The organism is Microbacterium sp. Au-Mic1 (genome assembly GCF_021341785.1).
Classification (GTDB): domain Bacteria; phylum Actinomycetota; class Actinomycetes; order Actinomycetales; family Microbacteriaceae; genus Microbacterium.
Window position 1 is genome coordinate 1 of record NZ_JAJTTF010000006.1, and the last position, 57,193, is coordinate 57,193.

Sequence of the window (57,193 nt, forward strand, 5' to 3'; positions counted from 1 at the left end):
TGCGTTCCGGCCTCTCGGCCTTCCCTTCAGGGCAACTTCTCTATCTTATCCGTGTCGCTCAGGCTGTCAAATCGACACGCCGTGAGGTTCAGAACCGGATCCGTTATCTCGTTTCCGAGGCAACTTCTCTAGCTTAGCCCTCCCGGCCAGCTTGTCAAATCGACGATCCTGGCGGACGGTCACCCTCCCGAACGCACGCGCTCGAGCCCCGCCGCAGGGAGAACCTGCGAAGAGGAACCGACTTCCGAAGAAGAAGGTGGGTGGTGTTCGTCGCTTGGGGAGTCAGGCCTTCCGGCCCTTCGCTCTACCGCTTGGGGCGAACAAGTAATAAGTTACGCGGATCCCGGGGTTCCGGCAAATCGAGGCGCCTTCTCGGGCGTGTCGCGCGCCGTTCCCCGCCTGTTCACCGGGATTCCACGCCGTCGACAGCCTCCGTGTCCCGTGCGCGCACCAGCCTCATCAGCAGGATGAGCGCGAGAGTGAGCGCGCCCCAGATTCCGCAGGCGAGCGGAAGGGTGCGGTAGGCGAGATGCTGCACGGTGAACTCCTCCGTGAGAGGCCCGTACACCGCGAGTCCGAGGACGACGGCGACGACCAGCATGGCGGGGAGCGACATCCACCAGCCCAGCCGGATGGCGAATGGTGCCGGATCCACCGGTCCCGGCGTGCGGCCTCGCAGCCAGAGCGCTCCGGCGATCGCGAGCACGATCACACCCCCGACGCCGGATCCGTACTGCAGCCACTTGTACCCGAGGAGCGGGCCCCACTGCTCGTCGAGCACCGGAAGCAGTCCGACGCCTGCCCTCCCCTCATGCGTGAACGCGTCCCAGAGGATGTGCGTCACCACGCCCAGCGCGAGCGCGAGCACCAGCAGGGTCACCCGTGCGAAGGATCCGAAGGTCTCGCCGAGCGCGGCGCGGGCTCCCCTGTCCCACTCCCCCGGGAGGCGTGCTCCGAGGAACCGCGGCGCGAGCAGACGGCAGGCCGGCCGCAGCACCAGTCGCCACACGAGGAGCAGCACCAGCGACAGCAGCACGGTGACCGGCAGCCAGCGCAGGTCGTGCGTCACCGCGTAGTCGACGACCAGTCCGCGGGTGAACAGCGGCAGGTCCGGCGCCATCGCGCCGATCGCGATCGCCGCGGGGACGAGCGGCGTGCGGACGAACGGCAGCGCCACGATCGCGTGACTCGGCGTGAACGGCATGCCGCCACGCTATCGGGCGAGGGATCGAGACCGATGGTGCTGGTGGGAGGAGCGGATCCGCCCTCACGACGAAGCCCCTCGCACCGCGGGGGTGCGAGGGGCTTCGAGAGGGTCGATGGTCAGGCCGGGAGCAGACCCGCGAGCGTCTTCTTGCCGCGGCGCAGCACCGAGACTGCGCCGGGCAGCCCGAGCGGAACGGTCGCGTCGTCGGACTCCACCCGCTCACCGTCGATGGAGACGCCGCCCTGCGCGATGGCGCGCCGCGCCTCGGAGGCGCTGGAGACCAGTCCGGTCGCGACGAGCGCGTCGACGACGGATGATCCGGCGGCCACCCGTGCGTTGGGGAGCTCCTCGAGCGCCGTGCGCAGCGTCGCCGCGTCGAGCGCGGACAGGTCTCCCTGTCCGAACAGTGCCTCCGACGCGGCGATGACCGCAGCGGTCGCATCGATGCCGTGCACGGTGGCGACGACTTCGAGGGCGAGGCGCTTCTGCGCGGCGCGGCGGAACGGCTCCGCCTCCACCAGCGCCGCGTACTCCTCGATCTCCGCCCGGGAGAGGAACGTGAAGACCTTGAGCCGGTCGATCACGTCCGCGTCCGCGGTGCTGAGCCAGAACTGGTACATCCGGTAAGGGCTGCACATCTCGGCGTCGAGCCAGATCGCATTGCCCTCGCTCTTGCCGAACTTGGTGCCGTCGCTGTTCGTGATCAGCGGGGTGCCGATCGCGTGCACCGAAGCGCCTTCGACGCGGTGGATGAGATCCGTGCCGCTGGTGAGGTTGCCCCACTGGTCGGATCCGCCCGTCTGCAGCACGCAGTTGTACTGGCGGTGCAGCTCGAGGTAGTCCAGGCCCTGCAGGATCTGGTAGCTGAACTCCGTGTAGCTGATGCCGGCGTCCGAGTTCAGGCGCGCGGCGACCGCGTCCTTCTTCAGCATGGTGCCGACGCGGTAGTGCTTGCCGATCTCGCGCAGGAAGTCGATCGCGCTCAACGGCGCGGTCCAGTCCAGGTTGTTCACGATGCGGGCTGCGCTGTCGCCCTCGAAGCTGAGGAAGCGCTCGACCTGCGCGCGCAGACGGCCCACCCACTCCTCGACGGTCTCCCGGGTGTTGAGCGTGCGCTCGGCCGTGGGGCGCGGGTCGCCGACGAGGCCGGTGGATCCGCCGACGAGCCCGAGCGGCTTGTGGCCGGCCAGCTGCAGCCGGCGCATGGTGAGCAGCTGCACGAGGTTCCCGAGGTGCAGACTCGGCGCGGTCGGGTCGAAGCCGCAGTAATACGTGATCGCGGGTCCTGCGAGGAGGGCGCGCAGCGCCTCGGGATCCGTGGACACGTGGACGAGGCCGCGCCAGACCAGCTCATCCCACACGTTCTCGAACGTGGGGTCGATGGCCGGTGCCGCGGTCGTCAGGGATGGGTTCGACACCGGATCAGGGTATCAGCGCGGATCGAGGGCGCCTTCCGCGCCCCATTAGGGTGGAGGGGTGTTGGGAACGCGCGCGGGTCGCACGGTCCGGGGCCTCATCGCCGCCCTGGTCGCGACGTTCGTGGCTTCCGTCTCCCACTCCACGGCCGACGGCATGCCCGCGCCGATGATCGGGATCGTGCTCGCGCTGCTGTTCGCGGCTCCCGTCTGCATCGCGCTGGCCGGGCGCGCCCTGAGCTGGATCCGCCTGTCCGTCGCCGTCGGGGTGAGTCAGATCGCGTTCCACGGGCTGCTGCTGATCGGCGTCGGATCCGGCTCGGGGTCGATCGCGGCCGGATCCGTCGGCCATCTGCACGGCTCCGAGATGGCCGATGCCCTGGGCGCCACGGCCGTCGACGCCGGACACGCCCTGCACCTGCAGCCCGCGATGTGGGTCGCGCACGCGATCGCCGCCGTGCTGACCGTGCTGGCGCTGGGCCGTGGAGAGCAGGCGCTGCGGGCGCTGCTCGAGCTCACCGGCTGGAACCTCGTCGCGCGGCTGCTCACCGCACCGCCCGCCCCGGCGCACCGCGTCCGGATCGCACCGCGCTCCGTCACGCGTGCGCTCCGCTCTGGATTCGTCCTGACCGTCGTGTCGAGGAGGGGTCCGCCGCTCGCGGCCTGACCTCCCTTCATCGCACCTCTGCCCGGGCCGCTCTCCTGGTGCGCCCGGGGTGCACTCACACGACCCCAGAAAGAACGAATCCATGCGAAACACCACTGCTTCCCGCGTCCTCGTCGGCCTCGCCGCCGGCGCTGCACTCGCCCTGGCCGCCCCGCTTGCCGCCTCGGCGCATGTGACCGCCACCCCGAACCAGGCCGAGGCCGGATCCTGGACCTACGTCACGTTCCGGGTTCCGAACGAGTCCGCGACGGCCAGCACGGTCAAGCTCCAGATCCACCTGCCCGCCGAAACCCCGTTTACGAGCGTCAGCTACCAGCCCACCGCAGGGTGGACCGGCGCCGCAGCCAAGACCACGCTGCCCAAGCCGGTCAAGGTCGAGGGCAACACCATCAGCGAGGCCACCACCGAGGTCACGTTCACGGCCGACGCCGGCGGGATCGCGCCCGGGCAGTTCCAGACGTTCACACTGTCGCTCGGTCCTGTGCCCGACACCGGCCACATCGTGATCCCCGCGACCCAGACCTATTCCGACGGCAAGGTCGTGGAGTGGTCGGCCACACCGGAACAGGTCAAGAAGGACGACACCCTCGAGCCCGCCCCCGTGGTGTGGGTCAACGACGCGCCCCCGGCCGACCACCACGGCGGCGCGACCGCGACGACCGCGCCGGCGGCATCGGCCGAGACGCCTGCCGACGGCCAGGGCGGTCTCGCCCTCGGCCTCAGCATCGCCGCGCTCGTGGTCGCCGCGGGCGGCGCGCTGCTCGGCGGCTTCGCCGTGGGCCGACGGAAGAAGGCCGACGCGTGAGTCTGCGGCACCGGCTCACCGCGCTCGCGGCCTCGATCGGCGTGGGCCTGGCCCTCGCGACCGCCGGCGCCACGGCGGCGAGTGCGCATGACACGCTCGAGAACACGGATCCGGCCCAGGGGGCGACCGTGAAGAGCCTGTCGTCCGTCGCCCTCACCTTCAGCGCGGATCCGCTCGGCACCGAGGGGGCCACGATCATCCAGGTGATCGGGCCCGACAAGAAGTACTACGAGACGGCGTGCCCGGACCTCAACGGCCCCGTGGTGTCGTCGCCCGTCGCGCTCGGCGCCGCCGGCACCTACGAGGTGCTGTGGCGGGTGGTGTCCTCCGACGGCCATCCGATCTCGGGCAGCTACACGTTCGCGTACGCGCCGGACGGCACGGCCTCGCCCGCGGCGGCGGGATCCGTCACGCCGGTCTGCGGTCCCGCCGCGTCGACGACCGAGGCTCCCGCAGCCGGGGCGACAACCGACACGGGTCTGTGGATCGGGCTCGGCATCGGCGCGGTCGTGCTGGTCGGCGTCGGTGTCGGCGCCTGGGCTCTGGCCCGCGGCCGCAAGAGCTGAGCCGGTCGCAGAGACCGAAACGGAGCGCGGCGTCCCCCAAAGGGCGCCGCGTTTCGTCTTTCCGCCCGGTCAGCGGCCGAAGCGAGGCGAGGTGCGATGCGTCACGTCGAGAGGGCACCGCGTTTCGTCTCGGTCGCCTTCGGCGTCCTCGCTCAACGACCCCGAGCGGAGGACCTCGACGACGGGAGGACCTCGGCCTCAGGGCGTCCTCGCTCGACGACCCCGTGGAAGCCGGGCCGACCATCGGGGGCGACGGTCAGCGCCCCTGCGTCGCCGTACCCGGCGCGCGCTCGAAGATCAGCGCCCGCCCTCCGCGCAACGTGCGCGACGTGAGGCCAGCCTCCTCCATGAGTCGTACGGCGCGGCGCGACAGGCCGGGCAGCACGGCGGACGTCCCGCCGGGTCTGCGGGCGATCCCGGCGATGAGCGTCAGGTCGACGCCGGAACCACGGGCCTCGATCCGGGCGAAGTCCCCTTCCGTGCGCCAGACCAGCCGGTCGAGCTCGCGGTACCGGATCCCGTCCTCGGATCCGTCGACCTCGATGCGCAGACGATCCGCGTCGAAGCGGGCGGCGCAGTCCACCGCGCGACGGCGCAGGAGCCATGACGTGAACAGGTAGGCGGGGAGCCCGGGGATCGCCACGTACAGAAGGAGGAACAGCTTCGGCCCGACGTACGGCACCCTGCCCTCGGTCGCGATCAGCACGACGGCGAGTACGGCGATCGCGATGGCGGCGGCGAGGGAGCACCACCACACGAGCGCCCGTGTGGACAGAAGCACGGCGCGGAAGCGCACGAGCGATCCGCGGGCGGTGGGCTCCCACTGCGGAGCGGGGCGCGCTTTCGCCGCGTCCCTGGCGCCGATCATCGCCGTGGTCCGGCTGATCAGCGCGAGCCATACCCAGCCGGCGGCCGGCACGGCGGCCATCTGCAGCACGGCGAGGAACGCGCGCGCAGGGTTCGGCTTGGGCGCCAGCAGCGAGGGGACGGCCTCGGCCAGGAGCCACAGCAGCAACCCCGCGCCCACGGCGCCCGCGATGTGCATGATCAGACCTCGCCGGGCCGGCATCCGCAGAGTCGCATTCACGAAGGAGAGACCGCAGAGCCAGCCGCCGATCAGCGTGAACAGGAACGGCAGGAAGCCCGGGTCGCCGGCGAGGTAGCCCGGCAGTGCCAGCGCCCCGCAGACCAGCGCCCAGAGCAGCGGCATGCGAGGGATCCGTCCCCAGCTCGAGCCCGGTTCGGGCCGTACCGGCTCGGGATCCGCCGGCGCCACGGCGTGCACCGTGTGGTGCGTCGAGCGCTGGACGTGGTGATCGGACATCCCGGTCAGTCTAGGGAGCGCGCGGTCTCGGCCGCCTCCCGGGCTCTCACTCCAGGGCGCGCAACCGCGCGTCGAGCTCGGCGAGACGCTCCGGCTCGATCGAGCCGAGACGCGCCGCACCATCGACCAAGGTGATCCCGCGGGCGAGGAACACCAGCGAATGCGTCGAGACGCCGGGCACGATCTCATCCAGCACGGCCCGCGCCTGGGGGTCGTCGAGGATCTCGCCGAGCGTGCTGTCCAGTGTGAACCGGGGCTTCTCGGTCATGGCTCCTCCTGAGCGAGCGTTCGTACAGTTCGATGGAGGCTGCGAATGCGCCCTCAGGACAAGGATCGCGGTGCCGACCGCGCTCGGCAACCGCGGAAGGCTTGCGAACTCCCGGGAAGGCGGCGAAGATTAACCAAATTAACTGGATTAACCGAGATCTACCGAGGTGTCGAGATGCAGAACCCGTTCCGTCCCACCGCAGGTGCCACCCCGCCGATCATCGTCAGCCGCGAAGGTCTCCTCAAGGAATTCGAGTACGGCCTGCGCGTGGGATCGGGCGCGCCGGGGTTGCTGACCATCTTCACCGGTGCCCGCGGTGTCGGCAAGACAGTGATGCTCGGCGCCGCAGAGGATCTCGCGCGAACTCGCGGGTGGGTGGTGATCTCGGAGACGGCCACACCGGGATTCATGGCGCGCATCGGTGAGACCATGCGCACTGCCGAGGCCGAGTTGGGCGATGGACCGACCGGCCGGCGGATCACCGGTGTCACCGTCGCCGGCTTTGGAGTGACGACGCAGCTGGCTCCGCAGCAGCAGATCGGCTGGAGGGAACTCGGGCAACGGCTGCTGACGCTGCTCGCGCAGCAGCGCACCGGCCTGCTCATCACGGTCGATGAGATCCATGCCGCCGAGCGGACCGAGATCGCGACACTCGCCGCGAGCATCCAGCACTTCATCCGCGACGGACTTCCCATCGCCCTGATCTTCGCGGGTCTCCCGGCCGCGGTCTCCGACCTCCTCAACGAGGGCGTCGCGACGTTCCTGCGCCGCGCAGATCGGATCGATCTGCATTCGGCCTCGATCGAGGAGACCGCCCAGTCCTTTGCGGACCTCTTCGCCCAGGGCGGCCATCCGATCACCCCGGAGCTGGCGCGGACCGCCGCCGAGGGCACCGGCGGCTACCCGTTCCTCATCCAGCTCGTGGGCTACAGCCTGTGGCAGGAGGCGGAGTCGCGAGAGGCGCCGATCGATGCGGACGCCGTGCGAGAGGCCGTCGCCGCCGCTCGCCGTCGCAACGAACAGACGGTGATCGGCGCCGCGCTCTCCACCGTCTCCGCCCGGGACATGGATTTCCTTCTCGCCATGACCGTCGACGATGCGATCTCGGATGTCGGCGACATCGGCCGCCGGATGGCGGCCACTCCCAGCCTCGTCGGCAAGTACCGCGCGCGTCTCATCGACGCCGGTCTCATCGAATCCGTCGGCTACGGCCGCGTCGCGTTCGCGATCCCGGGACTTCGGGAGTATCTGCGCGCGCAGACCGGTCGGTGACGCGTGCCGGCCCGTGCAGGCCGGCGCAGGACCGGACGCGGAGACACGCGGAGAAGCAACACCACGAAGGGCGGGGCGAGCGCGAACGCCCGCCCCGCCCTTCGTGAGGACCCGCTACGCGTCGAAGTCCTCCGGAACCTCGAGCGGGCGCCGCGAGAAGTAGGCGTCCTTCGCCCTGCGGTAGAACAGCAGCATCGGTACGATGCCGATCACGATCAGACCGAGGCCCAGGTAGTTCACGACGGGCTCGTTGTTCGGGATCGCGGCGAAGAAGATGTACAGCATGAAGATCGCGCCGACCGCCGGCCACAGGCCGATCAACAGGAAGTTCTTCACTGATCGGAAAAGCACCTTGCGGAAGCCGATCACCACGGCGAAACCCGCCAGCGAGTAGTAGAACGCGATCTGCAGGCCGATCGACGAGATCGCCCAGCCCAGGATCTGGCCGACGCTGTCGCCGAAGACGTTCGCGAGCACGAAGAGCAGCAGCGAGACACCCACGACGACGAGCGTCGCGAACACCGGCGTCTTCCACTTGCGGTTGATGCGTCCGAACGCGAACGGGATCGTGCGGTCGCGCCCCATCGCGAACAGCGTGCGGCTCACCTGCACGAGCGTGGTCTCCAGGGTCGCGATCGTGGAAAGCGCCACGGCGACGATCATGATCTTTCCGCCGATACCGGGCATGATCGCGTCACCGAGGACGCCCAGCACGTTCGCCGCGTTGTCCTCGATGGTCTTGCCGGGCAGCATCACCAGGGTGGTGGTGGTGTAGATCTCGAACAGGATGAACACGATGACGATGCCGAGGATGCCGGCCGCACCGGTGGTCTTGTGCGCGTCCTTCGTCTCCTCGCCGAGGTTGGCCGTGACATCCCAGCCCCAGTAGTAGAACGCCGCGATGAGAGCCGCCGCGACGAACACTCCGGCACCGGTCAGGTGCCCGAAGCCGAACCAGTCCCAGGAGAAGGTCTGCCCGTGGTGGTACGTGGTGATCGCGCGCGGGATCGCGATGGCCGCGAACACCACCAGGATCCCCACCTCGATGATCGACATGATCCATTGCGCGCGCTCCGTCGTATGCACGCCGAAGATCACCGCCGCGGCCATGACCAGGAACCAGACGGCGCCGACCAGCGTCACCAGCAGGGTGTTGTTGGCCTGATCCGGCGCGAACAGCGACACCGTCATCGCGCCGGCCGGCAGAGCACCGGCCACCATGAAGATCGTCGCCGAGATCACGACCGCCCACCCGGCGAAGAAGCCCAGGTAGGGCGTGAGCCCGCGGGCGACCCACGAGAACGACGCGCCGGCGTGACTGTCGACACGGGCGAGATAACTGAACGCGAACGCGATGCCGAGCATCGGGATGCCGCACCACAGCAGTGCGGCGGGCGCGCCGACGCCTGCGGCGCCGATCAGCAGCGCCGTGCTGGCCGCGATGGAGTAGGCAGGCGCACTGCCCGCCACGGCCATCAGCGTGGATCCGGCCTTGGTCACGCCGCCGGTCTGCAGCGAGTGCTCCTGATAGTCGATCGCGCGCTGCAGAGACGTGTCCGTCTCGAGTGGATTGCGGGTCACTCTGTTCCCCTGTCTCATCGTCGGGTATGGGGGATGACAGAGGGACGCTAGCACCGCGGATCCCCTCGCGCATAGAGCCTCGTTCCGATCCGTTCCACGACGGTTTCCGAAGCGGAGGGAAAAGGTGCGGAATGACGCGGATTCGCGCGCGATCTATCGGCTGATGCATAGGTATTCGTTGCGGAAATCGGGCTGCGGGTTCGAGATGCGCAGGCCTGGGCGACAGCGTCTCGGACGGGTTCCTCGGGGGCGCCCGCACTGATACCGTCGGCGCCATGACAGCGGATCCGGGGCCGCAGGACACGCGCATGCGTCTGCGTTACGCAGGCACCTGCCGTCTGTGCGGGCGGGCACTGCCCGCTTCGGTGGAGGCGGTGTACGAGCGCGACCGGAGGACGGTGCGATGCCTCGACTGCACGGCCGATGCAGGCCTGCCTTCCGCGCCTTCCGCGCCCTCCGCACCCTCCGCGGCACTCGAGCCCGGTACGGCGGGAGCCTCCGCGCGCCGGGAGTACGAGCGGCGCCACCGACGGCGAGAGGAGCGCATCCGCGCTGCGCACCCGAGGCTCGGCGGCATGATCCTCGCCCTCTCCGAGGATCCGCAGAGCACTCGGGCCTGGGCGCGCGGCGCGGTCGGAGAGGAACTCCTCGCGAAGCGCCTGGAGGATCTTCCGCCGTCCGCGCACGCGCTCCATGACCGTCGGATCCCGCGCTCGCGGGCCAACATCGACCACATCGTCGTCTCCCCCGGTGGCGTCTGGGTGATCGATGCGAAGCGGTACAAGGGAAGTCGCCCTTCGCGGGAGGGCATCGGCGGGGTCTTCGGGCCGCGGGTGCACACGCTGCGGATCGGCGGACGTGACGGCACGAAGCTGGTCGACGGTGTGCGAAAGCAGGTGGCTCTGGTGGCGGACGCGCTCGACACCGGCGTACCGGTCGCCGGGGTGCTGTGCTTCCTCGAGGCGGACTGGGGCCTGTTCGGCAGTCCGTTCTCGGTATCCGAGGTCCTCGTCACGTGGCCCGTGCGGCTGGTGAAGCACATCGCCGAGACCGCGGATCGCGAGGTCGATGTCGGCGCCGTGATGGCTCGGCTCGCGGCCGCTTTCCCACCGGCGTGACCGCGCCCGGGGCGACGTCGAGCGCGGCGGGCTCCGGCCGCGCGAGGGCGGCCGGAGCCCGGAGACGGATCCGTGTCAGCGCCCCGAGCGGCGCTTGTTGAACACGTCGAACGCGACGGCGGCGAGCAGCACGAGGCCCTTGATCAGCGCCTGGTACTCCGTGCCGACGCCGAGGATCGACATGCCGTTGTTCAGGATGCCGATGATCAGACCGCCGATGATCGCACCCGTGATCTTGCCGATGCCGCCGGTGACCGCCGCCCCGCCGATGAAGACGGCCGCGATCGCGTCGAGCTCGAACCCGTCTCCGTTCCGGGGGCTGGCGAGGTTCAGCTGGGAGGTGAACACGAGCCCGGCGAGCGCCGACAGCACGCCCATGTTGATGAACAGGGTGAACGTGACCCGCGGCGTCTTCACGCCCGACAGGCTGGCGGCGAGCGGGTTGCCGCCGATCGCGTAGATGTGCCGCCCCCAGACGCTGCGGGCCATGATCGCGGAGTAGACCACGGTCAGCACACCGAGGATCACCAGGGCGATCGGGGTGCCGTTGTAGCTCGCGAGCAGATAGGCGACGAGCGCGATCAGCAGGCTGGTGAAGGCGAGCTTGGCGATGAACCACCACAGCGGCTCGTCCTCGACCGCGAACTTGCGCCGCGTCATGCGGCCGCGGATCCCGAAGCCGATCATCCCGAGCACGACGAGCACCGCGAGGATGATCGTGAGCGGCTCGACGACGGTCTGGCCGCCGCCGAGGTCGGGCAGGAAGCCGGCCCCGATCGCGCGGAAGCCGTCCGGGAACGGCGAGATCGCGGTGTTCTGCAGGGTGATCTCGGTGAGGCCGCGGAACGTGAGCATGCCGGCCAGCGTCACGATGAACGCCGGGATCTTGAAGTACGCGATCCAGAAGCCCTGCCAGGCGCCGATCAGCGCACCCAGCACCAGGCACAGCACGACGGCGACCGGCCACGGCACGCCCATCTTGGTGATCAGCACACCGGCGGCGGCGCCGATGAAGGCGACGACGGATCCCACCGACAGGTCGATGTGCCCGGCGATGATCACCATCACCATCCCGATCGCGAGGATCAGGATGTAGCTGTTCTGGATGATCAGGTTCGACACGTTGATCGGCGCGAGCGTGATGCCGCCCGTGGTGATCTGGAAGAACAGCACGATCACGATCAGCGCGATGAAAAGGCCGATCTGCCGCAGTTGGCCGGTGAGGAACTCGAACGCGCTGCGCAGCGAGCTCGTCTGGCCGGTGTTGGATGAGCCGCTCATGCGGAGCCCACCTCCTTCTCCTGGGTCATGAATCGCATGAGGTTCTCCGCCGTGGCCTCCGCCCGCGGCACGTCCGCGGTGATACGCCCCTCGGAGAGGGTGTAGATGCGGTCGCACAGACCGATCAGCTCGGGCAGCTCGCTGGAGATGACGATGACGCCCTTGCCCTCGCTCGCGAGCTTGTTGATGATGCCGTAGATCTCGTACTTCGCTCCGACGTCGATGCCCCGGGTGGGCTCGTCGAGGATCAGCACCTCGGGCGACGTGTTCATCCATTTGGAGAGCACGACCTTCTGCTGGTTCCCGCCGGAGAGCTTGCCGACCACCGCCTCGACGGAGCTGGTCTTGATGTTCATGCTCTTGCGGTACGACTCCGCGACGATCCGCTCGCGGCTCTCGTTCACCCAGCCGATCTTCGCGATCCGGTCGAGGGCGGCGATCGTGATGTTCCGCTCGACGTCGTCGATGAGGTTCAGCCCGAACCGCTTCCGGTCCTCGGTCGCGTACGCGAGTCCGTGGCCGATCGCGTCCGACACCGTCCTGGTGGAGATCTCGGATCCGCGCTTGTAGACCCGGCCGGAGATGTTCACGCCGTAGCTGCGGCCGAACACGCTCATCGCGAGCTCGGTGCGGCCGGCGCCCATGATCCCGGCGATGCCGACGATCTCGCCCTCGCGCACGAACAGGTTCGCACCGTCGACGACCTTGCGCTCGTGATCAAGGGGGTGATGCACCGTCCAGTCCTCGATCCGCAGCAACTCGTCGCCGATCTTCGGGATGCGATCGGGGAAGCGGCTCGCGAGATCCCGGCCGACCATGCCGCGGATGATCCGATCCTCGCTGACGTCGTCGGTGCGCATCTCGAGGGTCTCGATGTTGCGCCCGTCGCGGATGACGGTGACCTCGTCGGCGATCGCCCGGATCTCGTTGAGCTTGTGACTGATGATGATCGAGGTGATGCCCTCGTCGCGCAGGTGCGTGATGAGCTCGAGCATGTGCGCCGAGTCGTCGTCGTTGAGCGCGGCGGTGGGCTCGTCGAGGATCAGCAGTCGCACGCTCTTCGAGAGCGCCTTCGCGATCTCGACGAGCTGCTGCTTGCCGACGCCGATGTCGGCGATCTTCGTCGCCGGGTTCTCCTTCAGGCCCACGCTCGCCAGCAGCTTCGCCGCCTCCTGGTTCGTCGTGTTCCAGTCGATCCAGCCGCCGGCCTGGCGCTCGTTGCCGAGGAAGATGTTCTCCGCGATCGACAGGTACGGGCTCAGCGCCAGCTCCTGGTGGATGATCACGACGCCGGCGTGCTCGGACTCGTTGATGCTCTTGAACGCGACCGGCTCGCCGTCCAGGAGGATCTCACCGTCATAGGATCCGTGCGGATAGACGCCCGAGAGGACCTTCATCAGGGTGGACTTGCCGGCGCCGTTCTCGCCGCAGATCGCATGCACATGGCCGCGCTGCACAGTGATCGACACGTCCTGCAGAGCCTTCACGCCCGGGAACGTCTTCGTGATCCCGCGCATCTCGAGGATGTTGTCGCTCATCTCGCTCTCCTTTCGTCAGAGGAGGGTGGCTGCGGGAGCGTCCGCAGCCACCCTGCCGAGGGAGTGCCTTACTTGAGCTGGTCCTCGGTGTAGTACCCGGTGTCGATGACGGCTTCCTTGTAGTTGTCCTTCGTCACCACGATCGGCTCGAACAGGAACGTCGGCACGACCTTGGTCTTGTTGTCGTAGGACTTCGTGTCGTTGACCTCGGGGGTCTTGCCGTTCAACACGTCGTCGGCCATCTTCACGGCCTCGCCGGCGAGCTTGCGGGTGTCCTTGTAGATCGTCGAGTACTGCTGCCCCGCGATGATCGACTTCACCGACGGGATCTCCGCATCCTGCCCGGTGATGATCGGGAGCTTGTCGGTCGCGTAACCGGCGCCGGTGAGGGCCGAGATGATGCCGATGGAGAGGCCGTCGTAAGGCGAGAGCACGCCGTTCACGGTCTGCCCGTTCGAGTAGGTCGAGGCGATGAGGTCCTGCATGCGCTTCTTCGCGACATCCGCCTGCCAGCCCTGCGTGGCGACCTGCGTGAAACCGGTCTGCCCGCTGCCGACCTTGACGACGCCCTTGTCGAGGTAGGGCTTGAGCGTGTCCATCGCGCCGTTGAAGAAGAAGGTCGCGTTGTTGTCGTCGGGGCTTCCGGCGAACAGCTCGATGTTGAACGGTCCGGCGGCGCCGGTGTCCTTGCCGCTCTTGTCGAGCACGCCGAGGCCTTCGAGGAGGCTGGTGGCCTGCTGCACGCCGACCTTGTAGTTGTCGAACGTCGTGTAGAAGTCGACGTTCTTGTTGCCGTTGATGAGGCGGTCGTAGGCGATGACCTTCACGCCCTTGGACGCGGCCTGGTCGAGCTGGCTGGAGAGCGCGGTACCGTCGACCGACGCGATGATGAGCACCTTCGCACCCTTGGTGAGCATGTTCGAGATCTGCTGCACCTGAGTGGGGATGTCGTCGTCCGCGTACTCGAGGTCGACCTTGTAGCCGAGCTTCTCCAGGCCGGCCTTGACGGCGTCGCCGTCGTGGATCCATCGGGTCGACGTCTTCGTCGGCATCGCGACGCCGACGAGCGCGCCCTTGTTGGCGCCAGGCTCCTCGGTCGAGGATCCGCCGCCGCGGGTTCCCGCGCACGCGGTCAGGCTGAGGGCGAGGGTCGCGGCGGCTGCGATGCCGACGACCAGTCTCTTGAACTTCATGTGATTCCTTTCGTCGAGCGGCCGCCGTGGCACGCTCAGGACAGCGGAGAGCGCGCCGATGGAGCGATCGGACCGCCAGGGTCGGGACCGGCGCCTCGAGGGCGAGGGCGTGGGTCGGGCTGACGACCGCATCACTGCGGGCGTCGGTTCGTGGTGCTGTTCGCACGGGGCCGGTGGCCGCCGACCTCATGCGCTCGGGACGGCGAGGAGGTTCGGAATCCGACCCCGTCGTCGCCGCGGCTGTGACCGATCACACCCGCACGAGTGATCTTCTGGCGAACCGGTCACATTTGTCAAGCACTTGATCGAAGTCGAGCGGCTCGCCGCGTGATCCCGAGGAGTGCGGCCCGACCCTCGATCGCCCTCAGAAGGGGCGAGGAGCCGCCGTGGACGCCCGCACGATCAGCCCCGGGACCAGGGGTTCCTGCACCAGGTCGTCGCCACCCAGCTGCGCCAGAAGCATCCGGATCGTCCGCCTGCCGAGTTCGCCGAAGTCCTGTCGCACCGTGGTCAGCGGAGGGAAGAAGTGCGCCGCCTCGGGGATGTCGTCGAACCCGACGACGCTGACGTCCTCCGGCACCCTGACGCCGCGCTCACGGCAGGCGTGCAGGAAGCCGAGCGCCATCGAGTCGTTCCCGGCGAAGACCGCGGTGAAGTCCGGCATGCGCAGCAGGCTCAGGCCCGCCTCGTAGCCGAACTGCGCGGTCCAATCCCCCAGCAGCGGGGCGCGCACGCGCAGATCGCGGTCGTCGAGCTCGCGCAGATAGCCCGCCATGCGCGCCTCCGCCTCCGTCCAGTTCTGCGGTCCGGCGAGGTGGACGATGTACTCGTGGCCGAGGTCCGCGAGATGCGCGACGGCGGCCCTGGCGCCGGCGATCTGGTCCATCGCCATCGAGTGGCGCTCTCCGCTCGGGCCGAGGGCCATGATCGGCACGTCCACACTCATCTCGCCGACCTCGCTCAGCACCTCCTGCTGCGGGGCGATGACGATGATCGCCTCGACGGCATGGCTGAGCAGATCGTCGATGCTGGCGCGCACCACCCCCGGCTCGCTGGAACGCAGATTCGCGATGGAGAGCCGGTAGCCGGCGTCGCGCGCCGCGAACTCGATCGCGGTGATCGCCGTGGCCGGCCCGTACAGCGCGCTGTGCGCCGTGAGCACGCCGATCGTGCGGGAGCGGTTCGTCGACAGCGCCCTCGCGACGGGGTTCGGCCGGTAGCCGAGTCGGTCGATCACCGACTGCACATGCTGGCGCGTCGTCTCGCGGATCCGGTCGCTGCCGTTCAGCACCCGCGACACGGTCTGGTACGAGACGCCGGCTTCGCGCGCCACGTCGCGGATGTTCAGGGCGCGAGGCGGGTCGCTCTCCACAGCCACGCGCACCTCCGTTCAGATCGGTCAGACTCATTATGCGCGAGGCGCGAGAGGCGCCGGCTCCGTCGCCCGCTTCCCCGTCGGCAGAGCATCGGGAATAGGCTGGTTCCACATCACGCAAACACCGTTGCGTCTTGCGCAATCGAATGGAGAAGCCCTCATGCCGAACCTTCTTCCCCAGCCGTCCCTCGTCGAGGTCGGATCCGGCGCGTTCCTGATGGCCGAGACCGTCCGGATCCGCGTCGCGGAGCCGCTGCGCGCGGCTGCGGAGCGGCTTCAGGAGGCGCTGCGCGCAGGGCTCGGTCTGCCCCTCGGCCTGGACGCCCCCACGGACGACGATCAGGGCTCCCCGAGCATCGAGCTGGTCCTCGATCCGCTCCTCGCGGAGGAGGCCTACACGCTGGCCGTGGAGGAGAGCGGGATCAGGATCGCCGCGGGCGGTGTCCGGGGCGCCCATCACGCGACGCAGTCGCTCCTGCAGCTGCTGCCCCCGCGCGTACACCGCCGCGCGCCCATCGTCCCCGGCGCGCCGGTCACCGTGCCCGCGGTGCGCATCGAGGACGCCCCGCGATACCGCTGGCGAGGGCTCATGCTCGACGTCGCACGGCACTTCGCGCCGACTGCCGAGGTGCTCCGCGTCATCGACCAGCTCGCGATGCACCGGCTCAACGTCCTTCACCTGCACCTCACCGATGACCAGGGGTGGCGCGCGGAGATCCGCAGGTATCCCCTGCTCACGGAGGTCGGCGGATGGCGCCCGTCGTCGCAGCGCGGATCCGGCCCCGGATCCACGCAGGACGGCATGCCGCACGGCGGCTTCTACACGCAGGACGACCTGCGCGAGATCGTCGCCTACGCGGCGGCGCGCGGGATCGCCGTGGTGCCCGAGATCGAGCTGCCCGGCCACGTGCAGGCGGCGATCGCCGCGTACCCGCAGCTCGGCCTCGTCGCGGAGCCGCTCGCCCCCTGGACCGGATGGGGGATCAACCCGCACGCGCTGAACGTCGAGGAGTCGACCGTCGCGTTCTTCTGCGACGTGCTCGACGAGATCATGGAGATCTTCCCGTCCGAGGTGATCGGCATCGGCGGGGACGAGTGCCGCAAGGACGAATGGCGCGCCGATGCGCGCACCCAGGAGCTCATGCGCGAACGCGGGCTCGCCACGGAGGACGAGCTGCAGAGCTGGTTCATCGCCCGCATCGACGAGCACGTCCGTTCGCGAGGCCGGCGCCTGTACGGCTGGGACGAGATCCTCGAGGGCGGCCGGGTCGCCGGCGCGACGGTCGCCTCCTGGCGCGGAACGGCCGGCGCGATGATCGCGGCGCGGCGCGGATCCGACGTCGTCATGTGCCCGGAGGACACCGTGTACCTCGACTACCGGCAGTCCGACTCCCCGGACGAGCCGATCCCGACCGGCCTCGTGACCACGGTCGCGCACGTGCGCGCCTTCGATCCGATCCCCGCCGGACTCGAGCCCGAGTATCGAGACAGGATCCTCGGCGGGCAGGCGAACCTGTGGGCCGAGCACGTCGACTCGGCCCGTCGCCGCGACTATCAACTGTTCCCGCGGCTGTGCGCTCTCGCGGAAGCGCTGTGGAGCGGTCAGGATCCGGCCGTCGTCGGCTCGTTCCCGGAGCGGCTCGAGGCGCATCTCGCGCGTCTGGATGCGGCCGGTATCGAGTATCGCCCGGAGGACGGGCCCCGCCCGTGGCAGCGGGTCCCCGGAGTGCCGGGCAAGACCTTCGACCGCGCCGAGCGCGCGGCGGAGATCGCCCGGCTCACCGCGAACCTGGCTTAGCCGCGGGGCGCCGCGCGTGGTGCGCGGGCACCACGCGTCACGCGCGGGCGGCGGGCGTCAGGCGCGGGCGGCGGCGAGGAACGCCCGCGCCTTGGCGGTGACCGCGGCCCAGTTCCGCTCAGATGCGTCCGTCGCCGAGACCACGCTCGATCCGGCCGTCACGGCGATCGCGCCGGCACGCAGGTAGTCGGCGGCGTTGCCCTCGTGCAGTCCACCGGAGGCGACCAGGGGCAGCTGCGGGAAGGGCCCCGCGAGGTGGCGGAAGAAGCCGGGGCCCACGGTCTCCGCCGGGAAGATCTTCACCGCCGCGGCCCCGAGCCGTGCGGCCGTGAGCGCCTCGGTCGGGGTGAACGCGCCCATGATCACCGGCACGTCGTGCGCACGCGCGACCTCGGTCACCTCGGCGATGACCGCGGGGGTCACGAGGAACGCGGCACCGGCGGCGATGGCATCCCGCGCCTCGGCCGCGGTCGTGACGGTACCCGCGCCGACGCGCACGCCGGGGGCGCCGCCGCCGGCGGCGATGACCTCGGTGACACCGGGGGTGGTGAACGCGAACTCGACGACATGGATCCCGCCCGCGGCGAGCGCCGCCAGCAGCGGCAGCGGATCCGGGATGCGCGCCAGGCGCGGCAGCGCGAGCGCCGCGTCCCTGCGCAGCAGAGCCATCACATCGTCCGTCGTGGTGACGTCCTTCTCGGTATCGGCGCTCATCGCGTCCCCTCCTTCGTCGCGCGCAGGCTCTGGCCCGACACGCTGTCCGTCCGCTCGCCGTCCCGGACCGCGAGCTCGCCGTTCACCCACACGCCCGCGATGCCGGTCGCCGTCCGGCGCGGCTGCTCGAACGTGGCGCGGTCCTGGATCCGCTCCGGGTCGAACAGCACCAGATCCGCGGCGAACCCCTCGCGCACGAGGCCGCGGTCGGGCAGGCGCAGCCGCCGCGCCGGGGTCGCGCTGAGGTGGCGGATCGCCTCCTCGAGCGTCAGCACCCCGAGCTCGCGCACGTAGCGCGCGAGGTAGCGCGGGAAGGTCCCCCACGAGCGCGGGTGCGGGCGGTCGCCGACGAGGATCCCGTCGCTGCCTCCGGTGTGCCGGGGGTGGCGCATGATCGCCTGCACGTTGTCCTCGTGCCCGATGTGCATGAGCACGCCGGTCGCGAACTCGTCGGCGAGGAGGACGCGGATGACCGCGTCCACCGGCTCCTCGCCGGCCTCCTCGGCGATCTCGGCGACGGTGCGGCCGACCAGGTCCGCGAGCTCGGGATGCCCGACGCCGGAGACCTGGATCCGGGTCCAGTCGGCGCGCTCGCCGTGGAATCCGTCGCAGCCGTCCACGTCGAGGGCCTGGAGCAGGGCGTCCCTGTCAGCGCCGGACGCGAGCCGGTCGCGCAGGGCGTCGAGGCCGCCCGCCGCGATCCAGCTGGGCAGGAGGGCCACGAGCGTGGTCGCGCCGGGCAGGTAGGGGTAGCTGTCCATCGTGATGTCGACCCCGTCGGCGAGAGCCTGGTCGATGAGCTCGAGGAATCGGGGCGCGGCGCCCGCGTTCGACGTGAAGTTGAGCGTCGCGTGCGCGAGGTGCAGTGCGCAGCCGGTCTCGCGGGCGATCCCGATGACCTCGGCGTAGGCGTCGATCGCTCCGGCGCCGTAGGAGCGGGTGTGCGGGGCGTAGAAGCCGCCGGCCTTCGCGACGACCTCGCAGAGCGCGGTGAGCTCGGCCGTATCGGCGTACATCCCCGGCACGTAGGTGAGACCGCTGGAGAGCCCGACGGCACCGGCCGACAGCGAGTCCGCGAGGATCGCGCGCATGTCGGCGATCTCGGATCCGGTCGCCGCACGACTGCCGGATCCGACGGTGAGCAGCCGCAGATTGCCCTGGGGCACGAGCACCGCCGTGTTGGTGGCGGTGCCCTGCGTGAGCCGGTCGAGGTAGCCCGCCATGTCGCGCCAGTCGATCGCGAGCCCGGAGTGCCCGTTCCAGCCGGCGATCTGGCGGCGCACGCCGTCGAGGATCGCGTCATCGACGGGCGCGTAGCCGATCCCGTCCTGGCCGATGACCTCGGTGGTGATCCCCTGGCCGACCTTCGCGATGTGCGACGGATCCGCGAGCACGGCGAGGTCGGAGTGCGCGTGCATGTCGATGAATCCCGGAGCGAGCACGAGGCCTTCGGCATCCCAGACCTCGGTGCCCTCCCCTGCGGTGAGGGCACCGGCCGGGGCGATGGAGCGTATGCGGCCGCCGCTCAGCAGCACGTCGGCGTTACGGCGCGCGGAACCGGTGCCGTCGACGACGGTCGTATGCCGGAACAGGGTCGGTGCGGGCGGAAAAGGGGTCATGCTCAGAACACGGTCTCCACGACGTCGACGACGACCGGGTCCGGTGCATCCGCGTCGGCGACGACCGGGATCAGGCGCCACTTGTCGAGGACGGTGCACGGGTGCGACAGCCCGAGACGCACCACGTCGCCGACCCGCAGATGCGCCGCAGCACCGGAGGCGACGGCCGCCTCGCCGAGTCGCAGGAACAGGTGCTGGTCGTTGAGCGCGGACACCGTGCTGCCCGCGAGCACGCCGTCGTCCTCCGCCCGCCCGGCGATGCGCTGCGCGACCGGGAGCCCCTCGTCGAACGAGGCGTCGCGGCGTCCGCAGTCGAGCAGCGCGAGGCCCGGCTCGGGACGCGAGAGCACCCGCGCCCAGACGTGCATGGCCGAGCGGAACGGCACCTCGCCGATCGTGCGGCCCATCGGGCTGATCCCGGCGTAGAAGCCGTCGTCATGGATCTGGAACGCACCGGAGCGCACCACGACGTCGGCGTCGAGGCAGAGCGGCGGCAGCACGGCGCCGACGCGGTCGAAGTAGGCGCTGCCGCCTGCGGTGACCACGGCGCGCACACCCGCCGGGTACAGCCCGGCATCGGCGAGCTCGCGGTGCAGCCCTGCGAGTTCGGCGAGGTAGGCGTCGACCCGCGCGATCGCGGCGTCACCGGCGTCGTGCGCGAGGGCGCCCTCATACCCGCCGACCCCGGCCAGCTCGAGCACGGGCGAAGCGGCGATGGCCTCGGCGATCGCGCGTGCCGTGGCGCGGTCGCGGGCGCCCGTGCGCCCGCCGGCGCCGCCGAGTTCGACGAGCACGCGGAGAGGCCGCCGCACTCCCCCGCTCAGGCCGGCCTCCATCGCGCGGACGACGTCCACGCCGTCGGCCCAGCTGAGGATCTCCGCCTCGGGGTGCGCGGCCAGCTCGTCGGCGATCCACTGCAACCCGATCGGATCCACCGTCTCGTTCGCGATGATGATGCGGCGCACGCCGTGGGCGCGCCCGACCTGCGCCTGCCACGGAGTCGCGAGCGTGAGACCCCACGCGCCGGCGCCCTCGGGGCGGTCATCGAGCAGCTGCCGCCACAGCGCCGGGGCCATCGTCGTCTTGCCATGCGGCGCCAGCAGCACCCCGGCCTCCTGCGCCCAGTCGGCCATGCGCGCGACGTTGTGCACCATCGCGCCGGCGTCGAGCGTGAGCAGCGGCGTGGCGAAGTCGGAGCGCATCGGCCCCGCCGCCAGGAACTGCTCCCGCGTCTGACCGTGCGCGGACGGCGGGAAGGACTTGTCCCTCACGGACAGCGGGCGGGCACCACTCGAAGACGTCTCCACCCCTCCATGATGCCGCCGTGTTGCGTTCGATGCAATTGGCGTTGCATGGGGTTGCACGGCTGGATAGTCTCGATCCATGCCCGCGTCCGCCCACCCCGTCGCGACCCCCTCCGCCGTCACGTTCGGCGAGGCGCTGGTCGTGCTGGTGCAGAACGAGCCCGGCCCGCTCGAGCACGCCAGCGGCTTCACCCGTTCGCTCGGCGGCGCCGAGGCGAACGTCGCGATCGGCCTGGCCAGCTGCGGCGTGCCGACCTCCGTCATCACCCGGGTCGGCGACGACGGCTTCGGCCGTTACCTCCGCGACGAGCTGCACCGCCTGGGCGTCGACACGAGCGCGATCGGCGTGGATCCGCTCCACAGCACCGGCGTCTACTTCAAGGAGGTCGGCGGAGGCTCCGCCGCGGTCACCGACCTGGGTGCCGGCCGCAGCCGCATGCACTACTACCGCTCCGGATCCGCCGGAGCGCACCTCAGCCCGCAGCTGCTGGACGAACCCGCCGTCGCCGCCGCGCTCGCCGGAGCCGCGCTGGTGCACACCACGGGGATCACGCCGGCGCTGTCCGGCTCCGCGGCCGACGCGCAGCGGGCGCTCGTCTCGGCCTTGCGCGGCCGCGCGCTCGTCTCCTTCGACCTGAACTGGCGCGCCCGGCTCTGGAGCGGACGCGAGACGGAGGGTCGCGCGCAGATGGCCGGTTTCCTGCGCTCGAGCGACATCGCGCTCGCCGGACTCGACGAGGCGGAGCAGGTGTTCGACGTCTCATCGCCGGAGGAGCTGCGGCGGGCGTTCCCCGAGCCGCGGATGCTGGTCGTGAAGAACGACGACGGCGCGGTCGTGGCGTTCGACGGCGAGGAGCGGATCGAGGTGCCCGTTCCGGCGCGGGTCGAGGTGGTCGAGGCGATCGGCGCCGGCGACGCGTTCGCCTCGGGGCTGCTCGCGGGGATCCTGCACGGCCTTCCGCTCACCGAGAGCGTGGCCCAGGGGCACCGCACGGCCGCCCGCGCGCTGACCTCGGTCGCCGATCACATCGCACCGGATCCGGCGCCGCGCGCCCGTGCAGCCGACGCGACGACGGACACCGGGCCGACTCCTGCCTTCGCCACATCCGCATCCGCATCCACATCCGCACCCGCCGAGGAGCCCCGATGAACCAGACCGTGACCCGCGCGCTGGACCTGCTCATCGCTCTGCAGGACGGCGCGCGCAGCCTCGACGAGTGCGCCGATCGGCTCGGCGTGCACAAGTCGACCGTGCTGCGCCTGTTGCAGACCCTGGAGGCGCAGCGCTTCGTGACACACGACGCGCAGCACCGCTACCGGCTGGGCAGCCGACTGTTCGACCTCGCCGGCGCCGCGCTCGCCCAGCGCGATGTGCGCGAGGTCGCTCGTCCTCATCTGGAGCGGCTGAACGAGCGCACCGGGCAGACCGTGCATCTGGCCGCCTACGAGTCGGGCGACGTCGTCTACATCGACAAGCTCGAGGCGCGCACCGGCATCCGGATGTACTCGCGGGTCGGTCTGCGCGCCCCGCTGCACAGCACCGCCGTCGCGAAGGTGCTGCTCGCCGACCTTCCCGCGTCCGCACAGCGGGAGATCGCCGAGGGCATCGACTACGTGCCCTACACCGAGCGCACGATCGCGAACGCGACGGACTTCCTCGCCGAACTCGCACGCGTGCGCGCCGACGACTTCGCCCGCGACAGCGGCGAGCACGAGAGCTTCATCAACTGCATCGCCGCCCCGATCCGCGACGGCAGCGGCGCCGTCGTGGCCGCCGCGTCCGTGTCGGTGCCGACCATGTCGCTGCCCGCCCACGAGGTGCTGGCCCTGTTGCCGCAGCTCGTCGAGGCGACACAGGCGACGTCCGCAGACCTGGGCTGGGCACCGCGCCCGGCCGCCGACCGAGAGGAACGACCATGACCGACAAGACCCGCGTTCTCACCGCCGACGCCCCCGCCCCCGCGCACGTGTTCTCGCAGGGTGTCCGCAAGGGCCCGATCGTGCAGGTGTCGGGTCAGGGCCCGGTGGATCCCGCGACGAGCGAGTACCTCTTCCCCGGCGACGTCGCGGCGCAGACGGTACGCACCCTCGAGAACGTGCGCGCGATCGTCGAGGCGTCGGGGGCGACCTTCGACGACGTGGTGATGCTGCGCGTGTACCTCACCAAACGCGAGGACTTCGCGATCATGAACGAGGCCTACGGCGAGTTCGTCACGAAGCACACCCCGAGCGGCGTGTTGCCGTCGCGCACCACCGTGTTCACGGGCCTGCCGCGCGAGGAGATGCTCGTCGAGATCGACGCGCTCGCCGTGGTCTGAGCCTGACGGCTCCCGCGCGGCCCGCCTCTCGGGCTCGGGCTCGGGCTCGGGCTCGGGCTCGGGAGGAGTTCTCGCGCTCTGGAGGAGGAATCTCGCACAGGGCTCCGCCCGAAGGCGAGTTCTCCTCCCGACGCGCGCGCTGGCCCATACGGCGTGCGCCGGTCCACACGCGTGCGGCGGCCCATGCAGCGCACGCCGGACCCCACGAGGAACCCGCTACAGCTCGATCTGCGACCCCATCACGATGACGCGGTCGCGCGGTAGGCCGAAGTGGTCGCTGGCGTCGGTCGTGATGTGCGAGGCCGCCAGGAACAGCCGCTTGCGCCACAGCGCCATGCCCCCGCGCCGCCCTTCGCGCAGCTCGATCTTCGACAGGAAGTACGTGGCGTTGTCGAGGTCCAGCCAGCCCTGCGTCTTGTGCGGCGGGATGCTGCGCAGCGCACGGGGCAGATCCGGCTTCTCCGCGTAGCCGAACTTCGCCGAGATGTACAGGATGCCGTCCGTCGGATCCCCCAGGTCGTCGACCGTGCAGCGTTTGGTCTGCGGCACGCGCGGGACGTTCTGGATGTCGACGGACAGGATGATCACACGCGCGTGGCGCACGTGGTTGTGCTCGACATTGGCGCGCAGCGCGAGCGGCGTCGTGGAACCACCCGGGTTGAGGAAGATCGCCGTCCCCGGCACCCGGTCGATGAGCTTCGGATGCGTGCGCAGGTTGCGCACGAAGTCCGTCAGCGAGCCCTCCGCCTCCGTGCGGCGCGCCGTGATGAGCTCGCGTCCGCGCTGCCAGGTCGTCATGACGGTGAACGCCGCCAGGCCGATCGCGAGCGGCAGCCAGGCGCCGTGCACGAACTTGGTGGCGTTGGCCGCGAGGAACAGCAGGTCGACCGACAGCAGGATCACCGCGCCGATCCCGAGGATCCAGCCCGGGGTCTTCCAGCGTCGCCGAGCCAGGTAGAAGAACAGGAGCGTCGTGATCGTGATCGTGCCGATGACCGCCATCCCGTAGGCGAACGCGAGAGACGCGGAACTGCGGAAGACGAACACCAGGGTGATCACCGACACCATCAGCAGCCAGTTGATCCAGGGCACGTAGATCTGGCCGTGCGTCTCGGACGACGTGTGCGTGACGCGCAGCCGAGGCAGGTAGCCGAGCCCGGAGGCCTGAGCGGCCACCGAGAAGGCGCCGGAGATCACCGACTGCGAGGCGATCACCGTCGCCACGGTGGACAGCACCACGAGAGCGATTCGGCCCCACTCCGGCGCGAGGAGGAAGAACGGCGCCGACATGTTCGCCTTGTCCTCCAGCAGCAGGGCACCCTGCCCCAGGTACGTCAGCGCCAGCGCGGGGAAGACCAGGAACAGCCAGGCGAACGAGATCGGCTTGCGACCGAAGTGGCCCATGTCCGCGTAGAGCGCCTCGGCGCCCGTGACCGACAGGACCACGGCCGCGAGTGCGAAGAACGCGATGTCGAAGTGACCGACCATGAACTGGATCGCATAGGTCGGCAGCAGCGCCAGCAGGATCTGCGGGTCGTGCATGATCCCGCCGATACCGAGGACTCCGATCACGACGAACCAGACCGCCATGATCGGTCCGAACAGCCGGCCGACCACGGAGCTGCCGAGCTTCTGGATGAGGAACAGCACCAGCAGGATCGTCGCGGTGATGGGGACGATCCACTCCTCCAGACCCGGGTTGATGGTCTTCAGGCCCTCGACCGCGGAGAGCACCGAGATCGCCGGGGTGATCATGCTGTCGCCGAGGAACAGCGCGGCTCCCAGCACCGCCAGCCCGGACAGCACGGCCACCGTGCGGGTGCGCTTGCCTTTCGGTGCCCAGCGACGCAGCAGGGTGAGCAGCGCCATGATGCCGCCCTCGCCGTCGTTGTCCATCCTCATCGCGAGCAGCACGTAGGTGATCGTGACGATCAGGATCACCGACCACACGATGAGCGAGACGATCCCGTACAGGTTCTCCGTCGTCAGCGGGATCGGATGCGGGTCCTCCGGGTTGAACACCGTCTGCAGGGCGTAGATCGGGCTCGTGCCGATGTCGCCGAAGACGACACCCAGCGCGCCGATGACGAGGGCGAGACGGAGCGGACTCCTGCCGGCGACGGGCGCCTTCTGGTCGATCACGGCCTGGCTGTTCACAGACGAAGCCTAAAGCCCCGTTTCCGCACCACCCGGCGCTCCTCACGGAATCCTCACGCGGCGTGGCGGGCGGGTCCTCACGAGATCCTGACGAAACTGCGCGGATCCGCGCAGTTTCGTCACTTCGACTCGCTTCGCTCGCTCAGTACGGCGCTCGGGCGGCTCCGTCGCCCTCGCTGACGACCCCGGTCAGGCGGAACGACGAAGCGCCGGCCCCGAACAGTTCGGGACCGGCGCTCCGGTTCGGATCAGCCCTTGCGGGGTGCCGTCACATCGATCAGCGCGGCGGTGTTGTTCTGCATCGACTTCTTCACCGAGATCACGGTGCCGTAGCCCACGCCGGCATCGGCGGGGTTGCCGGTGCCGAGGGTGGTGAACCCGAGGTCCAGACCGTAGAGGTCGGTCGCGGGAGTGCCGTCGGGGTTGACGACGCGCGTGCTGTACGGCGCGTTGCCGACCGAGGGCACGACCACCGAGGCGTCGCGCATGCGGTTGAACAGCTGACCGTCGCGGACCTCCAGGCCGGCCACCCAGCCCTTGTCGTCGGTGAAGGTGCTCACCGCGGGCTGCGCCGGGATGTCGGTGCAGGCCTCGTTCTGGTAGTTCGCGTCGACCAGGCAGTCCTTGAACGGCAGGGTCGGCGTGAGCCCGAACGCCGCGTTCGACGACTGCGCACGGCTGGAGATGTTCTTCAGCACGGACGGATCCAGATCCGCCTCCGCACCCGTGCGGCGCAGCGGGTCGAAGTGGCTGTCCACGAGCAGCAGGCCGCCCTTGGCACCGTAGCTCGGCAGGCTCGTCAGGTTCGTGGTGACCTGGTTCGAGCTGCCGTACGTGGTGTCGCGGTACCAGACCAGCGCGCCCGGGGCGTTGTACGGGACCTTCTCGACCTTCCAGCCGTCGGCGCTGTACACGGTGGTGTAGCCGTACTTCAGGCCGTTGTCGAAGCCGTCGAAGTTGCGCCACTCGACCAGGTAGTACTGCGCCTTGATCTGCGTGCCGGTGTCACGCGCCCAGCCGGCGCCGGTGGTGTCGGTGAAGGTGCCGTCGACCGCGGTCCAGCCGTTGTCGCCGGATTCGACGTCGTCGGTCCAGACGTCCGCTCCGCCGGCGGTCAGGGCGAAGTCGTCCGAGAACCAGCCGCGCTCCTGGAACGCCGCGTCGGTCGCCTGACGCAGACGGATCTGGATGTTCTGCCCCGCGTACGCCGACAGGTCGACATGGTCGTGGCGCCAGCCGTCGGTCGACCCGGTCAGGCCGTACTTCTTGTTGCCGAAGTCCTTCATCCGGCCGTTCGGGTCGCCGTAGCCGTCATCCGTGGAGACCAGCGCGCCGGACTCGTCGTAGACCTTCTGCTCGGTCCAGGTGGATCCGCCGTCGGTCGAGACCTCGACGAAGCCGTAGTCCCAGTCCTCCTCGATGACGTAGTTGTTCCACATCGAGAAGGTCGCTCCGACGGGCACGTTGTCGATCGAGCGGGTCAGCGTCGCATCCGCCCAGCTCTGGTCGGAGTTGGAGTACCACATCTCGGATCCGCTGTGCGGTTCCGCCAGCACGATCGTCTTGTCGGGCAGGTTGACCTTGATGCCGTCCTCGGTGCCCTTCGCGGGACGCGAGGTCTGGCCGACCTTGATGGTCTTCTTCCCGTCACCGGGATTCACGACCGCCGGGTCCGCCCAGCCGAGCACCCACTTGTCCCAGATCCCCATGTGGGTCGGCTGCGACTGGAAGATCGGACCGGAGTGCGAGCCGGAGCTCATCAGATCCCAGAAGTCGATGTCGGAGTTCCCGGCGTTCGACGTGTCGTACAGGTCGGGCAGGCCGAGGTCGTGGCCGTACTCGTGCGCGAACACGCCGACTCCCGAGTTCTCCGGCTGCACGATGTAGTTCTGGATCTTGAAGTCGGTACCCGGGATCGTGGCGCCACCCGCGACGTCGGACGAGTGCGCCCAGATCGCGTAGGTGCCCTCCTTGCCGCCGCCACCGGACTTGTCCTCACCGGCGTGCACGAGCACGACGTGGTCGATGATGCCGTCGGGCTCGTTCACGTTGCCGTCGCCGTCGCGATCGCCCTGGTCCTCGATGTCGTAGTCGGACCACGGGAAGGAGGGGTCGGCCTGCGCGAGCGCCGCCACAGCGTCGATGGGCAGCTGCCCCGCACCGAGCGGGTTGTCGGGGTGTCCCTGCATGTCCTGCATGGGGCCGGCCTCGTACTCGCCGGTCGCGGGGTTGAGGTGGCACACCGTCGCCCCGTAGTAGGCCTCGGAATGAGGCACGGTGACCCACGCGGTCGCCTCACCGGTGAGGGTGTATGCGCCGCGGGACATCTCCTCGTACATGTTCTTCATGGTGTTGCCGGAGATGTCGAACCCGGGCTTGCCGTCCAGACCCGTCAGGTCGGTGCGTACGCGCTCGGTGACGCCCTGCTTCGAGAACAGCATCTTGTTGTAGAAGTCGCTCGAGAAGTCGGGCATCCACATCGTGTTGTTGTCGGGCTGCGCGGCCGTGGCAGGGTCCGGGATGTTGTTGTGCAGGGTCGGCCCCTGCACGTCTCCCGGCTTGCAGTCGGTCGCGCCGAACGCCGTCGGGACCTGCAGGTTCGAGAAGTCCTCCGTGCCCCCGAACTCGACCAGGATCGTGAGGAGCTTCGCCTGCTGCGTGGTCTTGGACTTCTTCAGATTCTTCGGGCTCTTGCCGGTTTTCACGGCCTTCGCCTCGGTGATCGCGAGCTGCTTGGCCGCGACGGGGTTGCCCTGGGCGTGCTTCTGGTCGTTCTCCTTGGCGCGCTCGAAGGCCGCGGCGCCGATCGCCTGGCGCGCGCTCGTGCTGCCGTTCGTGTCGGCGACCGCTTCGTCGTCGGACGCGTCGGTGAACGCTTCGGCGCGGGGGGCCACGTAGTTGATGTAGTGGTCGCTGGTGCCGCTCTTCGCGTCGGCCCCTGCGGGACCGGCGCTCGTGGAGGTCACCGTGCTCGACGGCGGGGGGCTCGACGGCGCTGCGACGGCGGGAACGGCCCCGAGGGTCGCCACCCCGGCCGCCGCCAGTGCGAACGCGGACGTCGTCGCCACCACACGTCGTCGTGTGCGAGCGCTCTTCTCTGACATTGCTTCTCCCTCCAGGCATCGCCCCAGGGGTTCCCGCGGCGATGCGGATGTCGTGCACCGGTCAGGCGCACAAGAACCAGCATTACCGTGAAAGTCCTATGCAAGGGAAGAGAATCGCCTGAAAAAGGAAGATCCTCCGCCGATATACCGCGAGCCGCGGAAGAGCCGCGGCGGACGGGGATCCGACGGCGCGGGATCGGTCCGGACAGCGGAGGAATTCCCGCGGGAGAACGAACGAAGGGCGCCGCCCGGGATGTCCCGTGCGGCGCCCTCGTCGAGCGCTCGCCGTTCAGCGCGCGCCGGGTAGGGGTCAGCCCTTGTTGCAGAGATCCTGCAGCTTCTTGCCCTGCTCGGTCAGCTTCGCGCTGGCGTCCTGAGCCTTGGTCGAGATCTCCTCGACCTTGGTCTGCGCCTCCTTGAGCTTGTCCATCGCGGCCGGGTCCGTGGCGTCGATGTTCTTCATGTCGGGCATCTCGAAGCCGTCGAAGACCTTGACGAAGCTCTTGAACTCGGTCGCGAACGCCGTCAGCGGCGCCTTCACCGTCTCGTTGGTGACCTTCTTGCCGGCCTCGTCGAGACCCTTCTGCACGGGCGCGAAGATCCCGGCGAAGTCGACCTTCTCGCCGGTGGTGGCCTTCTGCATGGCCGAGCTGAGGTCGCTCGAGACGCTCGAGGTGGCCTTGGTCATCTCGGTGTTGGCGATCTTGCACGCGTCGGCCACGCTCTGGCCGCCCGAGCAGGCGGTCATGGTGGCGGTGAGGACGATCGCCGCGGCGAGGCCGCCGATGCGGGTCAGGGTTGCCTTGTTCATGTTGAGCTCTCCGGTCTCTCCATAGATGTGGCTGCCGGTCCGAAAGGGCGCGACAGCCATGGTTGCCTTCCACCCTATTCCGAGCCGATCCATAGACTCGGACCCGTGCAGCGGATCCGAGGGGATCGTGATCGCACCGAGATGTCGATGACACGGTGCGTTCACCGGCCCGCAGAGGTCAAGGCCCCGCCGAGATCAGGACGGCGCCGAAGCGGTCGCTGCGCAGCGCTCCAGCACATCGGCGAGGGCCGCAGGTCGACTCAGCGCCACGCGATGGCTGCCGTCGATCTCGTCCGGCGCGATGCCCAGGCGCTCGCGAACCACCCCGCGGAGGAACTCGGCGGGCAGCACTCGATCCTGGCGGCACAGCACGAACCGGGTGGGCACGTCGGGCCAGGCCGTCATCGGCCACGGCTCGACCATCGCCGTGCGCGACGGGTGCGCGCGTTCACGGCTGAGCGCCTGGGCAGCCAGCTCTCGGGGAACGTCGTGATAGAAGGCCACGAAGGGGTCGGCGCTCCCGGTCAGCCCGCCGTCCCGTTCCGCCTGCTCCGCGACAGCGGACTCGTAGCCCAGGTCTTCCCACCACCGCTCGGGCGGCTCCCCCGGCGCCGGGATCATGCCGGCGAGCAGCACCAGCACGTCGACGGGCACGCGCTCGGTGACCAGCGGCGCGGTGAAGGCGCCGAAGGAATGGCCGACGACGATCAGATCCCGGCGATCGCCGACAGCCTCCGCCACGGCGTCGGCATAGTCGGAGAGCGTCAGCGACTCGTCGTCGGCGGGCAGGTCGGGCGCGACGACATCGTGCCCCCTGGCGCGGAGCTCCGCCGCGACCAGATGGAAATGCCACCCGACATCGCCGGCACCATGGATCAGCACGAACGTCGCCATCAGGGCGCCACCTCCTGCCCTCCCATGGGATCGGACACTCCCAAGGTAGACGAAAACCCCCGATCTCTCGGGGGTTCTCATGGCGGTGACGGTGGGATTTGAACCCATCGCCCGGGGCTCGGAGGGGCTCGCCCCGACCCTGAATCCTCTCGCTTACGAGGAGAACCGGCGCTTTTGCTCACACCTGCACACGGGTGCTCGCACCACTTCTTGCACCAAAATGCACCACGCCCGCGCCGGACCCCGCACGGCCGAACGAGACCCCGGGGGTCGAGCCGCACGATCCCAGGAGAGACACCTGTTGCCCGCACTCGCCGCAGGATGCGACAGGCTCATTCGCATGAAGTTCGATGCCGACGACGTCAGGTCCGCCTTTAGGAGCCGCTCTGCGACGTTCTTGGGTAGCGGCACGTTTGGGTCGACGTGGCACCTTCGGGGGTTTGATGACGGCGACGCAGATGCCGCCGCGAAGATTCTCAAACCGGAGCACTTTAGCGCCAATAGGGTTCAGCGGGAGATTGAGGGGATGCAGCGCTTCTCTCACGCTGGAGTGGCGCGGCTAATCGATGTCCGGCAAGCACAGCTTGCCGGCACGGAGCCGCTGACCCTCATCTGCGAGTACATCCCAGGCGGGAACGTCGCTGTCAATGTGAAAGAGAACGGCTTGCCTGCGCGTCGCGAGATCAACTCGTTCGCGCACGGGCTCCTAAGCGCGACCTCCGAACTGCACGCTGCGGGGACTGTGCACCGCGACATCAAGCCGGACAACATCATGCTTCGTGACGGCGATTGGGCACGACCAGTGCTCATTGACTTTGGCCTGAGCAAGGCCATCTCGGATGTCACAATCACTCGCTACCCGAGTCGTGTCGGGAGCCCGCCTTGGATGGCTCCTGAGCAACTTGTCGGGGAGCGTGCCCGCAAGGCCTCGGACATGTGGGCAATCGGCGTGGTCCTCTACTCACTGCTCACCGGAAAGCACCCATACCTGGATCTCGACAATCCCCAGGGGTTGGATGTCGAAGATCTCTACGACATGGCCATGGCGCCCCACCGCCCATGGAACGTGACCAAGCCAAAGAAGCTGATCAGACTCGTCGACAGGCTTCTGGTGGCAGAGCCGCTTCACGCCCGCGGTAGCGCGCGTCGAGCGATCCAAGACCTAGGGAGAGACAAATGACCGCGAAGGATGGTTGGAGCGGGAGGAGTAGGAAGAAGGCGCTCAACGGCAGAGCGCCACTACTTCTGTTGCACCGTAGCTATCAGAACTCTTCGAGGCTGCCGGAACTGGCCGATCATCTTGCCAGGATCCATGGCGATGCATTGGGACTCGGAACGGTTATTCGGCTTCCGCGGATCTCGTCTAAGAAGGCATCCGAAGTCTCGCGTTCGTTCGAGCGTGTCCCCGTTCGCATCGTCGATCCAGAGCTATGGCGGGGTGATTGCCTCGGCTGGCCTGGTGCAAAGGAGCTCACGGCTACGGAGCTGAGCTGGAACTACATTCGCGATGTGCCGGTGAAGCCAGGGCGCCTCTGGATCAAGTCAGTTCTCGACCTACAAGAAGACTATGACGCCTCGGTACTCCTGTCTCCGACCGGATGGGTCAGCGAAGCAAACGGAGCCAAATCACTGCAGCGAGCGCTTGCAACAATCGACGAAGCGCGCTCCTTGCGATCCGGCCAGAACCTCTGGGCCAATCTGACATTGGATTCCAAGTGGCTCACTGACGCCTCACTGCGAAACACGCTTATCGACGAGCTCGTAGAGAGCGACCTGACCGACTGGTATTTGCGCTTCTGGTGGCCGGACGTCTCGCCTCGTTATGGGCAACTGCAAGAAGCGACAATTCTGACCGGCTACAGAGACCTCGTTCGGGCGGCCGCACTTGAGGACCGCCGTCTCTACCTCCCCAACTCGGGCCTGACAGGCTGGCTGATGGGAGCGATCGGAGCCGCTGGCTTTTCTACAGGACAAGCGTGGGACGAACAGGCATTCGCTGCGCAAAGGATCGTCAGGCGCTCGCCCGGCCAGAAGCCAACGCCGCGCATCCCGCGCTACTTCGACAGCACACTTCTACATACTGTCGAGTTCAGCGAACACGAACGCCTAACGGAGCTGAGCGGTCATCTGACGCTTGAGACTCCATACTCGAGAGAAGTCAGCTCTGGCGGTCATACCCCGGAGCGCGCCAGCTTGCACTATCTCGCTGCGGTCGCAGACCTAGTCGCTTCAACCGCAGGCAAGCGCCGAGCGAATCGCACTCATGCACGCGTCAAGGCGGCCCGCGAGTTCATCAAATCTCTGGACAAGATCGACCAGCCCACTGGAATCAACAGCCCGTCACACCTCACGCTGTGGCCGAAAATGCTCCGGTAGCACCCAACCGAAAACAGGGCTTACAGGCCCCTCCATCTCGCCCCGCGCGAACATCTCGAGGGTCCGCTCGCTCAACAGCGCACGCCCCACTGCAGTCTTGCTGCGGTTCACGCGTGCTGGACGCACGAGGACTCGAGCGGCACCGGTTGCATCATCAAGTGAGATCACTCCGATGCCCCGTGCCCCGATCGCAGACAAGTCACCTTCTAACGACGTTGTCGAGTGGGCCGGAAGCGCTATGTAAGCCGCATCGGCCGACCACCGCTGCCTTCTGGCTTGCGAGAACGCGCGACGCCAATCTCGGAGTTTCGCCTCGACGGTAACGACGCGCTCTCCAACGAATGCCGCGCCTGGAACTCGCACGATGTGAGAGCCGTCCTTGATCAGCCAACCTTTGTCCTGCATCAGCGGGAAGACGGATCGTCGGACGTACTCATCCGACAACCCAACCGACGCACCAGCGCTGGAGAGAGGTATCGGCTTCTTTGCTTCCATGGCGAGGCGAACCTCCGTCTCCGACGAGAGCGGAACGATCTTTTCCTGCGCTCTTCGCTCAACCCCGGCCATGTCGAACCTGACGGCGACTAGATCCGGAACGCCCGCGACCGCGGGGACCTCCGTAAATATGCTCACGCGGTCACGACCGGAGCGACTAAAGGCCAAGGAGGGTAGGGACACCCTGAGGCTCGGAAGCATCTGCGACTCGAAGCGGTAGGCGTGAGTCGCGTACTTCGCGCTTCCTACCAAAGGCCGCACCCTATCCCTCCGGTCCGTCGCACGTCGAGCCAAATCTGGCACTAGCTCAATGTACTCCATGCGTGCGACAGCGCTTAGAGACGCCGAGCAGATACCGCTACAGCTGGAGCTGAGTCCGTCGCTGTGAGCTCAATGCGTGGGTCACGTTGTCCAAGTCGTCCGGAAAGAGCGCCGCGTAGGTGTCGAGGGTCACCTTTGCTGACTTATGACCCAGCATCCGCTGGACCACTTTCACGTTGGCCCCCGCGCTGATCGCCAACGAGGCAGCAGTATGGCGCAAGTCGTGAGGTGTGATCCGCGTCATGTCAGGATCCTCAGTCATCGCCCGCTTCACCGCTGCCTGGAACCAGCCGTTCTGGCTGTTGCCCTGACGCAGAAATCCTCCGTCTGCTGCGACCCAAAGTCGGTCCTCACGACTCTTGGCCAGGCACGCCTCAGCGAGCTCTGCGTCGAGGAAGTCCGGGTAGGCAACTACCCGCCGCTCGTGGTTCTTAACGTCGCCGAGAACGTGTTTGCCGTTGACCTCCGTGACCGCCTCGCGGATCATCAACCGCCTCTTCACAACATCAACGTTGCGAACCCGCAGGGCAGTCGCCTCACCCCACCGCAATCCGGTGTAGGCGAGAAATCGCACGAGAGTGGGATGGCGGGAGGCACGGGCAAGCGACTCGACCTGACCGTGCGAGAGATAAGCCTCGTCGGGAAGAGGCTTCCTCTTGATCGCGATGCCGCGTGCCGGATTCTTAACGATTCGCCCATCCTCGATCGCATCATCAAGGATGCCCGCGAGTAGGTCGCGTGCTCGCGCAACGGTTGTGTGCGAACGCTCCTCGCCGAGCTGATGCAACCAGGCCGCAAGTTCGCGGCGGGTTAGGGCACCGACCGCGTAGTCTCCCCACCTCGGCAGCACGTGGACTCTCCAGCAGCTCTCCACGGAGTGATGGCTACTCACTGTGACTGAAGCCCTGTGCCGAACGAGCCAATCGGGCCCGAGTTCGGCGATGCGAATCTTGGCATCAGCCGGATCCACGTAGGCGCCCTTGAGCTTCGACACCTCCACGGTTGCAAGGTGCGCTTCTGCATCCCGCTTGAGCTTGAATCCGCGATCGTGGCCCCGGGTGCCGTCGGGTTTCGTGTACCAGACCTCGTACATCCGCCCCTTGGTCTTGGTCGAGTACACCTTGACCGTGCCCATCAGGCGGCTTCGTCCGCCGTGCTTGCGTGCTCCTGGCTCAGGAGCCACGCATCGACCGCTTCGGGACGGTACCGCGGGCTCCGTCCGATGCGGATGAACTTGGGGCCGCGCCCGGTGATGCGCCATTCGGCGAGGCTGCGTTCGGTGGTGCCGAGACGTTCGGCGAGGGTTGCCGGCGTGATCAGAGAGTCGAGCAGCGGAGTGCTCGCGGGGGCGGAAAGAGACATGGAGATCCTCGAAAGTCGAAACTCTCAAGAGGATCTGATTAGCCGAACCCGTTAGCGGTTGCTTGGCGTATCCACTTGTCGAGCCAGATGGCTCTCGCCCCTTTCATGTCATTCGGGCGTAGAGCGATCATACACAGGAGCCCACGGCTCTTCACAAATGCGGTAGCCACGCCACCGGGCCGTTCACTCGCAAGCGGTTGGGCACAGCCAGCGTGTACCTGGTGTGTACCTGCACAAACGGGGGGGGTGCAGTTACACCTCCAGGTACAGTTCAGTCGCGGAAAATCAAGGTTCTAGAGCCATTGATGGCCGAAGTACCTGCTGTACCTGCACCCTTGAGAAAACCATTAGGTTGGCTCGTTGAGTTGAGGGCAGCCTTGCACGCGCCTCCTCATATAGAGGTTGTGTTCCTAGCAGGCACACCAGGTACAAAACAGCAAACGCCTGATCAACCTCGCTTTCCATTCTCCCGAGCTACTCGCCACCTTGCACGGCAGAATTCCCATGCGACCTGGACTTTCTTTCTCCACGCCACGTACCTACAGGGGTGCAGGTACATGCAGGTACACGCCTTCATCCTGGTTTGGCGCTGTTGCTCTGCGTGCACCGCTTGGTGATGGCTTGCTCGATCATGTTGAGATCGCCGTTCCGATGGATTGCGTTCGAGGTCAGCATTCTGATCTACACTCCGGAAATAATTTCCGCTTCGCGCACCCCCGTCGGAGACGATCCGACCTTGCTCATTCGGCGGTCTCCGGGAGTGGCACCGGCGGGAGCACCCGAGAACGCCCCCGACGGGGCGTTGGAGGGCAAGGAGCGAAGCGACGCAGTCAGGGCCTGAGGAGCGGCAGCGACGAGGGTGAGACGGCCGCGAAGACCGAGCGCAGCGAGCGTCTGAACGGCTGGCTCAGAGGTGTCGGCTATGCCGACCACCGGGCAAGTTGAACCGGAGCGCAGCGGAGGAGAAACGCAGCCCGGTGCCACCTCCTCTTATGCTCTTTTCTTTTCCTCCCTCGCATCGGGAGCTTCAGCGGACGATCGAGGTCACTATTGCTGTTTCATCAGCGGAAAAGGATGGTCCCAGCACATCTGGGCCCAGAGCAGAACCCGAAGGGCCCGAAGGGTGCTCTGGGACCAAGGCCATCCTTTTCCGTTGGAAAGTCGGGGTTTGGTTGGGTCCATGGTTTGGAACGAAGTGGCACCATGGTCCCAACACTCGAGCTGAGCCTGCGAAGCGACGCCCAGACGCCGGAACGGTGGCTGGTCCCACCCCGACGCGGCCGCGGGCAACGCGGCCGTCTGTGCTCTGAAACGGCGCAGGTCTGAGCATCGCGAAGACCTCTGGGTATAGCGCTCTGACACCATCCACGGGAGTCGGCGAAGCCGGCGGAGTGGGCACCGCGCCAGGAGCGCCAGCTCCGATCGTGAGCTCTTCTATCGCCGCATCGGACACGGCTATGCCGTGGCCAGGACACTCTGCTGGAGTGGCAGCTGGATCTGTCACCGGACAGGAACGACTCCGGTCGCCGGCCGCTGATGCAGTGGTGCTTCGGGCACCGTCCAGACCCGGTTGCGGGACTCGCTACGAGACCGACACAGCACCCGTCCAGATGCCGTCTCGGCGGCGCCGTCACTCCGCAAGTGGGTGCCTCTCCCGCGGTCGTCGACACGGCCCTTCGCCCCCTGTATTTCGGAACTGCGTGGAGCCTTGACCGCATCGACGTGCAGTTCTGAAATTGGCGATCAGCCGCCCCTCTTCATGGCGGCCGCGGAAGATCAAGGGCGGCCCGCGGGTCGCACGTCGATTGCGCTTCCATGCCGACGGGGCGGTAGCCCCCGAGGACGGTCGTGACCCACTCCAGGCTCCGCCGATCGCGTCTCGTGTAGATGTCCGGCCGGCGGCCGGCGCACGTACTCTGACAGCTCCTTCGAGTCAGGAGCTCGAGCTGCTCTTCGCTGTCCGGGGGTGTCTCCTCAGCGGGGGCGGGGAGCGGCCCGTCGGGCCTGGTGTACCTCTGCCTGTGGAGGGCCCGAACCCGTTACAGACCCTTGCTCCGTCTAGGCGACCAGGTGCGTTCCAGCGCTGCGTTGCTGCCCATTCCCGTGGGCGCGCTGGAGGAGCTCCTGGTCGGATAGACGTAGGGCCCTCTTCGCACACCCTCATACGCTCCACGGTCCCGCCCACCTTCACCCGTGGGGCCGAATCCGCTGCGTTGCAGCGGGCGTTCTTGCCCGGTTCACGGTCACAGGCGGGACACATTCCGCCCATTCGTGACCGTCGAGCGACCATCTCATGACCGGCAGACGGCCACGATCGCTCAGCGATGCGCTCAGCACTCCCGTTCGGCACCATGTCGGGGGCGGTGTCCCCACGGTGACCGCCGTTCGGCCCACGCGAGGACCACAGCTGGTCACGCAGCGGTCTCGGGTCGATTGGACCTGTTCGCCGCGGATCTCTGTGGGCGCGCACGGTCCACCTCGTGACCATGCGGTGGCCACGAGGTGGACCGGAGGCGATTCAGTACGCGGGCCACATGGATATCCGTCAGGGTTCTGCCCCGATCGCATGGGGCATACCCGGCCCGGGGGCGCTACCTCAGACCGCGGCGCGCGCCAGGTGCACAGACTCAAATCGGCGGGCTTCGGCGCGGAGCTCCTCGTCCTCGGGTGAGGTACCGCCGAAGCCTCCGTGCGCCATCGCCTCGAACACGTGCAGCTCTGCTTCGACACCGGCCTGGAGGAGAGCCCGGTGCATTCGGACCGTGTTTGAAAGGTACAAGTCGCGCGTCCCGGTCTGCAGGAACGTGGGTGGGAACCCAGTCAGATCGGCGAAGAGCGGGGATAGATAGGGGTGGGTCAGTTCTTCACCGTTCGCGTAGAGGAGGTTCACCGGCATCAGCGAGGTGAGCATCCAGTCGATACCGTCGTTGGTGGCGAAAGTGTCGCCGGACTCGGTCAGGTCGACTTCCGGTGTCAGCAGAACCAGCGCGGCGGGCATCGGGAGCCCTTCGTCCTTCGCTCGGACCAGGAATGCGGCAGACAGATTGCCGCCGCCCGACGCCCCGCTGACGATGACTTTCTCAGGGCCGACGAGGTCCAGCGCTGCCCGATAGACGTGCAGCAGGTCGTCCAGCGCCGCCGGATACGGATGCCTCGGTGGCATCCGGTAGTCGGGGGCCCAGGTAATCCCGTTGCGACCGACCGCGTTCGGGATGGCTGCCATCCAAGCAAGTTCCCCGCCGCCAAGAAAGAGACCGCCGCCATGCACCTCGATGAAGATCGGTGAGTTGCTGCCGTCCTCGACATGGTTCGGACGGATTACGTAGTTCGCGACGCCGTCGACGTCATTCGCCGTGACCGTGAAGGTCTCGGCCGGGGGCATGCCCGCTTCGTAGTACGAACGAACGCCAGCATCCGCGGCCTCAACATAAGCCTCCCAGGCCTCAGTGTCCGTGCGGTCCGGGTACTGCGGAACTTCTATGTTGACCGGCACGGATAGCACTCGCTGCGCCTGTTCGCTGACGCTGTTCGGCACGGGCGGTTGGTGTCGCTTCGCTCGCATCTCTTGGGACGGTTTCGAGTCGATGTCACTCATTTCGCTCCTTCAGGGTCACGCCACTGTGACCGTTGCGTTCATCCTCCGCGCAAGGGCGTACTGAGGCAGCCGACAGCCGAACGCTATTCTGAGCGTGTGGTCCGACAAATGTCGGCATCTATCCATCTCAAGGACGAGAACGTGCGCGAACTCTACGGTCGACTCGCCGATCTGGACCCGACAGCACGAGACAACCTGCTCGTGATCGAGTACTTCGACAGGCTTTCGGCTGCTCGCCCGAGCGCCGAGATGCTGCTCAAGGAGGCAGCGATCCTGGCAAGAGCGACGGTCGGATATGACAACGGCTCGCGTCGCTACCGCCGGTCGCCTTCCGGTGATGCGGCTGCGATCTCTTCTCGTCCTGAGAGCGCCACCGCGGTATCGGTTCCCGGAGGAGGAGAAGCATGGCTTTCCCCTTCAAATGACTCGCCACCGACGACGGACATGGTGCTCGAACGTCTCGCGCTGGCCCTCGAGCTCATTGCGAACAGGCCAGGTGATGACCCCGAGCCCACCTCTACCCAGATCCTCCTCGCCCGCCCGCGACCCGACGAACCTCCTGACCTGAGAACGAGGGCACTCGGCAGGCTGCGGTTGGAAGCCGACGGGCGTTTCAGAGCAATTGCGTTGCCGCTGTCAGCGACTCCTCCAAGCGCGGCACCACACGCACTTATGGAGACTTCCTGGGGCCCCGTCCGCGCGGCGATCGTCCGAGACGGGCACCGAGCAGTCGGGCCCGCCGGAGTCGGAACGCTGACAACAGGGAAGGAGCTGCACCACTCGTGGACGGATGCCGTCATCGCCCTGCGACTTGCAGGCAACGACGAATCCTTGAACGCCGATGACCTCGGCCCCGTGCTTCTTCGGACGCTCGAGGACGTCCAGACATCGCCCAGTTCACTCGATTCAGAGATGCTCGCGTTGGAGCGGGCACTAGCGAGCAAATGGACAATCGGTGAGCTCCGAGCAGTTGCCGACGGTCACAGCTTGCGGGCGATCGCGAACATACGCGGACTGCACCATTCGACAGTGCACGCCAGGCTCCTGGGGCTCCCCGAGATTCTCGGATACGACCCGCAAGGCGGGCTCGGCCGCCATAGACTCGCCACCGCGTTGATGGTCTGGCAGGTGCGCGCTCCTATGGCGCCCGAGGGACGACCCCGGCTTCACAAAGAACCGGCCGACGACTGGTAGCAGCGGCGTCCGTACGCCCCGCTACTGTCGAGGCATGCAGACCCACGGACCCGTCGTCGTAGATGCGTTTCACCGGAAGTACCTCTTGCACCGCAGCCGCGACAAGGCTGAGGCGACGTCCGGCGAGAAGCTGATCCAGATGATGGGCATGCGTCAGGAAGCGGTCGCCGAGAGCCCCCATCGGATCGAGCGCCGTGACGAGCTCGTGTGCGACCTCATCCGCCTCAACGGCACCTTCTACGAAGACCTCCGGGAGATGCGGGCACTGGGCGCCGACGACCAGGCCATGCAGCAGGGGATGGCTCTGCTCAAGACCATCACCGACCTCGCGTTCGACGAGCTCGAGATCATGCCATCGCTCTTCCTCGGCGACACGGCGACACGGCGACGCTGAGGATCGACGCCCTGCAGGCCGGACTGGTGCACAACATCGCCGTCTCCATCATCGAGAACGGGGACCTCGCGACCGGTCGTCGGGCATCGCAGGAGGTCCTCGACGTGCTCCGCGGTCACTCCGAGGAAGACCGTCGTCGTTCCGAGTTGGCTTCGACGATCGAACCGCTGCTTCTCGGATTGATCGCTCTGTGGTAGGCGCGAGCACTCGAAAAGAAGAACCCCCGCCGCCCCGAAGGCGACAGGGGTTCGCGATGGTGATGCGCGCCGGATCAGCCCCGGAGGAGCTACGTGGCGATGGCGGCGCGGATGGGTTCGACCACCAACTCGGACCGGCACCAGAAGCGGGACGACAGTCCGAGCGACTGTGCAGCGATCAGCGCCGAGGCACACTCGCCGAGTGAGCCGTGCTCGACGAGCCATCGCTGGTCATCGATCTGGCGGACGAGCGCGCGGATGAAGCCCGCGACCTTGTCGGCCTAAGGGCTCGGCAGCCCAAGCCGACGTTGCCTGGTCTGTCTGATTGTGCCCGGCGACCCGGCTACTTAATTGATCAGTGCTGGCCCGCGCATACATACCCTGGTGTCTGACCAAAGCGATACCGTGCACCGCATGGTGGAGCACATCTACTTCTTGGTCCACAGTTCGCATCAGCGCTTCAAGATCGGTAAAGCGTCAAGTCCGCTTCGTCGTTGGCGAGCAATCCAACCTCACGATCAGACTGATTTTGTTGAGTCGCGCGTCTTCGACCTGGCGCCAAATGGTTCCGCCGCCTGGGTGGAGAAGACACTCCATCGCGTCGTGGATCATGCACGCCTCGACATGCCGCCCGATATTGAAGGCCATACCGAGTGGTTCCACTACGGCGCGCTGGACACGGCTCGTGAATATGCTCATAGGGAGCAGGGTTTTCTCGGCATCGGCGAGGGCTACGCAATCCCCATGCCCACCAGATCAGCCTCGGCAGTTGCGCTCCATCGGCATCGCTCGGCGAGAGTACGCAGGCAACCGACGTCTCCCCGTGATCCGACTGCGTTCAATGAGGAAACGGTGACCGCCACAGAGGCCCGAATGGTTCGGCTGCTCGACAGCGGATCGCTACTAGGCTCACGCGAGACCGATTACGGATTGCAGCTCTATTTCCGTCAGGACCTTATCTCGATCGAGGAGATGAAATTTCACTCAGGCAACCATCTGATTTCGATTCTCCGCCTACCGTCTGGTCAGCCGATTGAACAGCATTGGTGCGTCTTCAGTGGGATGAGGAGGAACGGGAGACACATCCGACTCAGCGCGGTGCACCCGTTCTACATTTCCGAACCGCTCGACACGATGCTCCACCCCGCCCACTTAACTGCAGGCGGTGCAGAGACCTGGCAGCAGACCACGCCTGGGGTAGAACGGGTCCGCGCGGCGATCGCCAGGCTGGTCGCCTCAGCGCCGGATCCGGTCCCGGAACATATCGTCGACGAGATGGAGGTGGGATGGGGAAGCCGACTCGGCCTGTAGCCGGTTCCAACGCAAATCGGCATATCCCGCCGGTACCACTCGCTCCCCCGGCCCCTCCTGCCTCGAATCTCAGATGTCGGACGGCATGTCCAGGTCCTCAAAGACCTGATCGAGCACTGCCGACCGTTCGCTGACGCGTAGAAGTATCTCGTACCTGAGCGCGGCCGCAACGTCGATTGCGGCGCCAAGCGATGGCGTGACCTTGCTTGCCTCGACGTCATGGACCCAATGCCTGCTCTTTCGAACCGCCTGCGCGAGGTCCTCCTGCGTCATGCCGGCACGCAACCGTGCCCGCCGGACGAACGCGGCGAAGGCCCCCGCACTACCCAACCGCTCTTCCATCTCTCGCGCTCCCATGCTCTGATCTGAAGAGTATCGAACCAACCTCGCGAGAAGTTTTCTTCCCATTACTGCAACTGTGCAGAATAGTTCTCATCAATTGATATAGAGAACTGACGCGTTTCGATACATCCGGAAGCATGTCTGACGGCAATCCCCTTTGGCTGACAACAGTGTCACTGCAGGACGCGAGCGCCTCGCCGTCCACGGTGCTTAGTACTTCCGCACCAAACGCGTACGGGCAGAGCCCGACAGTCTCGGCGGGCGGAAACCCGTAGGCGTGATCATCCCGTTCGAACTCTTCGCCCTGATCCCCCTGCCGTCGATGGCGCCCAGGATGCTTAGGCCCTTGGCGAGCGTCGAGGCACCGGCAGGGTATCTCTGGCGGAACTTGCTGCAGAGATCGACCTGGACCCCGAGGGCCATTGACGCCAAGACTGCCACCCGGCACGCTCGAGGCCCTGCATCGAACGGAACAGCAAGTCACGAGCAGCGAGCACGACGACCTGACAATCGAAGCCCCATCCCCGACGCCGCGTCCGACGGCGGAAGCGGCGAATGCCGCACCGACAACGCTCTGGGCGGCACCGTGAACTGCTGACGCCCTTCGCGCGCACAAGACCGGGGGTGGCGAGACCACCCCGCATCTCGCCTACCAGCGGTAGGAGGAGTTCCGGGCCACGTCACCATCGGGTGGCGCGCCCAGCTTGCTGAGAAGCACGGCCCGTCAGAGCCTGAGCGCTCGGCGGCTCGATCAGATCCCCCGGGGAGCAGCACCGCTGCCTCCCCGGGGGATTCTTCGTCTCGGCCAGCTCGCGAGACCCCGCGTACCGAATAATCGGTACGCCAGAGCTTGAGCAGGATCCCCAGGTCAGACACGTTTTCGAGAAGCTCGGCAGGGCGTCGCGGCCTGCTCGGTACCACGGAGTAGATCCGCGCTGGTACAACGAAAAATGCTCGCTCATCAGGTCAATGGTCTGCGAGAAGAACGAATGTACCGCGTGTACCGCGATTTCGACTGAACTACATGCGTGTGCGTGCGCATGCGCGCATGTGTGGAGTTTCTACGGATACGCGGTACATCTGGTACATCTGCTCTCTATTTCCCTCAACTTCATTGAAGTATCAAGGGAACAGCGGGGCAAACGGTGCACCGTTTTCACTTTTCCCCGCGGTACACAAGCCCCCCTTGCGTGCTCACGAAATCAGCTGTGACCAGCCATTCCTCCACCCAGCCCTGCTGAGCAATCCGCGGTACATTCCGCGGTACATCTGCACCTCGTGCATCAACGAAACAGAACCGGTACATCTCTGAGAACGGAGCGCCCATGCGTGACACCGCGCAACTCCCTACTGCGATCGCCGAGCTCCAGTGCGTGCGAACCGGCCCGACTGCCACGCTCGAGGAACTCACCGCGCTGACGATTGCGCAGGCGAGCATCGACAAGCTCCCACGCTCCTGCGTCGAGGATTGACTATCCCGACCCTGTATGCAGCCTGTCAATCCGAAGCCGATTCTGATCTCTATTCGCTTGCGGGTGCTAACGTTTCTTACAAGAGGTATCAACGGAAGGAGTGTCAGATGACTCAGCTTGCATCTCACCCTGAAGACGACGTGCGCCACGCGCTCGAGGTGCTGGACGGCGCGGACATTGCGATTGTCGTTGGCGAGCTCGAGAACGTCCATGCCTCCTCGAGCGGCGTCCTGAACGCGATCCGCGGTGCGCTCGCCTACCGCGCCGCCACGGACTCCCTCGCGAGCTTCATCGCCTCGCAGTCGACCACTGTCGATCCTGCGACCGCTCGCGCGGTCCAGGCCACGGAGACCGTGTGGCGTCAGGTCGAGCGAGACTTCGGCCTGTACTCCTCCACGGAAGCTGGCGCTCTCCTGGGCGCCGGCAACCGCGCGTACGCGTCCTCGCTGCGCAAGCGTGGCGAACTCCTCGGTGTCGAGCGCAAGAACGCGTTCGTCTTCCCGGGCTTCCAGCTCGACCGCGTAGCCGGCAAGATCCGTCCCTGGGTGAAGCCTCTGCTGGCTCTTGCCGAGCAGCACGAGCGTTCCGCAGCGGATGTGGTCCTGTGGATGATGGCGCCGACGACCTACCTCGGCGGCGATCGCCCGGTCGATCACGTCACGGATCCCGAGCGCCTGCTCGCCGTCGCCAAGAACGCCTGGGGCGTCGAGTGGTGAGCGGGGCGGGACGCTCTGTCGTCGTCCCGCCTCCGCCCTCGCCGTTCGATGCGCTCGGTCACGTGGTTCCCGCCGGATCCCTGCTGCACCGCGTGCACGACCCGAAGCGCGCCGGCAACTCCTTCAACCCCGGGATCGGCTCGCCGACCCGGTTCGCCTTCTTCCGGAGCCCTGCGGTTCTAGACAGCACTGCGGATCCCGACGGCCCCGTGGTCCCCGTGCTCTACGCCGCGTCGACGGCTGAGGCTGCCGTCTGCGAGACGATCCTGCACGACATCCCCTTGGGTGGCGGCGTTCTGCCCGGGCGGAGCTACATGTCCCGTACTGAGACTGCGCTCTCCGTGTCGCGGGATCTGAATCTCGCGATGTTGATGGGGCCCGGGCTCCGTCGGCTGAGTGTCACCCCGCAACAGCTGACCGCGACCGACGCGGACGTCTACGACCAGACTGTGCTCTGGGCGCAGCAAGCGCATTTGGTCGGGTTCGACGGCGTCGTGTGGATGAGCGCCCGCGACAACACCTCCGAGGCGTACATGCTCTTCGGCGACCGCGTCGCCGAGCACGAGCTCGAGATCACCGACGACGGTATCGGCCCCTTCGCTCCCGGCACCCCGGGCTTCAGCTGGCTGTCGGCGTACTGCTCCACGGTCAAGATCGAGCTGCTGATCGTCTGACGCACCGGAGCTATGCCGACGATTCGAAAGAAGGGAACGCCGCATGCCCGCCAGAACCTGGAAGCAGGACCTCGACGATCTCCTCGCCGTTCTTCGGAGGACCCAGGCTGTCCGTGATGAGCGCCGAGAGTTCGTGAAGACCCCCGACGGCACAGCGCAGCTTGGGTGGGTCCTCTACGAGCGCGAGCAGATGTTCGCCGCCGTCAACGGACTCCGCGCGAAGGCGGGCAAGGATCCCGTCGCGCTCGAGAAGCTCACCTCAGCCGAGACCCGCGCTGCCGGCCACATCGACTACACCTCGAAGTTCGCGATGGGCTGCGCAGACCTCGTCGCCCGCTGAGGCCCAGGCGCAGAGCACTCGCCTAAAGGTTCCGGAGCGCCGCGGCCTTCGCCCGCGCGAACTCGTCGTCGCTGAGAGCGCCGGCGGCATGCAGAGTACTGAGCTGAGAGAGCTGCTCAGCGATCGTGCTCCCGGCGGCCGCAGGAACCGAAGCAGGCGCGTGAGCCGGAGCATCAGCAGCTGGCTCTTCGGAGGCCGCTGCAGCCGCCTGCTTCGCCGCGGTGTTGAACAGCGCAGTGAACCTGGTCGCGTCGCCCAGCTCGTCGGGCTTCACGGGCACCGCCCACGCGGCCTGGGTGCCGTCGATGAGAATGAACACCTCGCGCCCGTCTTCCTTCTTCTGAAGGAGCGCTCCGCCGATCGCACCCACAGCTCCTGCGAGCACAGTGCCGACGGCCACGCGCGTGAGGGTCGGGCGGCGGCTGAGTGCACCGGCGCTATCCACGACCGCGGTCGCACCGGCGATCGGCTGAGTGACGCCCTGGTAGGTCGCGCTGTCCTCCGAGAAGCTGAGCCCGGGGAACAGGTTCGCCAGCTGAGAGTCCTTCATCGCCGTCTTGAGCTCGCGCATCGACTCGCGGATCTGGGCCCAGGTCTCGTGAGGCGGTCCGTGTCCTCGAGCAGATGCGAGTCCTGACTGTGCGTCACGGCTCAGGCACTTACGTAAGCAGCCCGGATCCGTCCCAACTCCTCGAAGGCATCTCCTTCGCAGTTGAGATGATGCGTGACGACACACTCCGGGAAGTCCTCGAAGTGCGTCAGCTTCTCGAACCGCGGCCACCCGCCTGGCCGTCCAGCGCATGACTCCGTCGAAGCTCGCGATGATTCGGGAGGCGCACGAGCGCCACCGCATGATGAGTTCCATTGAAGACCTCGTAAGCTGCGACTTCGAGTTCCATTCGGCCATCGTTCGCGCGGCCGAAAATGACACGCTGTTCAGCATCCTTGACTGTCTCTCCAGCCAGACGGTTCGGCTTCGTATCTGGGGAGGTATTGTCAGTGACAATGCCGTGGGCTTGACAATCGACCACCACGGCAACATTCTCCGCGCGATCGAGGCAGGCGACTCGCACGGCGCTGAAGCGGCTTCCCTCGTCCACGTCACGGCTGCCAAAGGCTGGCTTGATGCCTACCTGGACTCCCACCCGTCTCACGCGGCTCAAGTCCGTTCCGTCGGCCGGCCGGCCGCGACGACGGTCTAGGCAGGGAGAACCGCGCAGCCCTGACCGCAGCGTTTCGTCAAGGAACGGGGACGGCGGTGGCTGGCTCTGCCACAGGCAGTCACGGACTGGAGTCGGCGCCGTTCAGAGACAGGAGATGGCCATCGTCGCGGCCCCGATGAGGACGGCGGAGGCGGACACAGGCTCCATAGCGCGCCAGCCGGCATCACCGTCGGGCCGTCGTGCGAGCAGTAGTCGCCCAAAGATCCAGCTCACCACGGCCAGCACGACGAGCAAACAGCGATCCGAGACGGCGAGCTCCGAAGATTCAGCAGTGAGGCCATGCGCATGCCCGATTCCCTGCCAGACCATCGCAAGCATGGTGGCGGCCATTGCGATCGCGTCGATGACTCGAAACTGCACCCGCCGATCTCCCCTCGGGGCTCGCGCCGCCATCACGGCGGCGCGAGCCAATGTCGCCAATACCAGCCCGATGACGGCAATCGGTGGATGCCCGACGATGGCGACGCTGATCATGGCTCCCGCCATCACGACGTGCTCCGCGTGCACGAACGCCCGTGCCAGCAGAACCTTCACGCCCTCCACACCGTCTTGGCGTTGACGAACTCGCGGATGCCGAAGCTACCGAGTTCACGACCGAATCCGCTGTCCTTGACGCCACCGAACGGCAGCCCGAAGAAGGATGCACTGTTGCCGTTCGCGAAGACGGCACCGAACTCGAGCTCGGCGTGTAGTCGGTCGATCTCGGCGTCGTCGGTGGTCCATACGCTCGCCGCAAGGCCGAAATCGGAGTCGTTCGCGGCCGCGATGGCCTCGTCGAGCGACGAAACCCGATACACGCTGGCCACCGGCCCGAAGCACTCCTCGCGGAAGATCCGCATCTCGGGAGTCACACCGGTCAATACGGTCGCCGGATAGAACCAGCCGGGCCCGTCGGGCAGACGGCCGCCCGTGTGAATCGTCACGCCCTTCACTCGCGCGTCCTCCACGAGGTCGTGAACCTCAGCGCGGATGCTCGCGGTCGCCATCGGGCCGAACCCGGTCGCGGAGTCGAACGGGTCCCCCGTCGTCGTACCCGCCATCCGGTCGAGGAAGGCGGCAAACCAGCGATCGTAGACTTCTTCATGCACATAGAAGCGCTTTGCGCAGATGCAGGACTGCCCGCTGTTCTGCGTGCGGGAGTTCGCACCGAACTCGGCCGCCCTGGCGACATCGGCCGACGGCATGACGATGAACGCATCCGTACCGCCGAGCTCCAGAACGCTCTTCTTGATATTGCGCCCCGCCGCGGATGCGACGGCCGCGCCCGCTCCGACAGAACCAGTGAGGGTCACGGCGCGGATGCGACGGTCTTCGATGAGCGTCGACGCCGCGGCACCCTCGATGAGCACGGTCTGGAACGCGCCAGGGGGAAAGCCCGCGCGTTCGAACAATTCGCCGAGGTAGAGCGCGCACTGCGGGACGCTCGAGGCGTGCTTCAGAATGCCTGTGTTGCCGGCCATGAGCGCGGGTGCCGCGAACCGGATGACCTGCCAGAACGGGTAGTTCCACGGCATCACGGCGAGCACGGTTCCGATGGGTTGGAAGACGACGCGAGCGGCGGATGCACCGACGCTCGCGGCATCGACCGGCTCCTCATCAGCCAGGTAGTCGGCGGCATGCTCGGCATACCAGCGCATCCCATTGGCCGACTTCGTCACCTCGTACTTCGCGGTTCCGATGGTCTTGCCCATCTCCGTTGAGGCGAGACCTGCGGCGAGTTCCAGATCTGCATCGAGCAGATCGGCGGCCGCACGCATCCACGTCGCTCGTTCCTCGAATGTCGTGTCGGCGAGAAGCGCATTCGCCTCTTGCGCACGGTTCAGGATCCCCTCGATCTGCGCAGCGGTATGAGGTTCGAAGGTCTTCTCGGTCTGGCCCGTGGTGGGATTGATGGTCGCGATCATGGAGGCTCCAAACGGTCGGCGGTGGTGGGGTGGTCTATTTGCCGTAGCCGGAGCTGAGGCCGGCAATGTACTGCCGTGAGAACACCGCGAACAGTACGACGAGGGGAACGGCGCCGAGGGTGAGCGCCGCCAGCAGCGCCGGGTAGTCGTTCTGGAACTGCCCGACGAACTGCTGCACTCCCAGAGTCACGGTCTGGTTGCCCTTGCTCGGCGCGAGGATGAGCGGGAACCAGAGGTCGTTCCATACCGGCAGCATCGTGATCGAGGCGACGGCGGCGATGCCGGGACGCACGAGGGGCAACGTGATGCCGAAGACCCGGAACTCGGCGGCGCCGTCGATGCGGGCGGCTTCTTTCAGCTCGGTCGGCACCTGGCGGAAGTAGGTCATCATCAGCGCAATGGCGAGCGGCAGCTGCATTGCAGTGTAGACGAGGATGAGCGCGGTGAGGGTGTCGATGAGGTGCCAGGCGACCATCGTCTTGATCAGCGGGATCGTGCCGAGGCGGATCGGCAGCATGATCCCGACGATGAAGAAGCCGGCGATGAGCGGCCCGATGCGCACACGATACTCGACGAGCGCGTAGGCGGCCAAGGTGCCGAGCACGGTCGTGAGCAGGATGGTCGAAAGCGTCACGATGATGCTGTTGGCGTAGTTCGTCCCGAAATTGCCGCGGGAGAAGACGTTGATGTAGCCCTGCAGGTTGAGGGTGCCGGCGTTCGGCAGGGCGAACGGCGCCCCGAAGATGCCGGGGGTCGTCTTGAACGAATTCATGACGACGATGAGGACCGGCAGGATCGCGAGGAGCACGAACACGATGAGGAGTGCGTGCACGAAACCGGCCGTGAGTACATCGGCGCGGGGCACGGTTCGGGTTCGCTCGCCGGTCCGGCGACGGATGGTGGTGGCTGAGGTCATCACGGTGTTCCTAAAGTTCGTAGGTCTTGAGGCGGCGCTGCAGCACGAGGAAGTACGCGGCCGTCGTCACCAGAATGATGAAGAAGATGACGGATGCCACCGCAGCCCCCAGGTCGACATCGGCGACCTGGCCACTCGATCCGAAGAAGGTCCGGTAGAAGAATGTGCCGAGGATGTCGGTGGAGTAATTCGGGCCGGGTGCTGATCCGTTGAGTGCGTAGACGATGTCGAATCCGTTGAAGGTCCAGATGTAGGTGAGGATGACGATGAGGCCGAACTGCGGCGCGATGAGCGGGAACTTGATCCGCCAGAAGGTCGTCCAGCTGCCCGAGCCGTCGATGCGGGCGGCCTCGACGACGTCGTTGGGGATCGCGAGGAGCGCCGTGTAGAGGAAGACCATCGGGATGCCGAGGTACTGCCACACCGACATGAGCGAGATCGTCGGGAGGGCAGTGATCTCGTTCCCGAGGAGGGGGAAGCCCACCAGTCCCCAGAGCGGGTTGATGAGGAGCCGCCAGATGAACGCGACGATCACGACCGAGAGGGTGGCGGGCACGAACAGCAGCGTTCGGTAGAGGCCGGTCGAGCGACGAAGCACACCGGAGGTGAGCAGCGCCGCCAAGAGCAGGCCGATCGGCAGCTCGACGAGCAGGTGGATCGCGAAGAACTCGACGTTGTTCGCGAGCGCGTTCCAGAACCGCCCGCTCGTCGTGGGGTTCGTGAACAGGTGAACATAGTTGTCGAACCCCGCGAAGGCCGACCCACCGGGCTCATCCGATCTGAAGAAGCTCAGCACTACAGAGCTGACGAGCGGATACACCGAGAAGGCGACGTAGACGACAAGGGCGGGGAGGACGAAGAGGGCCAGATAACGGCATCTGGAGGCTCGGGAGATCATGCGTCGCCTTTCGTGACGGGGGGAGGCGGGCCGGCCTGATCGCGCACGCCGGCCCGCCGATGGATCATTTCGCTGCCGGCTTGTACCAGGAGTCGAGGCCCTTCTGCAGGTTCGCGGTCGCGTCCTGCGGGCTCATCCCCGCGTTGTACATCTGCTGCAGGGCGGTCCAGGTCTCGTCGTCGAGCGGCGGGGTGCCGGCGCTCAGGCGGTCGAGCTGGAGGCGCGGGGTGAGCTCGGCGTCCTTCTTCAGGTCGGCGAACTCCTGCGCCAGCTTGTTGTCGTAGTTGACCGGAGCGCTGCCCATGGAGAAGAAGCCGGGAAGCTTGTTGACGTAGAGCTGCTGGAAGTCCTTCGTGCCGACCCACTCGAGGAACTCCTTCGCCGCGGCCTTGTGCTTGCTCGCGGCGTTCAGGCCGAAGGCCATGTCCGGCATCTCCTGCTGGTAGCGCTTGTCACCTGACTTCGCGACGGGCGCACCGAAGACGCCGACGTCGAGGCCCGTCGCGGTCGCGGCCGCGATGTCCCACGACCCGTCGGGGATGATGGCGGCCTTGCCGAGCGTGAACAGCTGCATCATGTCGGTGTACTTGATCGACTCGAAGCCGTTCGGGAGGTAGGGCTTGAGGTCACCGTAGGCCTTGAACGCTGCAACGAACGCCGGGTCGGTGAGCTTCTTCGAGCCGTCGACGAGCCCGAGCCTGCCTTCCTCGCCTTTCCAGTAGTTGGGGCCGATGCTGTCGAGCACGTTGTAGGAGAGCTGCCACCCATCGGCCGAGCCCAGGGCTAGGGGTTCGTACTTGCCGCTGTTCTTGATCTTCGCCAGGACGTCGAGGAACTCCTGCTGGGTCTTCGGGACGTCGAGCTTCAGCTCGTGGAAGATCGCCTTGTTGTAATAGAAGCCCGCGAGGACGGATGCCGCCGGAATGCAGTAGCTCCCGCCATCGTCGCCCTGCCATGCGGAGAGCGCCGTCTTGTTGAAGCCTGAGACGGCCTTGAGGTCGTCGAGCTTGTCGAAGTAGCCCTTGCTGATCCATGCCCTGTTGACGTCGAACGGACGACACATGATGATGTCCGGGCCCGTGCCGCTCTCGACCTGGGACTGAATCGCCGCGTTGTAGTCGTTGGTGTCGGTCGGGTTGTACTGGATCGTGATGCCGGGGTGGGACTTCTCGAACGCCGGGATGATGTCGTTCTCCCACATGGCGGCGTCTTCTGTGCGCCAGGAGCCGAGCACGAGTTTCACGGAGTCGCTGCTCGAGCCACCCGCGCTGGTGCCGCCTGCTGAGCAGCTCGCGAGGCCTACCGCGATCGTGGCGGCCGCGAGCGCGGCGAAAGGTGCAAGTTTCAATCGCATCTCAAGTCCTTCTTCTCTGAATGGAAACGCTTCTGCGTGTACGGGAAAGCAATGCTCTGCGCATCGCTCGACGGGTCCGATCGTTGCGCGATGGTCAGCCTATACAGGTCTTGCTTTGGTAGCAAGAGGTATTTGAATTTTCGTACTTCCGTTGCACTCGTATCTAGTTGTGTCCATACTGGTACTCTGTGGTTTCCAAGCGGGCGCGAAGCGCGCTGACGTGAGCTCAATCCAGGAGGGCAAGTGATTCGTGTCGGAATACTCGGCTCCGGCTTTATCGCCGACTGCTACGCCGATTCCCTGCTCGACGTGCGAGAAGCGGTTCTCACGGCCAACTACTCGCGGAACCCTGACCGCGCGACGGCGTTCGCGACACGCTGGAAAAGCAGGACCCACCACACCGACATGACCGAGCTGTGCGCGAGCGCCGACGTTGACCTCGTTGTGATCGCGCTCCCGAACGAGGCCCACGTCGAGGCCGTGCGCTTAGCTGCCTCAGCGGGCAAGGCCGTCATCTGCACGAAACCGCTCGCCCGCACCGGCGCTGAGGCGGCCGAGATCCTCCGCATCGTGCGGGAGGCGGGGGTCTGGCATGGTTACGCGGAGTCGAGCGTGTTCTCCCCCAGCCTCCAGAAGGCCCACCAGATGGCCGCTGCGGGCGGCATCGGCGAACTTCTCACGATGCGAGCCCGCGAAGCCCACTCCGGTCCCCACGCTCCGCACTTCTGGGATGCCATGTCTGCGGGTGGGGGCGCACTTCTCGACATGGGTTGCCACACTGTCGAGTCAGCCAGGCACTTCTTCGGCAAGGACAACCCCGTCGTCGAGGTCTTCGCCCACGGCGCCACCGTGGTGCACGGTGACAAGACGACGGGCGAGGACACGGCCGTCGCGCTGCTGAAGTTCGAGGGCGGCCAACTCGCGATCATCGAATCGGCATGGACCGAGAAGGGCGGTATGCAACTCCGACACGAGTTCGTCGGCACGGGCGGCCGCCTCGTGACCGACACGTCGGTGACCAGCGTCTGGGGCTTCATCGAGAAGCCGGTCGGCCACCTCGTCGAGAAGTCCGGCGCAGACACCGGCTGGGTCTACCCCGTTCCGGAGGAGACCAGGGCCTACGGTTTCTCGCAGCAGATGCGCCACTTCGTGCAGAGCTTCGAGACCGGTCGCACGCCCCTCGAGACCTTCGAGGACGGTTGGGTCGTCAACTGCATCCTCGACGCCTGCTACCGCTCCATGTCCACTCGCACCTGGGAGCCGGTGACCTTCGCCTCATGACCGATCCACGCCCTGTGCTCGTCGCCGACCGCCCGCAACCGCTGTGGCGTCAGGCCGTCGACGCGATTATCCGCGACATCACGGAGCTCGGTTTGGCCGAGGGGATGCGCCTGCCGACCGAGCGCGACCTCTGCCTGCGCTTCGACATCTCGCGGGTCACCCTCCGGAGAGCGCTTCAGCAACTCGTCGACGACGGTGTGCTCACGGCGCACCAGGGGCGCGGGTGGTTCATCGCGCCCGCCGTCGGCCCCAAGGACTGGCCCAACAGCCTTGAGTCGTTCACCGAGACGGCGCACCGGATGGGGCTGACCGCCAGCTCCCGGGTGCTCGGGGCCGAAATCGGCCAGGCGACCCTCGACGAGGCGGAGGCTCTCGGTGTCGCGCCCGGCACCCGCGTGTTTCGCGTGGTGCGGGTGCGCATGCTCGACCGGGTGCCCATCGCGATCGACCGTGCCCTCCTGCCCGTCTCTGTCGCCCCCGACCTGCTCGACGTCGATTGGGCGCTGGAAAGCCTCTATGGCGTCCTCGAGCAGCGCGACGTCACGATGCATCGGGCGGACTCCATCATCGAGGCGCGGAGCGCATCCGACGAGACGGCTGCTGCCCTCGACATCGCCCCGGGCAGCCCCGTTCTGGCGATGCAGCAGGTCGTGACCGACCGCGATGACCGACCCGTGCTGCTGTCGGCGATCGAGTACGTGGGCGACCGCTACCGGCTGCGCACCACCTTCACCCGAGCGTGAAATCCACGAAATCAAAGGAGACACCGTGACTGACCCCGAAACCGCCGCGACGTTGGTCGACGCGAGCCGCGCCGCCGCGCTCTCGACGCTCACCGAAGCAGAGATCACCACCAACCAGCGGATCCTCGAACGCGAGGGGCTCGCGACAGCCGACACGCACTACTCCTATGTCGGCCTCGTGGAGCCCGACAAGCGCGTGCTCCTCGCGGGCGGCCACGAGCCGCGCCGGGTGCGTTCCTTCCTCATCGACATGGTGACGGGCTTGTCGCACGATGTGGTGACGGCGCCCGCCGAGGATCGCGTCGTGAGCGCCCACGTGCTCGACCCGGAGGTCGACGGCGCGGTTCCCGTGGTGCTGCGCGAGTTCGGCTACGTCGAGGAGGTCGTGCACCGCGATGAACGCTGGCTGGCTGCGATGGCCAAGCGCGGACTCACGGATGTCTCGAAGCTGCGGGTGAACCCGCTCTCGGCCGGCGTGCTCGAGGAGGCCGAGCGCGGACGTCGCATCCAGCGCTGCTTCACCTTCGTGCAGAACACTCCCGACGACCTCGGCTGGGCGCATCCGGTCGACGGCGTGACCGTCATGGTCGACGTCGTGACCGGCGAGGTGCTCGACGTTATCGACTACGCACTGCTGCCGGTCCCGCAGGAGGACGGCAATTATCACCTCGCCTCCTGGCGCGGCCCCGACCTCGGGGGCCTGAAGCCCATCGAGATCACCCAGCCGCAAGGTCCGAGCTTCACGATCGATGACGACGGTGTGATCGACTGGGCCGGCTGGCGACTGCAGGTCGGCTTCGACCAGCGCGAGGGCCTGGTGCTGCACGACATCTCGATCGCGGACGGAGAGCGGCAGCGTCCCGTCATCTACCGCGCGTCCATCGCGGAAATGGTAGTGCCCTACGGCGACCCGAGCCCGCAGCGCTGGTTCCAGAACTTCTTCGACGGAGGCGAGTATCTCTTCGGCGGTTTCGCGAACTCGCTCGAGCTCGGCTGCGACTGCATCGGCGACATCACCTACCTCGACGCGGTCGTAGCCGGAAACGACGGTGCCCCCAGGGTCATCAAGCAGGCGATCTGCATTCATGAGGAGGATGCGGGCATTCTCTGGAAGCACTCCGACAACTGGAACGGCTCGAGCGAAACCCGTCGCAACCGTCGGCTCGTCGTGAGCTTCTTCATGACCGTCGGCAACTACGACTATGGCTTCTACTGGTACTTCGGGCTCGACGGAACGATCGAGTTCGAGATCAAGGCGACCGGGATCGTCTTCACCTCCGCATACCCGCACAAGGGGTACCCCTTCGCGACCGAGATCGCCCCCGGCCTCGGCGCCCCCAATCACCAGCACCTGTTCAGCGCGCGGCTCGACATGATGGTCGACGGCCTGTCCAACGCGGTGGACGAGGTCGAGGCCAGGCGGGTTCCTCGCGGATCTGCGAACCCCAGCGGAACCGGCTTCACACAGGCCGTCACCCGGCTGCACCGCGAATCGGACGCGCAGAGGGTGGCCGACAACCTTAGTGGTCGGGTCTGGTTCGTCAGCAACACCGAGGTGCAGAACCGCCTCGGAGAGCAGGTCGGCTGGGTGCTCTACCCCGAGGGGAAGCCGCTGCTGCTCGCCGACAGCGAGTCCGACATCTACAGGCGTGCGACCTTCACGACCAAGCATCTGTGGGTGACCGCCTACGAGCCAAGCGAGCTCTACCCAGCGGGAGACTTCGTCAACCTGCATCGCGGAGGAGCCGGCATCCCGACGTGGGTCGCGGCCGATCGCAACGTCGACGGCACTGACATCGTGCTCTGGCACACGTTCGGCCTCACGCATTTCCCCCGCGTCGAGGACTGGCCCATCATGCCGGTCGATACCGCCGGTTTCGTGCTGAAACCGCACGGCTTCTTCAGGCGCAACCCGTCGCTCGAAGTGCCGGCGGCGAGCCCAACGCATTGCGCCGCCCCGCACCCGGATGGGCACACCGCACACCACCCCCATCACTGATACTGATCGACAAGGAATCCACATGAACGGATACGTCCCCTTCGCCGAGGCCACCGCAACCCAGGCCGACGCTCTCGCCACCGCAATCGTGAGGGTGCGGAACGAAGTACTCCACCAGCAAGCGGCCGGCAGCCTCGCCGGAGCAGGGCCGGTCTTCCTGGCCATCGGCGCGAGCCTCGCCGCAGCAGCAGCTCCCGTCTGGGAGCTGCGCGCCCGCGGGATCGATGCCTCGCGTCTCGGATCCGGCGATACCCCGCTCCCCCTCCCCGGGAGCGACCGCACGATCGTCGCCATCTCGCAGAGCGGCCGCAGTTCCGAGACCATCGCCGCCTTCGAGACGGTCCCCGTCCCCCTCCGGTATGCCGTGGTCAACACGAGACCCTCCCCACTCGCCGACCTCTCGAGCGCAAGCCTCGACCTCGGCAGCATCCCGGACAGCTACGCGTCGACGATCGGCTACACGGCGACCATCGCCGGTCTCGCTCTGCTCGGCGAGGCGTGGAACGGCGGCGAGCTCGACCCGTCCTGGGCCGAGCTCGCGGACGTCTTTCGTCGACTCGAGACTACGCTCGACACGGCGGCGGCGTCAGACCATTTCGAGGGAGCACCAGGAGCGGACTTCATCGGCGGCGGCGCTTCCGTCGGCTCGGCCGAAGCAGGCGCTCTGCTGCTGCGTGAAGTCGCCCGGGTTCCCGCGTCCGCCATGAGCACTCGGCAGTACCTGCACGGCGCCATGGAGTCAGCCGGAGAGGGCGTCACCGTGCTCTTCGGGGACACCCGTGAGATCGAGGTGGCCAGGATGCTCGCGCGTGCCGATCATCGCGTCGTGCTGGTGACCTCATCGGACATCGACGCACCCGGCGTCGTAACGATCCACCTCCCGCAGCTCCGAGCCTCGCAACGGGCGATCCTCGAGGCGCTGGTCCTGCAGCGGATCGCCGGAGACGTCGCCCGACGACGCGGAATCGAGATCGAGGAGTTCGTCTTCTCCCACGACGACACGAAGGTAGGATCCCCCGAGTGACAGCAGCGCTGATCGGCGTCGACATCGGCGCCACCAAGACCGCCCTGCGAGCCGAGCTCCCCTCTCGCGAGGTCGTCGACCGTGTGGTCCCATCGATCGGATGGGACGCGGAACCCGTCGCGGACGGGGCGGCGTGGATCGATCGAGTGGTGCGAGGAGCATTCGCGCTCTCGGCCGAGTCGACCATCCTCGCCGTCGGCGCGCAGGGGCTCGACTCGGTCGAGCTTGCGGCGGAGTTGCGAGCGAAGCTGGTCGGCCTGGGCTACGCGGCGGTTGCATGCGTCAACGACGCCGCGCTACTCGTCCCGGCCGCGGGATGCGAGCACGGCATCGGGCTCATCGCGGGAACCGGGTCGATCGGCGTCGGAACCGACGCCGGAGGTGCGCTCCTGTTCGCCGGAGGGTGGGGCGCCGTGATCGGCGACGACGCGGGTGCGGCCGGCATCGTGCGAGAGGCCGCGAAGGCCGCGCTCGGGGCCCACGACGACGCTCGACCGGACGATGGTCTGCTCGCGGCTCTGCTCGCCTCCTTCGGGGTCGCGGATGCCGAGCGCCTCGCCCGCGTCGTCAACGATGAACCCACGGTGCAGAATTGGGCGCCGCACGCGCCGAGCGTCTTCGCGGCCGCCGCGACCGGGTCCGCGACGGCGACGGGGGTGATCGAACACGCCGCTGACCACCTCGCCCTCCTCGTCGGTCAGCTCGTACGCCGTGGGGCCATCGGTGATGACGT

General features: G+C 67.3%; 50 protein-coding genes (1 of these 50 cut by a window edge). 24 read left to right on the top strand and 26 right to left on the bottom strand.

The features are described from left to right. Positions 1-403: 403 nt before the first annotated feature. Positions 404-1,204 (bottom strand): DUF4184 family protein, encoded by an 801-nt coding sequence (locus LXM50_RS09345; RefSeq protein ID WP_233311050.1) that lies wholly within the window; start codon positions 1,202-1,204, stop codon positions 404-406. Between the two features lie 119 nt (positions 1,205-1,323). Then, positions 1,324-2,625, bottom strand: coding sequence for a tyrosine--tRNA ligase (gene tyrS / locus LXM50_RS09350; RefSeq protein ID WP_233311051.1), 1,302 nt, complete (start codon positions 2,623-2,625; stop codon positions 1,324-1,326). Positions 2,626-2,683: 58 nt separating this feature from the next. Between tyrS and LXM50_RS09355 the strand changes: the two genes are divergently transcribed. From LXM50_RS09355 to LXM50_RS09365, 3 genes are all read left to right on the top strand, one after another. Further along, positions 2,684-3,289: a hypothetical protein gene (locus tag LXM50_RS09355; protein WP_233311052.1), complete on the top strand. Its 606-nt coding sequence runs from the start codon at positions 2,684-2,686 to the stop codon at positions 3,287-3,289. Positions 3,290-3,371: 82 nt separating this feature from the next. Further along, positions 3,372-4,094: a YcnI family protein gene (locus tag LXM50_RS09360; RefSeq protein WP_233311053.1), complete on the top strand. Its 723-nt coding sequence runs from the start codon at positions 3,372-3,374 to the stop codon at positions 4,092-4,094. After that, the gene (locus LXM50_RS09365; protein ID WP_233311054.1) at positions 4,091-4,660 is read left to right on the top strand and encodes a copper resistance CopC family protein; all 570 of its coding nucleotides are present in this window, start codon (positions 4,091-4,093) and stop codon (positions 4,658-4,660) included. Before LXM50_RS09360 ends, LXM50_RS09365 begins: the two co-directional genes overlap by 4 nt. A 256-nt stretch (positions 4,661-4,916) precedes the next feature. On the opposite strand, the gene LXM50_RS09370 is transcribed toward LXM50_RS09365, so the two are convergent. Next, positions 4,917-5,984: a hypothetical protein gene (locus LXM50_RS09370; RefSeq protein WP_233311055.1), complete on the bottom strand. Its 1,068-nt coding sequence runs from the start codon at positions 5,982-5,984 to the stop codon at positions 4,917-4,919. Between the two features lie 46 nt (positions 5,985-6,030). Next, on the bottom strand, positions 6,031-6,252 hold the full coding sequence (locus tag LXM50_RS09375; RefSeq protein WP_233311056.1) for a hypothetical protein: 222 nt from the start codon (positions 6,250-6,252) through the stop codon (positions 6,031-6,033). 174 nt (positions 6,253-6,426) lie between these two features. On the opposite strand from LXM50_RS09375, the gene LXM50_RS09380 reads away from it, so the two are divergent. Continuing rightward, positions 6,427-7,524 (top strand): ATP-binding protein, encoded by a 1,098-nt coding sequence (locus LXM50_RS09380; protein ID WP_233311057.1) that lies wholly within the window; start codon positions 6,427-6,429, stop codon positions 7,522-7,524. Positions 7,525-7,638: 114 nt separating this feature from the next. On the opposite strand, the gene LXM50_RS09385 is transcribed toward LXM50_RS09380, so the two are convergent. Further along, entirely contained in the window at positions 7,639-9,105 is a 1,467-nt protein-coding gene (locus LXM50_RS09385; RefSeq protein ID WP_233311058.1) for an APC family permease, read from the bottom strand. Between the two features lie 575 nt (positions 9,106-9,680). Between LXM50_RS09385 and LXM50_RS09390 the strand changes: the two genes are divergently transcribed. Beyond that, positions 9,681-10,223 carry a nuclease-related domain-containing protein gene (locus LXM50_RS09390; protein WP_233311059.1) on the top strand — a complete coding sequence of 181 codons (543 nt, stop codon included), beginning with the start codon at positions 9,681-9,683 and terminating at the stop codon, positions 10,221-10,223. A 75-nt stretch (positions 10,224-10,298) separates the two neighbouring features. Here LXM50_RS09390 and mmsB read toward each other — a convergent pair whose 3' ends face one another. From mmsB to LXM50_RS09410, 4 genes are all read right to left on the bottom strand, one after another. After that, on the bottom strand, positions 10,299-11,504 hold the full coding sequence (gene mmsB, locus LXM50_RS09395) for a multiple monosaccharide ABC transporter permease (RefSeq protein WP_233311060.1): 1,206 nt from the start codon (positions 11,502-11,504) through the stop codon (positions 10,299-10,301). Beyond that, positions 11,501-13,042 carry a multiple monosaccharide ABC transporter ATP-binding protein gene (gene mmsA, locus LXM50_RS09400; protein ID WP_233311061.1) on the bottom strand — a complete coding sequence of 514 codons (1,542 nt, stop codon included), beginning with the start codon at positions 13,040-13,042 and terminating at the stop codon, positions 11,501-11,503. The genes mmsB and mmsA overlap by 4 nt, the downstream gene beginning before the upstream one ends. Before the next feature lie 68 nt (positions 13,043-13,110). Beyond that, positions 13,111-14,235, bottom strand: a complete 1,125-nt coding sequence (gene chvE / locus LXM50_RS09405; protein WP_233311062.1) for a multiple monosaccharide ABC transporter substrate-binding protein — start codon at positions 14,233-14,235, stop codon at positions 13,111-13,113. Between the two features lie 364 nt (positions 14,236-14,599). After that, entirely contained in the window at positions 14,600-15,613 is a 1,014-nt protein-coding gene (locus LXM50_RS09410; protein WP_233311063.1) for a LacI family DNA-binding transcriptional regulator, read from the bottom strand. Between the two features lie 157 nt (positions 15,614-15,770). On the opposite strand from LXM50_RS09410, the gene LXM50_RS09415 reads away from it, so the two are divergent. After that, on the top strand, positions 15,771-17,408 hold the full coding sequence (locus LXM50_RS09415; protein ID WP_233311064.1) for a beta-N-acetylhexosaminidase: 1,638 nt from the start codon (positions 15,771-15,773) through the stop codon (positions 17,406-17,408). A 57-nt stretch (positions 17,409-17,465) separates the two neighbouring features. Here LXM50_RS09415 and LXM50_RS09420 read toward each other — a convergent pair whose 3' ends face one another. From LXM50_RS09420 to LXM50_RS09430, 3 genes are read right to left on the bottom strand one after another with little or no spacing between them, the layout of a single operon-like run. Further along, on the bottom strand, positions 17,466-18,122 hold the full coding sequence (locus LXM50_RS09420) for a bifunctional 4-hydroxy-2-oxoglutarate aldolase/2-dehydro-3-deoxy-phosphogluconate aldolase (protein ID WP_233311065.1): 657 nt from the start codon (positions 18,120-18,122) through the stop codon (positions 17,466-17,468). After that, positions 18,119-19,741 (bottom strand): amidohydrolase family protein, encoded by a 1,623-nt coding sequence (locus tag LXM50_RS09425; protein WP_233311066.1) that lies wholly within the window; start codon positions 19,739-19,741, stop codon positions 18,119-18,121. The genes LXM50_RS09420 and LXM50_RS09425 overlap by 4 nt, the downstream gene beginning before the upstream one ends. Positions 19,742-19,743: 2 nt before the next feature. Further along, positions 19,744-21,048: an amino acid deaminase gene (locus LXM50_RS09430; RefSeq protein WP_233311067.1), complete on the bottom strand. Its 1,305-nt coding sequence runs from the start codon at positions 21,046-21,048 to the stop codon at positions 19,744-19,746. Between the two features lie 76 nt (positions 21,049-21,124). Here LXM50_RS09430 and LXM50_RS09435 point away from each other — a divergent pair, with 76 nt between their 5' ends. The 3 genes from LXM50_RS09435 to LXM50_RS09445 are packed head-to-tail and all read left to right on the top strand — an operon-like array spanning position 21,125 to position 23,363. Then, a complete protein-coding gene (locus tag LXM50_RS09435; RefSeq protein WP_233311068.1) occupies positions 21,125-22,195 on the top strand; it encodes a sugar kinase in 1,071 nt (356 codons plus the stop codon). Then, on the top strand, positions 22,192-22,965 hold the full coding sequence (locus LXM50_RS09440; protein WP_233311069.1) for an IclR family transcriptional regulator: 774 nt from the start codon (positions 22,192-22,194) through the stop codon (positions 22,963-22,965). The genes LXM50_RS09435 and LXM50_RS09440 overlap by 4 nt, the downstream gene beginning before the upstream one ends. Beyond that, positions 22,962-23,363 (top strand): RidA family protein, encoded by a 402-nt coding sequence (locus LXM50_RS09445; protein WP_233311070.1) that lies wholly within the window; start codon positions 22,962-22,964, stop codon positions 23,361-23,363. The genes LXM50_RS09440 and LXM50_RS09445 overlap by 4 nt, the downstream gene beginning before the upstream one ends. Before the next feature lie 216 nt (positions 23,364-23,579). On the opposite strand, the gene LXM50_RS09450 is transcribed toward LXM50_RS09445, so the two are convergent. The 4 genes from LXM50_RS09450 to LXM50_RS09465 form a co-directional block, all read right to left on the bottom strand. Next, the gene (locus LXM50_RS09450; RefSeq protein WP_233311071.1) at positions 23,580-25,520 is read right to left on the bottom strand and encodes a potassium transporter Kup; all 1,941 of its coding nucleotides are present in this window, start codon (positions 25,518-25,520) and stop codon (positions 23,580-23,582) included. 248 nt (positions 25,521-25,768) lie between these two features. After that, positions 25,769-28,624, bottom strand: coding sequence for an immune inhibitor A domain-containing protein (locus LXM50_RS09455; RefSeq protein ID WP_233311072.1), 2,856 nt, complete (start codon positions 28,622-28,624; stop codon positions 25,769-25,771). Positions 28,625-28,934: 310 nt separating this feature from the next. After that, the gene (locus LXM50_RS09460; protein ID WP_233311073.1) at positions 28,935-29,435 is read right to left on the bottom strand and encodes a hypothetical protein; all 501 of its coding nucleotides are present in this window, start codon (positions 29,433-29,435) and stop codon (positions 28,935-28,937) included. 195 nt (positions 29,436-29,630) lie between these two features. Further along, positions 29,631-30,329 carry an alpha/beta fold hydrolase gene (locus tag LXM50_RS09465; protein ID WP_233311074.1) on the bottom strand — a complete coding sequence of 233 codons (699 nt, stop codon included), beginning with the start codon at positions 30,327-30,329 and terminating at the stop codon, positions 29,631-29,633. 340 nt (positions 30,330-30,669) lie between these two features. Here LXM50_RS09465 and LXM50_RS09470 point away from each other — a divergent pair, with 340 nt between their 5' ends. Both LXM50_RS09470 and LXM50_RS09475 read left to right on the top strand, forming a co-directional pair. Continuing rightward, entirely contained in the window at positions 30,670-31,509 is an 840-nt protein-coding gene (locus tag LXM50_RS09470) for a serine/threonine-protein kinase (protein ID WP_233311075.1), read from the top strand. Further along, positions 31,506-32,705: a hypothetical protein gene (locus LXM50_RS09475; RefSeq protein ID WP_233311076.1), complete on the top strand. Its 1,200-nt coding sequence runs from the start codon at positions 31,506-31,508 to the stop codon at positions 32,703-32,705. Before LXM50_RS09470 ends, LXM50_RS09475 begins: the two co-directional genes overlap by 4 nt. 853 nt (positions 32,706-33,558) lie before the next feature. On the opposite strand, the gene LXM50_RS09480 is transcribed toward LXM50_RS09475, so the two are convergent. The 3 genes from LXM50_RS09480 to LXM50_RS09490 all read right to left on the bottom strand — a co-directional run bounded on the left by LXM50_RS09480 (position 33,559) and on the right by LXM50_RS09490 (position 38,478). Then, on the bottom strand, positions 33,559-34,656 hold the full coding sequence (locus LXM50_RS09480) for a site-specific integrase (RefSeq protein ID WP_233311077.1): 1,098 nt from the start codon (positions 34,654-34,656) through the stop codon (positions 33,559-33,561). Beyond that, complete coding sequence (locus LXM50_RS09485; RefSeq protein ID WP_233311078.1) at positions 34,656-34,883, bottom strand: AlpA family transcriptional regulator; 228 nt, start codon at positions 34,881-34,883, stop codon at positions 34,656-34,658. Before LXM50_RS09485 ends, LXM50_RS09480 begins: the two co-directional genes overlap by 1 nt. A 2,596-nt stretch (positions 34,884-37,479) precedes the next feature. Then, a complete protein-coding gene (locus tag LXM50_RS09490; protein WP_233311079.1) occupies positions 37,480-38,478 on the bottom strand; it encodes an alpha/beta hydrolase in 999 nt (332 codons plus the stop codon). Between the two features lie 141 nt (positions 38,479-38,619). Between LXM50_RS09490 and LXM50_RS09495 the strand changes: the two genes are divergently transcribed. The 3 genes from LXM50_RS09495 (at position 38,620) to LXM50_RS09505 (ending at position 41,574) form a co-directional block, all read left to right on the top strand. Further along, the gene (locus tag LXM50_RS09495; RefSeq protein ID WP_233311080.1) at positions 38,620-39,672 is read left to right on the top strand and encodes a hypothetical protein; all 1,053 of its coding nucleotides are present in this window, start codon (positions 38,620-38,622) and stop codon (positions 39,670-39,672) included. 34 nt (positions 39,673-39,706) lie between these two features. Beyond that, positions 39,707-40,066 (top strand): hypothetical protein, encoded by a 360-nt coding sequence (locus LXM50_RS09500; protein WP_233311081.1) that lies wholly within the window; start codon positions 39,707-39,709, stop codon positions 40,064-40,066. Between the two features lie 611 nt (positions 40,067-40,677). Then, positions 40,678-41,574: a GIY-YIG nuclease family protein gene (locus LXM50_RS09505; protein WP_233311082.1), complete on the top strand. Its 897-nt coding sequence runs from the start codon at positions 40,678-40,680 to the stop codon at positions 41,572-41,574. Positions 41,575-41,643: 69 nt separating this feature from the next. On the opposite strand, the gene LXM50_RS09510 is transcribed toward LXM50_RS09505, so the two are convergent. Beyond that, on the bottom strand, positions 41,644-41,916 hold the full coding sequence (locus tag LXM50_RS09510; protein WP_233311083.1) for a helix-turn-helix transcriptional regulator: 273 nt from the start codon (positions 41,914-41,916) through the stop codon (positions 41,644-41,646). Positions 41,917-43,241: 1,325 nt separating this feature from the next. Between LXM50_RS09510 and LXM50_RS09515 the strand changes: the two genes are divergently transcribed. The 4 genes from LXM50_RS09515 (at position 43,242) to LXM50_RS09530 (ending at position 45,118) form a co-directional block, all read left to right on the top strand. Continuing rightward, positions 43,242-43,388: a hypothetical protein gene (locus tag LXM50_RS09515; RefSeq protein WP_233311084.1), complete on the top strand. Its 147-nt coding sequence runs from the start codon at positions 43,242-43,244 to the stop codon at positions 43,386-43,388. Positions 43,389-43,495: 107 nt separating this feature from the next. Beyond that, the gene (locus LXM50_RS09520; protein WP_233311085.1) at positions 43,496-44,104 is read left to right on the top strand and encodes a hypothetical protein; all 609 of its coding nucleotides are present in this window, start codon (positions 43,496-43,498) and stop codon (positions 44,102-44,104) included. Further along, positions 44,101-44,778 carry an RES family NAD+ phosphorylase gene (locus tag LXM50_RS09525; RefSeq protein WP_233311086.1) on the top strand — a complete coding sequence of 226 codons (678 nt, stop codon included), beginning with the start codon at positions 44,101-44,103 and terminating at the stop codon, positions 44,776-44,778. The genes LXM50_RS09520 and LXM50_RS09525 overlap by 4 nt, the downstream gene beginning before the upstream one ends. 43 nt (positions 44,779-44,821) lie before the next feature. Beyond that, complete coding sequence (locus LXM50_RS09530; RefSeq protein ID WP_233311087.1) at positions 44,822-45,118, top strand: hypothetical protein; 297 nt, start codon at positions 44,822-44,824, stop codon at positions 45,116-45,118. 22 nt (positions 45,119-45,140) lie between these two features. On the opposite strand, the gene LXM50_RS09535 is transcribed toward LXM50_RS09530, so the two are convergent. Next, on the bottom strand, positions 45,141-45,689 hold the full coding sequence (locus tag LXM50_RS09535; RefSeq protein ID WP_233311088.1) for an SHOCT domain-containing protein: 549 nt from the start codon (positions 45,687-45,689) through the stop codon (positions 45,141-45,143). Between the two features lie 214 nt (positions 45,690-45,903). On the opposite strand from LXM50_RS09535, the gene LXM50_RS09540 reads away from it, so the two are divergent. Continuing rightward, positions 45,904-46,320 carry a FadR/GntR family transcriptional regulator gene (locus LXM50_RS09540; RefSeq protein ID WP_267920780.1) on the top strand — a complete coding sequence of 139 codons (417 nt, stop codon included), beginning with the start codon at positions 45,904-45,906 and terminating at the stop codon, positions 46,318-46,320. 102 nt (positions 46,321-46,422) lie between these two features. Here LXM50_RS09540 and LXM50_RS09545 read toward each other — a convergent pair whose 3' ends face one another. From LXM50_RS09545 to LXM50_RS09565, 5 genes are all read right to left on the bottom strand, one after another. Next, the gene (locus LXM50_RS09545) at positions 46,423-46,875 is read right to left on the bottom strand and encodes a hypothetical protein (RefSeq protein WP_233311090.1); all 453 of its coding nucleotides are present in this window, start codon (positions 46,873-46,875) and stop codon (positions 46,423-46,425) included. Next, positions 46,872-48,245 (bottom strand): aldehyde dehydrogenase family protein, encoded by a 1,374-nt coding sequence (locus LXM50_RS09550; RefSeq protein WP_233311091.1) that lies wholly within the window; start codon positions 48,243-48,245, stop codon positions 46,872-46,874. The genes LXM50_RS09545 and LXM50_RS09550 overlap by 4 nt, the downstream gene beginning before the upstream one ends. A gap of 34 nt (positions 48,246-48,279) precedes the next feature. Next, positions 48,280-49,161, bottom strand: coding sequence for a carbohydrate ABC transporter permease (locus tag LXM50_RS09555; RefSeq protein WP_233311092.1), 882 nt, complete (start codon positions 49,159-49,161; stop codon positions 48,280-48,282). Positions 49,162-49,171: 10 nt separating this feature from the next. Next, the gene (locus tag LXM50_RS09560; RefSeq protein ID WP_233311093.1) at positions 49,172-50,059 is read right to left on the bottom strand and encodes a carbohydrate ABC transporter permease; all 888 of its coding nucleotides are present in this window, start codon (positions 50,057-50,059) and stop codon (positions 49,172-49,174) included. Between the two features lie 64 nt (positions 50,060-50,123). Next, the gene (locus LXM50_RS09565; protein ID WP_233311094.1) at positions 50,124-51,413 is read right to left on the bottom strand and encodes an ABC transporter substrate-binding protein; all 1,290 of its coding nucleotides are present in this window, start codon (positions 51,411-51,413) and stop codon (positions 50,124-50,126) included. 243 nt (positions 51,414-51,656) lie between these two features. Between LXM50_RS09565 and LXM50_RS18720 the strand changes: the two genes are divergently transcribed. The 5 genes in view from LXM50_RS18720 to LXM50_RS09590 are tightly spaced (at most 25 nt apart) and all read left to right on the top strand, a layout consistent with a single transcriptional unit that may run on beyond the window. Continuing rightward, a complete protein-coding gene (locus tag LXM50_RS18720; protein ID WP_233311095.1) occupies positions 51,657-52,694 on the top strand; it encodes a Gfo/Idh/MocA family protein in 1,038 nt (345 codons plus the stop codon). A 14-nt stretch (positions 52,695-52,708) separates the two neighbouring features. Further along, positions 52,709-53,437 carry a GntR family transcriptional regulator gene (locus LXM50_RS09575; protein WP_233311096.1) on the top strand — a complete coding sequence of 243 codons (729 nt, stop codon included), beginning with the start codon at positions 52,709-52,711 and terminating at the stop codon, positions 53,435-53,437. Between the two features lie 25 nt (positions 53,438-53,462). Then, a complete protein-coding gene (locus LXM50_RS09580) occupies positions 53,463-55,436 on the top strand; it encodes a primary-amine oxidase (protein WP_233311097.1) in 1,974 nt (657 codons plus the stop codon). A gap of 22 nt (positions 55,437-55,458) precedes the next feature. Further along, positions 55,459-56,460, top strand: coding sequence for an SIS domain-containing protein (locus LXM50_RS09585; RefSeq protein ID WP_233311098.1), 1,002 nt, complete (start codon positions 55,459-55,461; stop codon positions 56,458-56,460). Continuing rightward, a protein-coding gene (locus LXM50_RS09590) for a BadF/BadG/BcrA/BcrD ATPase family protein (RefSeq protein ID WP_233311099.1) crosses the window boundary here: on the top strand, positions 56,457-57,193 show its 5' portion. It continues 151 nt past the right edge of the window; the window shows 737 of its 888 coding nt (coding positions 1-737); it begins with the start codon at positions 56,457-56,459; its stop codon lies beyond the right edge, outside the window. Before LXM50_RS09585 ends, LXM50_RS09590 begins: the two co-directional genes overlap by 4 nt.

Excerpts from the sequence above, each read along its gene's own strand:
- LXM50_RS09490 (WP_233311079.1), bottom strand. The coding sequence starts at position 38,478 with ATGAGTGACATCGACTCGAAACCGTCCCAAGAGATGCGAGCGAAGCGA.
- LXM50_RS09425 (WP_233311066.1), bottom strand. The coding sequence starts at position 19,741 with ATGACCCCTTTTCCGCCCGCACCGACCCTGTTCCGGCATACGACCGTC.
- LXM50_RS09440 (WP_233311069.1), top strand. The coding sequence starts at position 22,192 with ATGAACCAGACCGTGACCCGCGCGCTGGACCTGCTCATCGCTCTGCAG.
- LXM50_RS09555 (WP_233311092.1), bottom strand. The coding sequence starts at position 49,161 with ATGACCTCAGCCACCACCATCCGTCGCCGGACCGGCGAGCGAACCCGA.
- LXM50_RS09515 (WP_233311084.1), top strand. The coding sequence starts at position 43,242 with ATGCGTGACACCGCGCAACTCCCTACTGCGATCGCCGAGCTCCAGTGC.
- LXM50_RS09465 (WP_233311074.1), bottom strand. The coding sequence starts at position 30,329 with ATGGCGACGTTCGTGCTGATCCATGGTGCCGGCGATGTCGGGTGGCAT.
- mmsA (WP_233311061.1), bottom strand. The coding sequence starts at position 13,042 with ATGAGCGACAACATCCTCGAGATGCGCGGGATCACGAAGACGTTCCCG.
- LXM50_RS09345 (WP_233311050.1), bottom strand. The coding sequence starts at position 1,204 with ATGCCGTTCACGCCGAGTCACGCGATCGTGGCGCTGCCGTTCGTCCGC.
- LXM50_RS09560 (WP_233311093.1), bottom strand. The coding sequence starts at position 50,059 with ATGATCTCCCGAGCCTCCAGATGCCGTTATCTGGCCCTCTTCGTCCTC.
- LXM50_RS09435 (WP_233311068.1), top strand. The coding sequence starts at position 21,125 with ATGCCCGCGTCCGCCCACCCCGTCGCGACCCCCTCCGCCGTCACGTTC.
- chvE (WP_233311062.1), bottom strand. The coding sequence starts at position 14,235 with ATGAAGTTCAAGAGACTGGTCGTCGGCATCGCAGCCGCCGCGACCCTC.
- LXM50_RS09380 (WP_233311057.1), top strand. The coding sequence starts at position 6,427 with ATGCAGAACCCGTTCCGTCCCACCGCAGGTGCCACCCCGCCGATCATC.
- LXM50_RS09485 (WP_233311078.1), bottom strand. The coding sequence starts at position 34,883 with ATGTCTCTTTCCGCCCCCGCGAGCACTCCGCTGCTCGACTCTCTGATC.
- LXM50_RS09420 (WP_233311065.1), bottom strand. The coding sequence starts at position 18,122 with ATGAGCGCCGATACCGAGAAGGACGTCACCACGACGGACGATGTGATG.
- LXM50_RS09455 (WP_233311072.1), bottom strand. The coding sequence starts at position 28,624 with ATGTCAGAGAAGAGCGCTCGCACACGACGACGTGTGGTGGCGACGACG.
- LXM50_RS09510 (WP_233311083.1), bottom strand. The coding sequence starts at position 41,916 with ATGGAAGAGCGGTTGGGTAGTGCGGGGGCCTTCGCCGCGTTCGTCCGG.
- LXM50_RS09390 (WP_233311059.1), top strand. The coding sequence starts at position 9,681 with ATGATCCTCGCCCTCTCCGAGGATCCGCAGAGCACTCGGGCCTGGGCG.
- LXM50_RS09460 (WP_233311073.1), bottom strand. The coding sequence starts at position 29,435 with ATGAACAAGGCAACCCTGACCCGCATCGGCGGCCTCGCCGCGGCGATC.
- LXM50_RS09520 (WP_233311085.1), top strand. The coding sequence starts at position 43,496 with ATGACTCAGCTTGCATCTCACCCTGAAGACGACGTGCGCCACGCGCTC.
- LXM50_RS09505 (WP_233311082.1), top strand. The coding sequence starts at position 40,678 with ATGGTGGAGCACATCTACTTCTTGGTCCACAGTTCGCATCAGCGCTTC.
- LXM50_RS09500 (WP_233311081.1), top strand. The coding sequence starts at position 39,707 with ATGCAGACCCACGGACCCGTCGTCGTAGATGCGTTTCACCGGAAGTAC.
- LXM50_RS09530 (WP_233311087.1), top strand. The coding sequence starts at position 44,822 with ATGCCCGCCAGAACCTGGAAGCAGGACCTCGACGATCTCCTCGCCGTT.
- LXM50_RS09550 (WP_233311091.1), bottom strand. The coding sequence starts at position 48,245 with ATGATCGCGACCATCAATCCCACCACGGGCCAGACCGAGAAGACCTTC.
- LXM50_RS09360 (WP_233311053.1), top strand. The coding sequence starts at position 3,372 with ATGCGAAACACCACTGCTTCCCGCGTCCTCGTCGGCCTCGCCGCCGGC.
- LXM50_RS09445 (WP_233311070.1), top strand. The coding sequence starts at position 22,962 with ATGACCGACAAGACCCGCGTTCTCACCGCCGACGCCCCCGCCCCCGCG.
- LXM50_RS09565 (WP_233311094.1), bottom strand. The coding sequence starts at position 51,413 with ATGCGATTGAAACTTGCACCTTTCGCCGCGCTCGCGGCCGCCACGATC.
- LXM50_RS09480 (WP_233311077.1), bottom strand. The coding sequence starts at position 34,656 with ATGGGCACGGTCAAGGTGTACTCGACCAAGACCAAGGGGCGGATGTAC.
- LXM50_RS09375 (WP_233311056.1), bottom strand. The coding sequence starts at position 6,252 with ATGACCGAGAAGCCCCGGTTCACACTGGACAGCACGCTCGGCGAGATC.
- LXM50_RS09475 (WP_233311076.1), top strand. The coding sequence starts at position 31,506 with ATGACCGCGAAGGATGGTTGGAGCGGGAGGAGTAGGAAGAAGGCGCTC.
- mmsB (WP_233311060.1), bottom strand. The coding sequence starts at position 11,504 with ATGAGCGGCTCATCCAACACCGGCCAGACGAGCTCGCTGCGCAGCGCG.
- LXM50_RS09415 (WP_233311064.1), top strand. The coding sequence starts at position 15,771 with ATGCCGAACCTTCTTCCCCAGCCGTCCCTCGTCGAGGTCGGATCCGGC.
- LXM50_RS09535 (WP_233311088.1), bottom strand. The coding sequence starts at position 45,689 with ATGCGCGAGCTCAAGACGGCGATGAAGGACTCTCAGCTGGCGAACCTG.
- LXM50_RS09470 (WP_233311075.1), top strand. The coding sequence starts at position 30,670 with ATGAAGTTCGATGCCGACGACGTCAGGTCCGCCTTTAGGAGCCGCTCT.
- LXM50_RS09370 (WP_233311055.1), bottom strand. The coding sequence starts at position 5,984 with ATGTCCGATCACCACGTCCAGCGCTCGACGCACCACACGGTGCACGCC.
- LXM50_RS09585 (WP_233311098.1), top strand. The coding sequence starts at position 55,459 with ATGAACGGATACGTCCCCTTCGCCGAGGCCACCGCAACCCAGGCCGAC.